Source organism: Micromonospora sp. 15K316 (assembly GCF_004348525.1).
Lineage (GTDB): Bacteria > Actinomycetota > Actinomycetes > Mycobacteriales > Micromonosporaceae > Micromonospora.
On record NZ_SMKG01000021.1, the window covers coordinates 1 to 52,917 of the forward strand.

At 72.7% G+C, this 52,917-nt stretch carries 51 protein-coding genes; 36 read left to right on the forward strand and 15 right to left on the reverse strand.

Annotated elements, in window-relative coordinates:
* The 9 genes from E1211_RS07750 to E1211_RS07790 all read left to right on the forward strand — a co-directional run.
* The coding region (locus E1211_RS07750; RefSeq protein ID WP_132346900.1) for a sugar ABC transporter ATP-binding protein at positions 1 to 1,082 on the forward strand (1,082 nt) is incomplete at its 5' end.
* The gene (locus E1211_RS07755) at positions 1,079 to 2,134 is read left to right on the forward strand and encodes an ABC transporter permease (RefSeq protein ID WP_243709407.1); all 1,056 of its coding nucleotides are present in this window, start codon (positions 1,079 to 1,081) and stop codon (positions 2,132 to 2,134) included. The genes E1211_RS07750 and E1211_RS07755, both read left to right, overlap by 4 nt.
* On the forward strand, positions 2,124 to 3,188 hold the full coding sequence (locus tag E1211_RS07760) for an ABC transporter permease (RefSeq protein WP_243709408.1): 1,065 nt from the start codon (positions 2,124 to 2,126) through the stop codon (positions 3,186 to 3,188). Before E1211_RS07755 ends, E1211_RS07760 begins: the two co-directional genes overlap by 11 nt.
* A gap of 31 nt (positions 3,189 to 3,219) precedes the next feature.
* The gene (gene rhaS / locus E1211_RS07765) at positions 3,220 to 4,305 is read left to right on the forward strand and encodes a rhamnose ABC transporter substrate-binding protein (protein ID WP_132346902.1); all 1,086 of its coding nucleotides are present in this window, start codon (positions 3,220 to 3,222) and stop codon (positions 4,303 to 4,305) included.
* 66 nt (positions 4,306 to 4,371) lie between these two features.
* Positions 4,372 to 4,725, forward strand: coding sequence for an L-rhamnose mutarotase (locus E1211_RS07770; protein ID WP_132346904.1), 354 nt, complete (start codon positions 4,372 to 4,374; stop codon positions 4,723 to 4,725).
* Positions 4,722 to 5,903, forward strand: a complete 1,182-nt coding sequence (gene rhaI / locus E1211_RS07775) for an L-rhamnose isomerase (RefSeq protein WP_132346906.1) — start codon at positions 4,722 to 4,724, stop codon at positions 5,901 to 5,903. Before E1211_RS07770 ends, rhaI begins: the two co-directional genes overlap by 4 nt.
* A gap of 31 nt (positions 5,904 to 5,934) precedes the next feature.
* Positions 5,935 to 7,968, forward strand: a complete 2,034-nt coding sequence (locus E1211_RS07780) for a bifunctional aldolase/short-chain dehydrogenase (RefSeq protein WP_132346908.1) — start codon at positions 5,935 to 5,937, stop codon at positions 7,966 to 7,968.
* 16 nt (positions 7,969 to 7,984) lie between these two features.
* The gene (locus E1211_RS07785; RefSeq protein WP_132346910.1) at positions 7,985 to 8,200 is read left to right on the forward strand and encodes a LuxR C-terminal-related transcriptional regulator; all 216 of its coding nucleotides are present in this window, start codon (positions 7,985 to 7,987) and stop codon (positions 8,198 to 8,200) included.
* Positions 8,197 to 9,624 (forward strand): rhamnulokinase family protein, encoded by a 1,428-nt coding sequence (locus E1211_RS07790; protein WP_243709409.1) that lies wholly within the window; start codon positions 8,197 to 8,199, stop codon positions 9,622 to 9,624. Before E1211_RS07785 ends, E1211_RS07790 begins: the two co-directional genes overlap by 4 nt.
* 118 nt (positions 9,625 to 9,742) lie before the next feature.
* Here E1211_RS07790 and E1211_RS07795 read toward each other — a convergent pair whose 3' ends face one another.
* The 10 genes from E1211_RS07795 to E1211_RS07840 all read right to left on the reverse strand — a co-directional run bounded on the left by E1211_RS07795 (position 9,743) and on the right by E1211_RS07840 (position 19,363).
* A complete protein-coding gene (locus E1211_RS07795) occupies positions 9,743 to 10,414 on the reverse strand; it encodes a FadR/GntR family transcriptional regulator (RefSeq protein WP_132346912.1) in 672 nt (223 codons plus the stop codon).
* A 42-nt stretch (positions 10,415 to 10,456) separates the two neighbouring features.
* Positions 10,457 to 11,308 (reverse strand): amidohydrolase, encoded by an 852-nt coding sequence (locus tag E1211_RS07800; RefSeq protein WP_132346914.1) that lies wholly within the window; start codon positions 11,306 to 11,308, stop codon positions 10,457 to 10,459.
* Complete coding sequence (locus tag E1211_RS07805) at positions 11,305 to 12,315, reverse strand: aldo/keto reductase (RefSeq protein ID WP_132346916.1); 1,011 nt, start codon at positions 12,313 to 12,315, stop codon at positions 11,305 to 11,307. The genes E1211_RS07800 and E1211_RS07805 overlap by 4 nt, the downstream gene beginning before the upstream one ends.
* Complete coding sequence (locus E1211_RS07810) at positions 12,312 to 12,647, reverse strand: L-rhamnose mutarotase (protein ID WP_132346918.1); 336 nt, start codon at positions 12,645 to 12,647, stop codon at positions 12,312 to 12,314. The genes E1211_RS07805 and E1211_RS07810 overlap by 4 nt, the downstream gene beginning before the upstream one ends.
* A 57-nt stretch (positions 12,648 to 12,704) precedes the next feature.
* Complete coding sequence (locus E1211_RS07815) at positions 12,705 to 13,730, reverse strand: ABC transporter permease (RefSeq protein WP_165947202.1); 1,026 nt, start codon at positions 13,728 to 13,730, stop codon at positions 12,705 to 12,707.
* Positions 13,727 to 15,256, reverse strand: coding sequence for a sugar ABC transporter ATP-binding protein (locus tag E1211_RS07820; RefSeq protein ID WP_132346920.1), 1,530 nt, complete (start codon positions 15,254 to 15,256; stop codon positions 13,727 to 13,729). Before E1211_RS07820 ends, E1211_RS07815 begins: the two co-directional genes overlap by 4 nt.
* Positions 15,256 to 16,305 carry a sugar ABC transporter substrate-binding protein gene (locus tag E1211_RS07825; RefSeq protein ID WP_132346922.1) on the reverse strand — a complete coding sequence of 350 codons (1,050 nt, stop codon included), beginning with the start codon at positions 16,303 to 16,305 and terminating at the stop codon, positions 15,256 to 15,258. The genes E1211_RS07820 and E1211_RS07825 overlap by 1 nt, the downstream gene beginning before the upstream one ends.
* Positions 16,306 to 16,383: 78 nt before the next feature.
* Entirely contained in the window at positions 16,384 to 17,157 is a 774-nt protein-coding gene (locus tag E1211_RS07830) for an SDR family NAD(P)-dependent oxidoreductase (protein WP_132346924.1), read from the reverse strand.
* Positions 17,154 to 18,518: an L-fuconate dehydratase gene (locus E1211_RS07835; protein WP_132346926.1), complete on the reverse strand. Its 1,365-nt coding sequence runs from the start codon at positions 18,516 to 18,518 to the stop codon at positions 17,154 to 17,156. The genes E1211_RS07830 and E1211_RS07835 overlap by 4 nt, the downstream gene beginning before the upstream one ends.
* On the reverse strand, positions 18,515 to 19,363 hold the full coding sequence (locus E1211_RS07840; protein ID WP_132346928.1) for a fumarylacetoacetate hydrolase family protein: 849 nt from the start codon (positions 19,361 to 19,363) through the stop codon (positions 18,515 to 18,517). The genes E1211_RS07835 and E1211_RS07840 overlap by 4 nt, the downstream gene beginning before the upstream one ends.
* Positions 19,364 to 19,665: 302 nt before the next feature.
* On the opposite strand from E1211_RS07840, the gene E1211_RS07845 reads away from it, so the two are divergent.
* The 4 genes from E1211_RS07845 to E1211_RS07860 all read left to right on the forward strand — a co-directional run bounded on the left by E1211_RS07845 (position 19,666) and on the right by E1211_RS07860 (position 25,993).
* Entirely contained in the window at positions 19,666 to 23,061 is a 3,396-nt protein-coding gene (locus E1211_RS07845; protein ID WP_132346930.1) for a glycoside hydrolase N-terminal domain-containing protein, read from the forward strand.
* 132 nt (positions 23,062 to 23,193) lie between these two features.
* A complete protein-coding gene (locus E1211_RS07850) occupies positions 23,194 to 23,958 on the forward strand; it encodes a (Fe-S)-binding protein (RefSeq protein ID WP_132346931.1) in 765 nt (254 codons plus the stop codon).
* Positions 23,955 to 25,385, forward strand: coding sequence for a LutB/LldF family L-lactate oxidation iron-sulfur protein (locus E1211_RS07855; RefSeq protein ID WP_132346933.1), 1,431 nt, complete (start codon positions 23,955 to 23,957; stop codon positions 25,383 to 25,385). Before E1211_RS07850 ends, E1211_RS07855 begins: the two co-directional genes overlap by 4 nt.
* Entirely contained in the window at positions 25,367 to 25,993 is a 627-nt protein-coding gene (locus tag E1211_RS07860; RefSeq protein WP_207915295.1) for an LUD domain-containing protein, read from the forward strand. The genes E1211_RS07855 and E1211_RS07860 overlap by 19 nt, the downstream gene beginning before the upstream one ends.
* A 27-nt stretch (positions 25,994 to 26,020) precedes the next feature.
* Here the strand turns inward: E1211_RS07860 and E1211_RS07865 are convergent, their stop codons facing one another.
* A complete protein-coding gene (locus E1211_RS07865; RefSeq protein WP_132346935.1) occupies positions 26,021 to 26,902 on the reverse strand; it encodes a sigma-70 family RNA polymerase sigma factor in 882 nt (293 codons plus the stop codon).
* 143 nt (positions 26,903 to 27,045) lie between these two features.
* Between E1211_RS07865 and E1211_RS07870 the strand changes: the two genes are divergently transcribed.
* The 3 genes from E1211_RS07870 (at position 27,046) to E1211_RS07880 (ending at position 30,599) form a co-directional block, all read left to right on the forward strand.
* Positions 27,046 to 27,510: a carboxymuconolactone decarboxylase family protein gene (locus E1211_RS07870; RefSeq protein WP_207915296.1), complete on the forward strand. Its 465-nt coding sequence runs from the start codon at positions 27,046 to 27,048 to the stop codon at positions 27,508 to 27,510.
* Between the two features lie 119 nt (positions 27,511 to 27,629).
* Positions 27,630 to 29,222: a glycosyltransferase 87 family protein gene (locus E1211_RS07875; protein WP_165947203.1), complete on the forward strand. Its 1,593-nt coding sequence runs from the start codon at positions 27,630 to 27,632 to the stop codon at positions 29,220 to 29,222.
* 216 nt (positions 29,223 to 29,438) lie between these two features.
* Positions 29,439 to 30,599, forward strand: a complete 1,161-nt coding sequence (locus E1211_RS07880) for a CapA family protein (RefSeq protein WP_132346939.1) — start codon at positions 29,439 to 29,441, stop codon at positions 30,597 to 30,599.
* A gap of 53 nt (positions 30,600 to 30,652) precedes the next feature.
* On the opposite strand, the gene E1211_RS07885 is transcribed toward E1211_RS07880, so the two are convergent.
* Positions 30,653 to 31,411, reverse strand: a complete 759-nt coding sequence (locus E1211_RS07885) for a FadR/GntR family transcriptional regulator (protein ID WP_243709410.1) — start codon at positions 31,409 to 31,411, stop codon at positions 30,653 to 30,655.
* A 135-nt stretch (positions 31,412 to 31,546) separates the two neighbouring features.
* On the opposite strand from E1211_RS07885, the gene E1211_RS07890 reads away from it, so the two are divergent.
* From E1211_RS07890 to E1211_RS07930, 9 genes are all read left to right on the forward strand, one after another.
* Entirely contained in the window at positions 31,547 to 32,833 is a 1,287-nt protein-coding gene (locus E1211_RS07890) for a sugar ABC transporter substrate-binding protein (protein WP_243709411.1), read from the forward strand.
* Positions 32,834 to 32,908: 75 nt separating this feature from the next.
* Positions 32,909 to 33,859, forward strand: a complete 951-nt coding sequence (locus tag E1211_RS07895) for a carbohydrate ABC transporter permease (RefSeq protein ID WP_207915297.1) — start codon at positions 32,909 to 32,911, stop codon at positions 33,857 to 33,859.
* Positions 33,856 to 34,671, forward strand: coding sequence for a carbohydrate ABC transporter permease (locus tag E1211_RS07900; RefSeq protein WP_132346943.1), 816 nt, complete (start codon positions 33,856 to 33,858; stop codon positions 34,669 to 34,671). Before E1211_RS07895 ends, E1211_RS07900 begins: the two co-directional genes overlap by 4 nt.
* A gap of 8 nt (positions 34,672 to 34,679) precedes the next feature.
* The gene (gene dgoD, locus E1211_RS07905) at positions 34,680 to 35,828 is read left to right on the forward strand and encodes a galactonate dehydratase (protein ID WP_132346945.1); all 1,149 of its coding nucleotides are present in this window, start codon (positions 34,680 to 34,682) and stop codon (positions 35,826 to 35,828) included.
* Between the two features lie 5 nt (positions 35,829 to 35,833).
* A complete protein-coding gene (locus tag E1211_RS07910; protein ID WP_243709412.1) occupies positions 35,834 to 36,469 on the forward strand; it encodes a bifunctional 4-hydroxy-2-oxoglutarate aldolase/2-dehydro-3-deoxy-phosphogluconate aldolase in 636 nt (211 codons plus the stop codon).
* Positions 36,466 to 37,416, forward strand: coding sequence for a sugar kinase (locus E1211_RS07915; RefSeq protein ID WP_132346949.1), 951 nt, complete (start codon positions 36,466 to 36,468; stop codon positions 37,414 to 37,416). The genes E1211_RS07910 and E1211_RS07915 overlap by 4 nt, the downstream gene beginning before the upstream one ends.
* Positions 37,413 to 38,678, forward strand: a complete 1,266-nt coding sequence (gene manD, locus E1211_RS07920; protein WP_132346989.1) for a D-mannonate dehydratase ManD — start codon at positions 37,413 to 37,415, stop codon at positions 38,676 to 38,678. Before E1211_RS07915 ends, manD begins: the two co-directional genes overlap by 4 nt.
* Entirely contained in the window at positions 38,668 to 39,213 is a 546-nt protein-coding gene (locus E1211_RS07925) for a gluconokinase (protein WP_132346951.1), read from the forward strand. The genes manD and E1211_RS07925 overlap by 11 nt, the downstream gene beginning before the upstream one ends.
* Positions 39,214 to 39,268: 55 nt before the next feature.
* The gene (locus tag E1211_RS07930) at positions 39,269 to 39,610 is read left to right on the forward strand and encodes an MmcQ/YjbR family DNA-binding protein (protein ID WP_132346953.1); all 342 of its coding nucleotides are present in this window, start codon (positions 39,269 to 39,271) and stop codon (positions 39,608 to 39,610) included.
* Positions 39,611 to 39,784: 174 nt separating this feature from the next.
* Here the strand turns inward: E1211_RS07930 and E1211_RS07935 are convergent, their stop codons facing one another.
* Positions 39,785 to 39,994 carry a hypothetical protein gene (locus E1211_RS07935; protein ID WP_132346955.1) on the reverse strand — a complete coding sequence of 70 codons (210 nt, stop codon included), beginning with the start codon at positions 39,992 to 39,994 and terminating at the stop codon, positions 39,785 to 39,787.
* A 275-nt stretch (positions 39,995 to 40,269) separates the two neighbouring features.
* Here E1211_RS07935 and E1211_RS07940 point away from each other — a divergent pair, with 275 nt between their 5' ends.
* The 10 genes from E1211_RS07940 to E1211_RS07985 all read left to right on the forward strand — a co-directional run bounded on the left by E1211_RS07940 (position 40,270) and on the right by E1211_RS07985 (position 49,771).
* Entirely contained in the window at positions 40,270 to 41,550 is a 1,281-nt protein-coding gene (locus tag E1211_RS07940; RefSeq protein ID WP_371686134.1) for a multidrug effflux MFS transporter, read from the forward strand.
* 366 nt (positions 41,551 to 41,916) lie between these two features.
* Positions 41,917 to 42,678, forward strand: a complete 762-nt coding sequence (locus tag E1211_RS07945; protein ID WP_132346957.1) for a DeoR/GlpR family DNA-binding transcription regulator — start codon at positions 41,917 to 41,919, stop codon at positions 42,676 to 42,678.
* 79 nt (positions 42,679 to 42,757) lie between these two features.
* Positions 42,758 to 44,098: a sugar ABC transporter substrate-binding protein gene (locus E1211_RS07950; protein WP_243709414.1), complete on the forward strand. Its 1,341-nt coding sequence runs from the start codon at positions 42,758 to 42,760 to the stop codon at positions 44,096 to 44,098.
* Between the two features lie 40 nt (positions 44,099 to 44,138).
* The gene (locus E1211_RS07955) at positions 44,139 to 45,074 is read left to right on the forward strand and encodes a carbohydrate ABC transporter permease (RefSeq protein WP_132346959.1); all 936 of its coding nucleotides are present in this window, start codon (positions 44,139 to 44,141) and stop codon (positions 45,072 to 45,074) included.
* The gene (locus E1211_RS07960; protein WP_132346961.1) at positions 45,071 to 45,940 is read left to right on the forward strand and encodes a carbohydrate ABC transporter permease; all 870 of its coding nucleotides are present in this window, start codon (positions 45,071 to 45,073) and stop codon (positions 45,938 to 45,940) included. The genes E1211_RS07955 and E1211_RS07960 overlap by 4 nt, the downstream gene beginning before the upstream one ends.
* The gene (locus tag E1211_RS07965; protein WP_132346963.1) at positions 45,937 to 46,974 is read left to right on the forward strand and encodes a zinc-dependent alcohol dehydrogenase family protein; all 1,038 of its coding nucleotides are present in this window, start codon (positions 45,937 to 45,939) and stop codon (positions 46,972 to 46,974) included. Before E1211_RS07960 ends, E1211_RS07965 begins: the two co-directional genes overlap by 4 nt.
* 153 nt (positions 46,975 to 47,127) lie before the next feature.
* Positions 47,128 to 47,958 carry an SAM-dependent methyltransferase gene (locus E1211_RS07970; protein WP_371686135.1) on the forward strand — a complete coding sequence of 277 codons (831 nt, stop codon included), beginning with the start codon at positions 47,128 to 47,130 and terminating at the stop codon, positions 47,956 to 47,958.
* A gap of 64 nt (positions 47,959 to 48,022) precedes the next feature.
* A complete protein-coding gene (locus tag E1211_RS07975) occupies positions 48,023 to 48,466 on the forward strand; it encodes a VOC family protein (RefSeq protein ID WP_132346996.1) in 444 nt (147 codons plus the stop codon).
* Positions 48,467 to 48,635: 169 nt separating this feature from the next.
* Entirely contained in the window at positions 48,636 to 49,286 is a 651-nt protein-coding gene (locus E1211_RS07980) for a phosphatase PAP2 family protein (protein ID WP_243709415.1), read from the forward strand.
* 107 nt (positions 49,287 to 49,393) lie between these two features.
* On the forward strand, positions 49,394 to 49,771 hold the full coding sequence (locus tag E1211_RS07985; protein WP_132346969.1) for a DUF2267 domain-containing protein: 378 nt from the start codon (positions 49,394 to 49,396) through the stop codon (positions 49,769 to 49,771).
* A 76-nt stretch (positions 49,772 to 49,847) separates the two neighbouring features.
* Here E1211_RS07985 and E1211_RS07990 read toward each other — a convergent pair whose 3' ends face one another.
* Positions 49,848 to 51,413 (reverse strand): hypothetical protein, encoded by a 1,566-nt coding sequence (locus E1211_RS07990; protein WP_207915299.1) that lies wholly within the window; start codon positions 51,411 to 51,413, stop codon positions 49,848 to 49,850.
* Between the two features lie 354 nt (positions 51,414 to 51,767).
* Between E1211_RS07990 and E1211_RS07995 the strand changes: the two genes are divergently transcribed.
* Positions 51,768 to 52,559: a maleylpyruvate isomerase N-terminal domain-containing protein gene (locus E1211_RS07995; RefSeq protein WP_132346971.1), complete on the forward strand. Its 792-nt coding sequence runs from the start codon at positions 51,768 to 51,770 to the stop codon at positions 52,557 to 52,559.
* Between the two features lie 32 nt (positions 52,560 to 52,591).
* Here the strand turns inward: E1211_RS07995 and E1211_RS08000 are convergent.
* On the reverse strand, positions 52,592 to 52,917 hold a 326-nt coding region (locus E1211_RS08000; protein ID WP_165947204.1), incomplete at its 5' end, for a substrate-binding domain-containing protein.

Sequence of the window (52,917 nt, forward strand, 5' to 3'; positions counted from 1 at the left end):
CCCGTGGGCTCTCCATCGCGGACCAGCAGCTCGTCGAGATCGCGAAGGCGCTCTCCTTCGACGCCCGGATCCTGGTGATGGACGAGCCGACCGCCGCGCTCTCCGGGGTCGAGGTGGAGCGGCTCTTCGGGGTCGCCCGGTCGCTCTGCGAACGCGGCGCGGCCGTGCTGTTCATCTCGCACCGCTTCGACGAGGTCTTCGACCTCTGCCAGCGGATCACCGTGCTGCGCGACGGCGCCTGGGTCTCCACCGACCGCACCGCCGACCTCACCGTCGACGAGGTGGTGCGGCGCATGGTGGGCCGGGAGGTCTCCTCGCTCTACCCCAAGCAGGACGCCCCGCTACGGGACGTCCTGCTGGAGGTCCGCGGGCTCGGCCGCGCCGGCGTCTTCGCCGACGTGTCGTTCACCGTCCGGGGTGGTGAGATAGTCGCCCTCGCCGGGCTGGTGGGCGCCGGCCGCAGCGAGGTGGCCCGCGCGATCTTCGGCGTCGACCGCTACGACGCGGGGGAGGTGCGCGTCGCCGGCGAGCTCCTGCCGGCGGGCAGCCCCCGCCGGGCGATCGCCGCCGGCATGGCGCTGGTCCCCGAGGACCGTCGCCAGCAGGGACTGGTGATGGAGCTGTCGGTCGAGCGCAACGCCACCCTGGCCCGCCGGCGGGCGCTGAGCCGGCTGGGCCTGCTGCTCGGGGGCGCCGAGCGGTCCGAGGCCCAGCGGTGGACCCGACGGTTGCAGGTCAAGGCGTCCCGGCTCGGCGCGGCGGTGGCGACCCTCTCCGGCGGCAACCAGCAGAAGGTGGTGCTCGCCAAGTGGCTCGCCACCGAGCCGCGGGTCCTGATCATCGACGAGCCCACCCGCGGCATCGACGTCGGCACGAAGGCCGAGGTCCATCGGCTCCTCTCCGAGCTGGCGAACGAAGGGCTGGCCATCCTGATGATCAGCAGCGAGCTGCCCGAGGTGCTCGGCATGGCCGACCGGATCCTCGTCATGCACGAGGGGCGTGTGGTCCGCGAACTGTCCCGGGCCGAGGCGGACGAGACAACTGTCATGTTCGCCGCCACCGGGCAGGGGGTGACGGCGTGAGCCTCACGGACACCGGGGCGGCGGACCGCCTCACCGGGAAGCGGTCCTCCGACCGCGGGCGCCCGGGGCTCACCGAACGGCTGCTCGCCGTACGCGAATTGAGCCTGCTGCTCGCCCTCGGCGCGCTGGTCCTGGTCACCACGCTGCGCAACGACCGCTTCCTGAGCGGGCAGAGCGTCAAGGACCTGCTGCTGGGCTGCGCGATCCTGGTCATCCTCGCGGTCGGCCAGACCCTGGTCATCGTCACCCGCAACGTCGACCTGTCGGTCGGGTCGATCCTCGGCCTGGTCGCCTTCTCGACCGGGTCCCTCTTCCTCGTCGCCCCCGGCCTGCCCTGGCCGGTCGCGCTCCTGCTCGGGGTGGGGCTCGGCGCGGTCTGCGGCGCGGTGAACGGCGGGCTGATCGCGGTCGCGAAGGTCCCCGCGCTCGTCATCACGCTCGGCACCCTCTACGCCTTCCGCGGCGTCGACTACTACTGGGCGTCCGGGCGGCAGATCAACGCCGCCGACATGCCCCGGTCGTTCCTGCGGCTGGGCAACCAGACGGTGCTCGGCGTACCCGTGCTCTTCCTGGTCGCCGTGGTCGTCGTCGCCGCCGTCGGCTACTACCTGCGCTCGTACCGCAGCGGGCGGGAGCTCTACGCCATCGGCTCGGAGCCGGCCGCCGCCCGGCTCTCCGGCATCCCCGTCGGCCGGCGCGTCTTCGCCGTCTTCGTGGCCAGCGGGGCGCTCGCCGGCCTCGCCGGCGTGCTCTACGCGGCCCGGTTCGGCACCCTCGACGCGGCCGCCGGTACGGGCCTGGAACTCCAGGTCGTCGCGGCGGCGGTGGTGGGCGGCGTGGCGATCTTCGGCGGCAGCGGCAGCGCGTACGGGGCGGCGCTCGGTGCCGTCCTGCTCACCACGATCGGCAGCTCGCTGGCCGTCCTGCGCATCGACCCGTTCTGGCAGCAGGCCGTGGTCGGCGCGCTCATCCTCGCCGCCATCGGCCTGGACCGGCTCCTGGCCCTACGGATGGCGGCCCGGCTCAGAGGGAGAAGCGCCCGTGGCGCATGACAGCCTGTACGCCGCACCGCCGTCGACCGGCGCCGAGACCGAGCGCGCGGCCGGCCGCCTGGCCGGGCTGCGCGCCGCGCTCGGCTCCTGGGACGCGGCCGTCGTGGCGGCCCTGGTGCTTGCCGTGCTGCTGGCCGGTGTGTCCGTGCAGAACTTCGCCACCGGCCGCAACGTCCAGTTCCTGCTGCTCGACCTGGTGCCGCTCGCGCTGCTCGCCCTGCCCATGACGCTGATCGTCATCACCGGCGAGATCGACCTGTCGGTGGCGAGCACGGTGGGTCTGTGCAGCACGCTGATGGGGCAGCTCTGGCTCTCCAGCGGGCTCTCACTGGAGCTGATCTGCGTGCTGGTGGTGCTGCTCGGCGGTGCGCTCGGCGCGGTCAACGGGCTCTTCGTCACCGGCTTCGGCCTGCCCTCACTGGCGGTGACCATCGGCACCCTCGCCCTGTACCGCGGGCTGTCGTTCGTGGTGCTCGGCGACCAGGCGGTGGCCGACTTCCCGGCGAGCTGGACCGCCGCGGCGGTGCGGAACATCCCCGGCACCTCGATCCCCGTCGCGGTCGTGCCGGTGTTGCTGCTGGCGCTGGTGTTCGGTGTCGTGCTGCACGCGACGTCGACGGGGCGGGCGCTCTACGCGATGGGCAACAACGACCAGGCCGCCACCTTCGCCGGCGTCTCGGTCGCCCGGACCAAGTTCTGGCTCTTCGTGGCCTCCGGCGCCGTCTGCGGGCTGGTCGGGATCTTCTGGACCCTGCGCTACGCGAGCGCCCGCGGCGACAACGCCACCGGGCTCGAACTCACCGTGGTCACCGCCGTGCTGCTCGGCGGTGTGTCGATCTTCGGCGGCCGGGGTGGGTTGCTCGGCGTGGTCGCCGGAGTCCTGCTCCTCGGTGTCCTGCGCAACGCGCTGCAACTCGCCGACGTCGACGCCAACGCGCTGACGATCGTCACGGGGGCGCTGCTCATCGCCTCCGTCGTGCTGCCCAACGCGGTCGCGGACGTCCGTGCGCGGCTGCATCGTCGACGACAGCGCGCGAACCCCGTCGCGCCCTGATTCCCCACCACCAACCTTCGGAAGGATATCGATGTCCGCGCACCGCAGAGGTTTCCGATTCGGGGCCACCGGCCTCGCCCTCGCCGCCCTGCTGCTCAGCGCCACGGCCTGCGGCGGCACCACCCGGGAGAACTCCGGCGACGACTCCGGCGCCGGCAACCAGGCCAGCGGCGCCGCCAACCCCGACGCGAAGATCAAGGAGGGCCTCAAGATCGCCTTCCTGCCCAAGCAGGTGAACAACCCCTACTTCACCGTCTCCGACAACGGCGGCAAGACGGCGGTCTCCGAGATCAAGGGCGAGTTCAAGGAGGTCGGCCCCTCCGAGGCGAGCGCCTCCTCCCAGGTCAGCTACATCAACACGCTGTCCCAGCAGGGGATGGACGTGATCGTGACCTCGGCGAACGACCCCAACGCGATCTGCGGCGCCCTCAACCAGGCGAAGGCGGCCGGTGCCAAGATCGTCACCTTCGACTCGGACACCAAGCCGGAGTGCCGGCAGATCTTCGTCAACCAGGCGACCGCCGAGGGCATCGCCGAGACGCAGGTCAAGCTCATCTCGACGCAGATCGGCGGCGCCGGTGAGATCGCGGTCCTCTCCGCCACCGCCAACGCGACAAACCAGAACGCCTGGATCGAGCTGATGAGGCAGGAGCTGACGAAGCCCGAGTACAGCAAGATCAATCTGGTCACCGTCGCGTACGGCAACGACGACGACCAGAAGTCGTTCCAGGAGACCCAGGGCCTGCTGCAGTCGTACCCGAACCTCAAGGGCATCATCTCGCCGACCACCGTCGGCGTCGCGGCCGCCGCCCGTTACCTGAGCGGCTCCCAGTACAAGGGCAAGGTCAAGCTGACCGGCCTCGGCACGCCGAACCAGATGCGCCAGTACGTCAAGGACGGCACCGTCGACGCGTTCGCCCTGTGGAACCCGGCCGACCTGGGTTACCTCGCGGCGTACGCGGGCGCGGCGCTGGCCTCGGGGCAGGTCACCGGCGCCGAGGGCGAGAAGTTCACGGCCGGCAAGCTCGGCGAGTACACCGTCGGCACGGACGGCGTGGTCGTCCTCGGCCCACCCACCGTCTTCGACAAGAACAACATCGACCAGTTCGACTTCTGAGCTCCGGGTGGTGGTGCCGGCGTCCCGGCGCCGGCACCATCACCCGGAGGCACCGACGGGAGAACCATGCCCCGCGTCTGCTTCACCCTCCAGGTCGACCCGGAACGGCTGGCCGAGTACCGCGCCCGGCACGAGCGGGTCTGGCCCGAGATGCTCACCGCGCTGGCCGAGTGCGGATGGCACGACTACTCGCTCTTCCTCCGCGAGGACGGCCTGCTCGTCGGGTTCCTGGTGACCGACGACTTCGCGGCGGTCCAGGCCGCCATGCAGGCCCGCGACGTCAACGCCCGCTGGCAGGCGCAGATGGCGCCGTACTTCCTCGACCTCGACCAGGACACCCCCGACCGCGCCATGCGGCCGCTGGACGAGATCTTCAACCTTGCGGCTCAGCTCGCCGCGCAGACGGGAGAAACGCCATGACCCACCCCGACGCGCCGACCCGTGACCGGGTCACGCAGGCCCTGCGCGCCCAGCGCATCGAGACCCCCTCCTGGGCGTACGCCAACTCCGGCACCCGTTTCAAGGTGTTCCCCCAGGAGGGCGTGCCGCGTGACCCGTACGAGAAGATCGCCGACGCGGCGATGGTGCACCGGCTCACCGGGGTGGCTCCCACCGTCGCGCTGCACATCCCGTGGGACCGCGTCGACGACTACGCCGACCTGGCCCGGTACGCGGCGGACCAGGGCGTGGCGCTGGGCGCGATCAACGCCAACGTGTTCCAGGACAACGACTACCGGCTGGGCAGCGTCACCAATCCCGACCCGGGAGTCCGGCGCAAGGCGATCGACCACCTGCTCGAATGCGTCGACATCATGGACCGCACCGGCTCGCGTGACCTGAAGCTCTGGTTCTCCGACGGCACCAACTACCCGGGGCAGGACGACATCCGGGCCCGGCAGGACCGGCTCGCCGCGGCGCTGCGCGAGGCGTACGACCGGCTCGGTGCCGACCAGCGGATGCTGCTGGAGTACAAGCTCTTCGAACCGGCCTTCTACACCACCGACGTGCCCGACTGGGGTACCGCGTACGCGCACTGCGTGGAGCTCGGGCCGAAGGCGCAGGTGGTCATCGACACCGGCCACCACGCGCCCGGCACCAACATCGAGTTCATCGTGGCGTTCCTGCTGCGCGCCGGGAAGCTCGGCGGTTTCGACTTCAACTCCCGCTTCTACGCCGACGACGACCTGATGGTCGGCGCCGCGGACCCGTTCCAGCTGTTCCGGATCATGCGCGAGATCGTGGGGGGCGACGCGCTGCGGCCGCAGGCCGGGATCGCGTTCATGCTCGACCAGTGCCACAACATCGAGCCGAAGATCCCCGCGATCATCCGGTCGGTGCTGAACGTGCAGGAGGCGACCGCCAAGGCGCTGCTCGTCGACGCCGACGCGCTGGCCGCCGCCCAGCGGGCCGGTGACGTGCTCGGCGCGAACGCGGTGCTGATGGACGCCTACCACACCGACGTCCGTCCCCTGCTCGCCGAGCTGCGGGCCGAAGCCGGCCTGGACCCCGACCCGATCGCCGCGTACGCCCGCTCCGGCTACTTCGCGCGCATCCGCAGCGAACGGGCCGGCGGGCAGCAGGCCGGCTGGGGCGCCTGACCACCACCGAACCACAAGGGACGTGAGGACGATGCACTCCGAGGTTGAGGCGCTGATCGCGCGGAGCAACCGGCTCGGGGCCGACCCGACCACGACGAACTACGCCGGGGGCAACACCTCGGCCAAGGGCCGGGCCACCGACCCGGTCACCGGCGGTGCCGTGGAGCTGTTGTGGGTGAAGGGCTCCGGCGGCGATCTCGGGACGCTCACCGAGGCCGGTCTGGCGGTGCTGCGGCTGGACCGGCTGCGCGCCCTCGTCGACGTCTACCCGGGCGTCGAGCGGGAGGACGAGATGGTCGCCGCCTTCGACTACTGCCGGCACGGCCTCGGCGGGGCCGCGCCGTCGATCGACACGGCGATGCACGGCCTGGTCGACGCGGCGCACGTGGACCACCTGCACCCGGACGCCGGCATCGCGATCGCCGCCGCCGCCGACGGGCCCGAGCTGACCAAGGAGATTTTCGGCGACCGGGTGCTCTGGGTGCCGTGGCGCCGGCCCGGCTTCCAGCTCGGGCTCGACATCGCCGCCGTGGCGAGGGCCAACCCGCAGGCGATCGGCGTGATCCTCGGCGGGCACGGCATCACCGCCTGGGGGGCGACCGGCGAGGAGTGCGAGCGGCGCTCCTTGGAGATCATCCGGACCGCCCAGGCGTACCTCGACGGGCACGGCCGGGCGGAGCCGTTCGGCCCGGTGCTCGACGGGTACGCGCCGCTGCCGCCGGAGGAGCGCCGGGACCGCGCGGCCGCCCTCGCGCCGGTGCTGCGCGGCCTCGCCTCGACCGACCGGCCGCAGGTCGGTCACTTCACCGACGGCGACGTCGTGCTCGACTTCCTCGCCCGGGAGCGGCACCCCGCGCTCGCGGCGCTCGGCACGTCCTGCCCGGACCACTTCCTGCGCACCAAGGTCCGTCCGCTCGTGCTCGACCTGCCGCCCACCGCGCCGCTGACCGAGACGGTCGCCCGGCTGCGGGAGCTGCACGCCGCCTACCGCGAGGACTACCGGGCCTACTACCAGCGGCACGCCACGCCGCAGAGCCCACCGATGCGCGGCGCCGACCCGGCGATCGTCCTCGTGCCGGGCGTCGGCATGTTCAGCTTCGGCGCGAACAAGCAGACCGCCCGGGTCGCCGGGGAGTTCTACGTCAACGCCGTGAACGTGATGCGCGGCGCGGAGTCCGTGTCGCGGTACGCCCCGATCGACGAGGCCGAGAAGTTCCGCATCGAGTACTGGGCGCTGGAGGAGGCGAAGCTCCAGCGGCTGCCGAAGCCGAAGCCCCTCGCCGCCCGCGTCGCCTTCGTCACCGGCGGCGGCTCCGGCATCGGCCGGGCCACGGCGCACCGGCTCGCGGCCGAGGGCGCCTGCGTGGTGGTCGCCGACCGCGACGCCGGGGCGGCGGCCACCGTGGCCGCCGAGATCGGCGGCGCCGACGTGGCGGTCGCCGTCACGGCCGACGTCACCGACGGTACGGCCGTCACCGCCGCGCTGCGCGCGGCGGTGCTCGCGTTCGGCGGCGTGGACCTGGTGGTCAACAACGCCGGGCTCTCCATCTCCAAGCCGTTGCTGGAGACCACCGAGGCGGACTGGGACCTGCAGCACGACGTGATGGCCAAGGGCTCGTTCCTGGTGTCCCGGGAGGCCGCGCGGATCATGACCGCCCAGGGGATGGGTGGCGACATCGTCTACATCTCCAGCAAGAACTCGCTCTTCGCCGGGCCGAACAACGTGGCGTACGGCGCGGCGAAGGCCGACCAGGCGCACCAGGTACGCCTGCTCGCGGCCGAACTCGGCGGGCACGGCATCCGGGTCAACGGCGTCAACCCCGACGGGGTGGTGCGTGGCTCCGGCATCTTCGCCCGCGGGTGGGGCGCCCAGCGCGCCGCCGTCTACGGCGTGCCGGAGGAGAAGCTCGGCGAGTTCTACGCGCAGCGCACCCTGCTCAAGCAGGAGGTGCTGCCGGAGCACGTCGCCAACGCGGTCTTCGTGCTCACCGCCGGAGAGCTGTCGCACACGACCGGAATGCACGTCCCGGTCGACGCCGGTGTCGCCGCGGCCTTTCTCCGCTGACCCGGGTCGGTGCCGGATGACGACGAATCAGGTGGGGGACCCGGTGCTCGACGCGGAGGACCTGCGGCTGTTGCGCCTTATGGCGACGGGGCTGCCGCTGGAGACCGTGGCCCGGCGGACGGGGCTCTCCGAGCGGACCGTCCGCCGTCGGGTCCGGGCGATCTGTGACCGGCTCGGCGTCACCGCGCGGATCCAGGCGGTGGTGTGGGCGGCCCGGCGGGGGCTGCTGTGAGCATCCGGGTCGCCGCGGTGGACCTCGGCGCGTCCAGCGGCCGGGTGATGGTCGGCCGCGTGGGCCCCGGCGTGCTCGACCTCACCGAGGTGCACCGGTTCGCCAACGAGCCGGTGCGGGTGGGCGGCACCCTGCACTGGGACATCCTCGCGCTGGTGCGGGGGGTGCTCGACGGCCTGCGCGCCGCCGGCCCGGTCACGAGTGTCGGCGTCGACTCCTGGGCCGTCGACTACGGGCTCCTCGACACCTCCGGCGCGCTGCTGGGCAACCCGGTGCACTACCGCGACGGGCGTACCGACGGTGTGGCCGAGCGGCTGGCGACCCGGCTGGGCCGGGAGCGGCTGTACGCGACGACCGGGCTGCAGCAGCTGCCGTTCAACACCATCTACCAGCTCGCCGCCGCCCGCGGTACGCCCCAGCTCGACGTCGCCCGGTGGCTGCTGCTGATCCCGGACCTCGTCGCGTACTGGCTCACCGGTGAGGTCGGCGCCGAGGTCACCAACGCCTCGACCACCCAGCTCTACGACGTGCGCCGACGAGCCTGGGCCACCGAGTTGATGGTCGACGCCGGGATCCGGCCGGAGCTCTTCCCGCCGCTGCGCGAGGCGGGCAGCCGGATCGGGCGGGTCCTACCCGCGCTGGGGTTGCCGGGGGAGCCGGACGTGGTGGCGGTCGGCTCGCACGACACCGCGTCGGCGGTGGTCGGCGTGCCGGCGTCGAGGGAGAACTTCGCCTACATCTCCTGCGGCACCTGGTCGCTGGTGGGGGTCGAGCTGGACGCGCCGGTGCTCACCGAGGCGAGCCGGCGGGCGAACTTCACCAACGAGTCCGGTGTCGACGGCACGGTCCGCTACCTGCGCAACGTCATGGGGCTGTGGCTGCTCCAGGAGTCGGTGCGGGCCTGGGGCGGCCCGGACCTGCCCGACCTGCTGCGGCGGGCCGGGGCCGAACCCGCGTTCCGGTCGGTGGTGGACCCCGACGACCCGGTGTTCCTGCCGCCGGGTGACATGCCGGCGCGTCTCGCGCAGGCCTGCCGCCGCGCCGGCGAGCCCGTGCCGACCACGCCGGCCGCCACCGTCCGGTGCATCCTCGACAGCCTGGCGTTGGCGCATCGCCGCGCGGTACGCCAGGCGCAGCGGCTCTCCGGCCGGCAGGTGGAGACCGTGCACATGGTCGGGGGTGGTGCCCGCAACGCCCTGCTCTGTCAGCTGACGGCGGACGCCTGCGGCCTGCCGGTGCTCGCCGGCCCGGTGGAGGCGACCGCGTTCGGCAACGTGCTGGTGCAGGCGAGGACCGCCGGTGCCGTCGAGGGCGACCTGCCGGCGCTGCGGGCGCTCATCCGCGACACCCAGCGGGTCGTGCGGTACGAGCCGCGCGGGGCGGAGGCGGCGTGGCGGGCCGCCGAGCAGCGGTTGGGCGGCTGACGGCGGGAGCGGCGGTCACCGCGACCTCGACCGGCCCGGTACCGGGCGGCCGGTGCTGGTCGAGGGCCCGCCGGAGCCGCCGGGGCGCCCGTCGGGCGAGCGCCGTTCCGGTCGCCGGTCAGAGGACCCGACGAAGCCACTCCTCGACGCCCGCGACGTGCACGGTGGCCCAGGATCGGGCCAGGTCGGCCTGCCGGGAGGCGACCGCCTCCAGGATGGCGGCGTGCTGCTCCCGGGTCCTGGCGACGGCGCCCTCCTGGGTCAGGCCCCGCCAGACGCGGGCGCGGGTGGTCGGGCCGGAGAGGCTGTCCAACAGCGACGTGAGCACGTTGTTGCCCGCGCAGACCGCGATCAGCCGGTGGAACTCCAGGTCGTTGGCGACGAGTTCGTCGATGCTCGGGTCGTCGCCGAGCCCGTCGAGGACGTCGCGCAGGGCGGCGATGTCCTCGACGGTCGCCCGCTGCGCGGCGAGCGCGGTCGCCCCCGGTTCGAGGATCCGCCGGACCTCGAGGAACTCCAGCACGGTGTCGTCGCGGTGGAAGTCGACGACGAAACTCAGCGCGTCGAGCAGCAGGGCCGGGTCCAGGCTCGTCACGTACGTCCCGTCGCCCTGGCGTACGTCGAGCACCCGGATCAGCGAGAGCGCCTTGACGGCCTCGCGCAGGGAGTTGCGGGACAGGCCGAGCCGTTCGGCCAGGTCCGGTTCACGGGGTAGCCGGTCGCCGGGGCGCAACTCGCCGGCGAGGATCATCTGTTTGATCTTGTCGATCGCCTCGTCCGTGACAGCCACGTTCTCCTCCGCCCTCTTTCGCAGCGCAGCGTATGGGACTGCTCAGCGCCGGAGCCGGTAGGTGCGCACGGCGGTGTCGCCGAACACCGCCGACCGTTCCCGCTCGGTCAGGGGCGGCAGCGCCCCGGACAACGCGGCGAGCACGCCCTGGTAGTCGGCGGCGAGCCGGCACACGGGCCAGTCGGACCCGAACATCAACCGGTGCGGGCCGAACCGGTCGACCGCCTCGGTCACGAACGGCCGCAGGTCGGCCACCCGCCACCGGTCCCGGTCCGCCTCGGTCACCAGCCCGGAGAGCTTCGCCGTGACGTTCGGCCGGGCGGCCAGCGCCGCGAACGGCCCCGCCCAATCGGCCAGCCCCCGGGCGCCGTCGCGGATCCGCGGCTTGCCCAGATGGTCGAGGACGAACCGCAGCTCGGGTACGTCCCGGGCGGCCCGCGCCACGGCGGGCAGCTGGTCGTCGCGGCAGACCACGTCGAGGGCCAACCCCGCGTCGGCGACCGTGCGCAGACCGCGCCGGACCGGTGGGTGGTCCAGGTAGGCCGGGTCGGTCTCGGCCTGCAGCTGGGGGCGGACGCCGACGAGACGGTCGCCGCCGGGCAGGCGCCGGTAGGCCGCGATCGTCTCGGCGAGCGCGGGGTCGGCGAGGTCGGCCCAGGCCACCACTCCGGCGATCACGGTGCAGCGCTGGGCGTAGCCGAACAGGAGGGCGGCCTCGGCGGTGTCGCAGCGGCCACCCTCCACGAGCACCGTCCGGTCGATGCCCGCGGCCGCCAGCTCGGGCTCCAGCTCCGCCGGGCCGAAGGAGCGCCGGATCGGGGCGAGTTCGGGCGCGTCCAGCCAGCGGTAGCCGTCCTCGACCCGCCAGAGGTGGTGGTGTGCGTCGACGATCACGCGGCCACCACCGGGGCTGTGGGCAGGGCCGCGTCGGGGCGCAGCAGTCCCTCGGCGACCAGCTCCGCCCAGAACTCGCCGGGTGGCGGCTCCGTGGCGGCCAGCGCCACGTTGCGCCGGACCTGTTCCGGATCGTGCGCGCCGACCACCAGCGTGGCGACGGCCGGGTGCGCGGCGGCGAAGGCGAGCGCGGAGGCCGGCAGTGTCGTCCCGTGCCGGGCGCAGACCGCGGCGATCGCCCGGGCGCGGGCGAGCATCCCGCCCGGCGCCTCGGCGTACTCGTAGGGCAGGCCGGGGTGCGGATCGGCCACGGCGAGCAGCCCGCTGTTGAAGACCCCCGAGTTGAGCACCGAGACACCGCGCCGCTGACACTCCGGCAGCAGCGCGTCGAGTGCGGGCTGCTCCAGCAGCGTGTACCGGCCGGCGACCATGACCGCGTCGACGTCGGTCTCGGCGACGAACCGGTGCAGCACCCGCGTCTGTTTCGAACCGACACCGATGGCCCCGATGACGCCCTGGGCCCGCAGCTCGTGCAGCGCCGGATAGGCCTGCTCCAGGGCGGGCGTCTGGTGGTCCTCCGGGTCGTGGATCAGCGCGATGTCGATCCGGTCGAGGCCGAGCCGCAGGAGGCTCGCCTCCAGGGACCGGTGCACCCCGTCCGCCGTGAAGTCCCACACCCGCCGGTGGTCGGCCGGCACGTGGAAACCCTCGGGGTCGCGCCGGCCGGCCCCGGACCGGTCCGGTACGAGCAGCCGGCCCACCTTCGTGCTGACCGCGTAGGCGCCGCGCGGCAGGGTGCGCAGCGCGTCGCCGAGCCGGCGCTCGGAGAGCCCGAGACCGTAGTGCGGCGCGGTGTCGAAGTAGCGGACGCCGTGGTCCCAGGCCGCCCGGACGGTGGCGATCGCCTCCGCCTCACCGATCGGTGTGTAGAGGTTGCCGAGCTGGGCGCAGCCCAGCCCGACCCGGCTCACGGTCACCCGGGACCGTCCCACCCGGACGCCGGTCACGCGGTCGCCCCGCCCGGCGCGCCGGGCAACGCCCAGACCAGGGGGAGCCCCGTGTCCGTGCCCGAGTAGTCGTCGGCCACGTCGAGCAGCGTGGCCATCCGGGCCTGCCACGCGACGTTCGCCGGGTGGTCGCGCAGTTCGTCCCGCATCCGCCGGTAGTCCTCGACCTCCACCAGGTGGAACAGGTCTGGTCCGTCCCGCCAGATCCACCAACCGTGGACGCCCGCCGCGTGGATCGCGGCGGCCAGCTCCGCCGGTATGGTCGCGTGGACGTCGTCGTACTCGTGTTCGCGGCCCGGCTTGAGCCGGGTGTGCAGGGCGATCCGCCGCATCGGCGCGCTCCTTCTCGCTACCGGTCGGGCCGCCGACGGCGGCCGGGACGATGAGGGCTAGTCCTGGGCCTTGCCGGAGGTGAGCCGGGCCAGGATCAGCGCGACCAGGATGATGGCGCCGTAGATGGCCTGGATCCATTGGGCGGAGACCCCGGCGAGGGTCAGGATGTTGTTGATCAGGCCGAGGACGATGACGCCGCAGAGCGCGCCGAAGAGCGTTCCCTTGCCGCCGTCGAGGCTGATCCCGCCGATCACCGCCGCGGCGAAGACGGTGAAGATCATGCCGTCGCCCTGTGCCGCCGCGACCGAACCCAGCCGACCGGTCATCAGCAGGCCGGCGAGCGCGGCGAGCAGGCCACCGATCATCAGGACCGCCCAGACCACCCGGTCGGTACGGATGCCGGCCGCCCGGGCCGCGTCGGTGTTCCCGCCGATGGCGTAGACGGACCGGCCGTGCCGGAAGTAGCCGAGCGCGACGATGCCCACCACGAAGAGGGTGCCGCTGATCCAGATGGAGGCCGGTACGCCGAGCCAGACCGCGCTGCCCAGGTAGAGCACCGAGGGTGGGATGTCGAAGAGGTTCTGCCCACCGGTGATCCCGATCTGCAGACCGCGCAGCACGATCAGCATGCCCAGCGTCACGATGAACGCGGAGAGCTTGAACCGCAGGATCAGCAGCCCGTTGAACGCCCCGATCGCCAGCCCGGTGAGCAGGCAGAGGACGATGGCCAGACCGGCCGGGAGCTCGGTGCCCAGCCCGTTGCTCGCCGCCGGGATGACGAGCGCGACGGCGAGCGCCGGGGCCAGACCGATCGTCGACTCCAGCGAGAGGTCGAACTTCCCGGCAATGAGGATGATCGCCTCGGCGAGCACCAGCAGCGCCAGCTCGGTCTGCTGTTGCAGCACGTTGGTGATGTTGGCGGCGCTGAGGAACACCGGGTCGATGAGCGCGCCCACCACGACGAGCAGGATGATCGCGGGGACGAGCGCGAAGTCCCGGAGCCGGGCCAGGGGTAACCGACCGCCGCCCGGTCGGGTACCGCCGGTCGTCGGTGGCTTGGCGATCGTCTCGGTGCCGGTCACGGCTGCTCCACTCCCTCCACTGCGGACACCAGTTCGGCGTCCGTCCAACCCCGGGGCACGTCCCGGATCACCTCTCCGTGGAACATGACCAGCACCCGGTCGCACGAGCGCAGGTCGTCGAGCTCGTCGGAGACGACCAGCACGCCGGTGCCTCCGGCGGCGGCCGCGCCGATGGCCCCGAGCAGGGACGCCTTGGACCGGACGTCCACCCCGGCGGTGGGGCTCACCATCACCAGTGCCCTCGGGTCGTTGGCGAGCGCGCGGGCCAGCACGACCTTCTGGGCGTTGCCGCCGGAGAGGTCGCCGACCGGCTGGTGCGGCCCGTCGGTCTTGATGTCGTACGCCCGGATCATCCGCTCGGCGGTGGTCCGCTGCCGGGCGGGGGCGATGATCCCGGCGGGGCCGAGCCGGTCGGCGATCGGCATGGTGGCGTTCTCGGCCACCGACAACAGCGGCACGAGGCCCTCCCGGTGCCGGTCCTGCGGCAGGTAACCGAGCCCGGCGGCGAGGGCGGCGGGCACCTGACCCGGCTTCGGGGTGGTGCCGGCGATGGTCACCGTTCCGGCGTCGGCCCGGCGCAGCCCCGCGATCGTCTCGGCGAGGGCCACCTTGCCGCTGCTCCCCGAACCGATCAGCCCGACCATCTCGCCGGCCCGCACCGTGAGGTCCACCCCGTCGTAGTGGCCGGCGAGCCGCAGGCCGCGTACGTCGAGGACCACCGGCGCCGTGGCCGGGACCGGCGGGCGCGCGACGCCCTCGGCGAGCGCCCGGCCCGTCTCGCCGGTCATCGCGGCGACCAGCTCGTCGCGGGAGAGCGCCTCGACGGGCTCGGTGAGGATGTGCCGCGCGTCGCGCAGCACGGTGACCCGCTGGCAGACCTCGTACACCTCCTGGAGGTGGTGCGAGATGAACAGGAAGGTGACCCCTGCCGACTGGAGCTCGCGCATCCGGTCGAAGAGCCGGTCGATGGCGGCGGCGTCGAGCTGCGCGGTCGGCTCGTCGAGGATGATGAACCGGGCACCGAACGAGAGCGCCCGGGCGATCTCGACGAGCTGCCGCTGCTCGACGGTGAGTGAGCCGGCGAGCGCGGCCGGGTCGATGTCGACCCCGTACCCGGCCAGCAGGTCGGCGGCGCGGCGGCGCAGCCCGCGCCAGTCGATGAGGCCACGGCCGGACTGCCGGTTGAGGAAGAGGTTCTCCGCGACGGTCAGGGTGGGGATGATGGTGGACTTCTGGTAGACGCAGGCGACCCGCTGCCGCCAGGCGTCGCGGTCGGCGAGCGCCGGCGCCGGGGCGCCGTCGAACCGGATCTCGCCGCCGTCGGGCCGCTGGAGGCCGGTCAGGATCGACACCAGCGTGGACTTCCCGGCGCCGTTGCGTCCGACCAGCGCGTGGGTCTCGCCCGCCCGCACGGCGATGCCGGCGGAGTGCAGCGCCACGGTCGCCCCGTACCGCTTCGACACGTCGCGTGCCTCCGCGGCCGGGGCTCCGGCCGCGGAGCGCGCGATCTGCTCGTGACTGGTCATCACTTACCGATCTGGTTTCCCCAGAGCGCCGGGTCGTCGACGTTCTCCTTGGTGACCAGCGGCGCGGCGAGCTGGTCCTCCAGGCCGTTGCCGATGTCGATGATCGTGCTGTCGTGGTCGGTCGGGCCGGGCTGGAAGGTCTTTCCCTCGGCGGCCGCCTTGGCGTAGTAGAGCGCCCACTTGGCGTAGAGGTCGGCGGGCTGGGAGACCGTGGCGTCGATCTCGCCCTTGCGGATCGCCTCGAACTCCTGTGGGATCCCGTCGTTGGAGACGATGAAGATGTGCTTCGGGTCGGTCGGTGGGACCAGCAGGTTCTTCGACCGGAGGACCTGCAGCGTCGGGGCCAGGAACACCCCGCCGGCCTGCATGTAGACGCCCTTGATGTCCGGGTGCTGGGCGAGGCGGGTCTGGAGCGCGGCCGCGGCCTTGGCCCCCTCCCACTCGGTCGGCTCCTCGAAGATCGTGATCCCGGGGAACTTCGTCTTCATGCACTCCGCGAACGCCTCCGAGCGGTCCCGCCCGTTGATGGAGGAGAGCGAGCCCTGGAACTCGATCACCTTGCCCTTGCCGCCGAGCTTCTCGCCGAGGAACTCGCACGCCTTCTGCCCGTACGCGCGGTTGTCGGCGCGCACCACCATGAAGACCTTGCCCTTGTCGGGGCGGGTGTCGACCGAGACCACCGGGATCTTGCGGGACTCCAGGGTGCCCAGGGTGGAGGCGATCGCGCCGGTGTCCTGCGGCGCCATCACGACCGCCTTCGCGCCCTGGCTGACCATCGCCTGCACGTTCGCCACGAGCTTCGAGACGTCGTTCTGCGAGTTGGTCGGGGACATCAGGTTGACGTCGTACTCGTCGGCGAACTGCGGGACGTACTTGGCGTACGAGTTCCAGAAGTCGGAGTCGGCGCGGGGCAGGTCGATACCGATCTGCGGCCCCGATCCGGCCTGGCCGCCCGAGCCGCCCGACGACGAGTCACCGCAGGCGACGGTGGTGAGGGTGAGGAACGCGGCCAGCGCGATCCCGATCGGGGTCTTGGCGGTAGGTCTCACGGTGGTCCTCCAACGGTGCGGATGCGGTGGGGTTCTCGACGGCACATCTGTGGTCCTGGCCGGCTCGACGCGACAGGGTCAGCCGGGCGGCGGCTCGGGACGCAGCCGCAGCCCGTGCATCCCGCCGTCCACGGCGAGCACGGTGCCGGTGGTCGCCGCGGCGAGCGGGCCCGCCAGGTAGGCGATCGCGGCGGCCACCTCGTCGGCGCTCACCAGGCGACCGGTGGGCTGCCGGGCCCGCAGCGCGGCGAGTTCGCCCGCCGGGTCGTCGGCGGCGTCGAGCAGCCGGCGTACCCAGGGGGTGTCCACGGTGCCGGGGTTCACGCAGTTGACCCGGATGCCCTCCCGTACGTGGTCGGCCGCCATCGCCAGGGTGAGCGCCTGCACGGCGCCCTTGCTGGCGCTGTAGAGCGCCCGTTGCGGCAGGCCGGCCGAGGCGGCGATGGAGCAGGTGTTCACGATCGCCGCGTGCGCCGAGGCGCGCAGGTGGGGCAGCGCGGCCCGGGTCACCCGCGCGATCCCGACCACGTTGACGTCGAGCACCCTGTGCCACTCCTCGTCGGAGTTCTCCTCGACGCTGCCGCGCGCGCCGATCCCGGCGTTGTTGACCAGCACGTCGATGCCGCCCAGCGCGTCGGCCGCGGCGGCCACCGCCGCCCGGACGCTGCCGTCGTCGGTGACGTCGGCGGCGAGCCCGAGCAGCGGCGCGGGCACGCCCTCCGGATTCAGGTCGAGGCACGCCACCCGGGCGCCGCGCTCGGCGAGCACTGTCGCGGTCGCCAGGCCGATGCCGGACGCCCCGCCCGTCACCACCGCGGCCAGCCCGGTGAACTCGTTCCGGTAGGTGCTCACCGCGCCACCTCCGCTGCGGGCCGTCCCGGCTCCCCGGGTCGGAGGACCGGCTTCGGCTCCGGGGACGCCGCCGACCAGACGGGACCGTCCGGGTAGGCGTAGTCGGCGAGCGTGCGGGGCCGGATGGTCGCGCTGAACCCGGGTGCGGTCGGCGCGACGTAGCGTCCGTCCCGGATCACCACCGGGTCGACGAAGTGCTCGTGCAGGTGGTCGACGTACTCGATGACCCGGTCGGTCAGCTCGCCGGAGACCGCCACGTAGTCGAACATGGACAAATGCTGCACCAGCTCGCAGAGCCCCACCCCGCCGGCGTGCGGGCAGACCGGCACGCCGAACTTCGCGGCCAGCAGCAGGATCGCGAGGTTCTCGTTGACGCCCGCGACGCGGGTCGCGTCGATCTGCACGTAGGAGACGGCGTCGAGCTGGAGCAGCTGCTTGAAGAGCACCCGGTTGGCGATGTGCTCGCCGGTGGCGATGCGCATCGGGGCCAGCTCGCGGGCGATCGTGGCGTGCCCGAGCACGTCGTCGGGGCTGGTCGGCTCCTCGATCCAGTGCGGGTCGAAGCGGGCCAGCTCGCGCATCCAGGTGATCGCCGTCGGCACGTCCCAGCGCTGGTTGGCGTCGACCGCGATGGGGAAGTCCGGCCCGCAGGCCTGCCGGGCGATGGTCATCCGCCGGATGTCGTCGGCGAGGTCGGCGCCGACCTTCAGCTTGATCTGGCCGAACCCGTCGGCGACCGCCTCCTTGCAGAGCCGGCGCAGCTTGTCGTCGTCGTACCCGAGCCAGCCGGGTGAGGTGGTGTAGGCGGGGAAGCCGGCCCGGAGCAGGTGCTCCTCGCGCTCGGCGCGGCCCGGCTGCGCCGCCCGCAGGATCCGCAGCGCCTCCTCCCGGGTGAGCGCGTCGTCGAGGTAACGGAAGTCCACGAGGTCGACGAGCTCCTCCGGGCTCAGCCGGCTCAGCAGCCGCCACAGCGGCAGCCCCTCCCGCTTCGCCCGCAGGTCCCAGAGCGCGTTGACGACCGCCGCGATCGCCATGTGCATGACGCCCTTCTCCGGGCCCAGCCACCGCAGCTGCGAGTCGTGCACGAGCTCGCGCCAGAAGCCACCCAGGTCGGCCAGCACGGCGGCCACCGGCCGGCCCACCAGGTACGGGCGCAGCGACGCGATGGCGGCGGCCTGGACGTCGTTGCCGCGTCCGATGGTGAAGGCGAAGCCGTGCCCCTCGTGGCCGTCGCCGGAGTCGGTGCGCAGCACCACGTACGCCGCCGAGTAGTCCGGGTCGGGGTTCATGGCGTCGGAGCCGTCCAGCGCGCGCGAGGTCGGGAAGCGGATGTCGGAGATCTCCAGCTCGGTGAAGATCATGCCTGCGCCACCTTCTGGCGTTGCCGGCCCAGACCGTCGATCTCCACCTCGATCACGTCGCCCGCCGTCAGGTACGGCTTCGGGTCCGGCCGGCCGAGGGCGACCCCGGCGGGCGTTCCGGTGTTGATGACGTCACCCGGGTGCAGCACCATGAACTGGCTCAGGTACCGCACGATCTCGGCGACCGGGAAGACCATGTCCTTCGTGCTGCCGTCCTGACGGGGCACGCCGTTGACCCAGAGGCGCAGCCGGAGGTCCTGCGGGTCCGGGACCTCGTCGGCGGTCACCAGGAGGGGGCCGAGCGGGTTGAAGGTCTCGCAGGACTTGCCCTTGTCCCACTGGCCGCCGCGTTCGAGCTGGAACTCCCGCTCCGAGACGTCGTTGGCGACGGCGTACCCGGCGACGCAGGTCAGCGCCTCCTCGGCGCTGGCGAGGTAGCGTGCCGGCCGGCCGATGACGACCGCGAGCTCGACCTCCCAGTCCGTCTTCGTGCTGCCCCGGGGGATCAGGACGGGATCGTCGGGGCCGACGACGGTGTCGGGCGCCTTCAGGAAGACCACCGGCTCCGCGGGCAGCGGCGCGCCGGTCTCGGCGGCATGGTCCCGGTAGTTCAGGCCGATGCAGACGATCTTTCCGGGACGCAGTGGCGGCCCGATCCGCAGGCCGGCGCGGTCCAGCACCGGCAGCTCGTCCACCGCGACGGTGGCGAGCCGGGAGAGCCCGCCGGCCGCCAGGAACGCGGGATCGAGGTCGTCGATCACCCCGCGGAGGTCGCGTAACCGCCCGTTCTCGTCCAGCAGTGCCGGGGTCTCTCGACCCGGCGCACCCACCCGCAACAACCTCACGCGTCGCTCCCCAGTACCAGTTGCAGCAAGACATCCGATGTCTACCAAGGACTGTGGCGCTCCACAAGACCGATTCATCGACGAGCACCGTCCTGTTCGTACGGATTGCGTCACCGATCCCCAGTTCCCGCCCGCACGCTCGCGCCTACGCGGCGCCGGATCGATGAAGTCAAGTCCTTGTTGTGCCGGGCCGCCCTTTGTAGCCTCTGCATGAAACATCCGAGGTGCCGCCGTAGTGGCCTTCGGAACGGCGCAGCCGCGTCAGAGTCCATCCCGGCCCCTCGGACGATCCGGAGACACCCATGGACGACCTCTCCCGGTGGCGGCTCCCGCTTCGGTCGGCGGCGACCGCGCTCCTGGCCGTGCTGGTCGCGGCGCTACCCGTCGGATCGGCGCCGTCCGGGGCGGCCCCCTCGGGCACCCCCACGGACGGCGCCACCGCGCAGACCGGCGGTCCGCTCACCCTCTGGTACGACGAGCCGGCCGCCGACTGGGAGACCCAGGCGCTGCCCATCGGCAACGGCGCCCTCGGCGGCATGGTCTTCGGCCGGGTGGCGACCGAGACGGTGCAGTTCAACGAGAAGACGCTCTGGACCGGCGGACCGGGCTCGGCCGCCGGCTACGACTTCGGCAACTGGACCTCGCCGCGTCCCGGGGCCATCGAAGAGGTGCAGCGGCTGATCAACGAGCGTGGCCGCCTCGCCCCGGAGGAGGTGGCGAGCCGGCTCGGCCAGCCCAAGAGCGGCTTCGGCTCGTACAACACCTTCGGGGACCTGTCGCTGCGGCTCACCGAGGACCCCGGCGCGGTCCAGGAGTACCGCCGCGAGCTGAACATCGGCCGGGCCGTCGCGAGGGTCTCCTACCTCGACGACGGGGTGCGCTACACCCGGGAGTACTTCGCCAGCAACCCCGACAAGGTTCTGGTGGTCCGGCTCAGCGCCGACCAGCCGGGGCGGATCGGCTTCACCGCCGGCGTCACCGCGCCGGACAACCGGTCCAAGGCGGTCACCGCGAGCGGCGGTCGGATCACCTTCGCCGGCGCGCTCACCGACAACAAGCTCCGGTTCGAGTCCCAGATCCAGGTCACCGCGCAGGGCGGCGCGGTCACCGACGGCGCCGACGGCACCGTCACCGTGCGGGACGCCGACACGGCCACGCTGGTCCTCGCCGCGGGGACCGACTACGCCCCGACCTACCCCGCCTACCGGGGCGCCGACCCGCACCCGACGGTGACCGCAGCGGTGGACGCGGCGGCGCGCAAGACGTACGCCGACCTGCTCGCCGCGCACACCGCCGACCACCGCGCCCTCTTCGACCGGGTCCGGCTCGACATCGGGCAGGCGATGCCCGGGGTGCCGACCGACGAGCTGCTGCGCGCCTACACCGGCGGCGCCGCACCCGCCGACCGCGCGCTGGAGGCGCTCTTCTTCCAGTACGGCCGCTACCTGCTGATCGCCTCGTCACGGGCCGGCTCGCTGCCGGCGAACCTCCAGGGTGTCTGGAACAACTCCACCAACCCGCCCTGGGACGCCGACTACCACGTCAACATCAACCTCCAGATGAACTACTGGCCGGCCGAGCTCACCAACATCTCGGAGACCACCGCGCCGCTCTTCGACTACGTCGACTCGATGGTGCCGCCGGGGCAGGTGACCGCCCGGGAGATCTACGGCAACCGGGGCTGGGTGGTGAACAACGAGACCAACATCTACGGGTTCACCGGGCTGCACAACTGGGCCACCTCGTTCTGGTTCCCCGAGGCCGGGGCGTGGCTCGCCCAGCACTACTGGCAGCACTACCAGTTCACCCGGGACCAGCGGTTCCTGAGAGAGCGCGCGTACCCGGTCATGAAGCAGCTCGCGCAGTTCTGGCTCGACGAACTCGTCGTCGACCCGCGCGACGGCACACTCGTCGTCTCCCCGAGCTACTCCCCGGAACAGGGCGACTTCACCGCCGGCGCCTCGATGTCCCAGCAGATCGTCTGGGACCTCTTCACCAACACCGTCGAGGCCGCCGGGATCGTCGGCGGCGACAACGCCTTCCGCAAGGAGCTGCGCGCCGCGCTCGCCGACCTCGACCCGGGCATCCGGGTCGGCTCGTGGGGGCAGTTGCAGGAGTGGAAGGAGGACCTGGACGACCCGGAGAACGAGCACCGGCACGTGTCGCACCTGTTCGCCCTCCACCCCGGCGCCCAGATCACCGCGCTGGACGACCCGGAGCTGGCCGACGCGGCCCGGGTCTCGCTCACCGCGCGCGGCGACGGCGGCACCGGCTGGAGCAAGGCGTGGAAGATCAATTTCTGGGCCCGGCTCCTCGACGGCGACCACGCGCACAAGATGCTCACCGAGCAACTGCGACAGAGCACGCTGCCCAACCTCTGGGACACCCACCCGCCGTTCCAGATCGACGGCAACTTCGGCGCCACCTCCGGCGTCGCGGAGATGCTGCTGCAGAGCCAGAGCGGCGAGGTCCAGGTCCTTCCGGCGCTGCCGAGCGCCTGGAAGGACGGCTCGGTCAGCGGACTGCGTGCCCGCGGCGACCTCACCGTCGACACGACGTGGTCGGCCGGCGCCGCGACCGAGATCGCGGTGACCGCCGGTCGCGCCGGCGAGGTCCGGCTGCGCAGCCCGCTCTTCGCCGGTCCGTTCCGGATGGTGGATGCCACGACCGGCAAGCGGGTCGACGCCGAGGTCCGCGGTGAGCGGGTCACCTTCCCGGCCAAGCCCGGACACCGCTACGTCGCCACCTCCGGGGTTCGCTTCGCCGTCGACGCCCCGACGACGCTCGAGGCCGACCAGCCGGGGACGGTCTCGGTGAGCGTCGCCGCCGCGGAGAACCTGCCGCCGTCCCGGCTGACGTTGGCCCTGCCGGCCGGGTGGGACGCGCGCCCCGCCCGGTTCGAGGTGCCCCGCCTGCGCTCGGGCGACTCCCAGGTCTACCGGTTCACTGTCACCCCGACCCGGGACGCCGCGGCCGGCAGGAACCGGGTCGAGGCGCGGTTGGTCAACGACAGGTGGCGGGCGTCCGCGTGGACGGCCATCTCCCTGCCCGTACCGCCGCCGTGCGCCCGGCCGGCCCCGGACCGGCCGCTCGTCGCCTGGGACCCCACCAGCGGCGACACGATCGCCGACCGGTCGCCGAACGGACGCACGGCCACCGTGCAGACCGGTGGGGCGTACGTCACCGACGGGCCGACCGGCACGGCGCTGGCCCTGGACGGCGCCCGCTACCTCCGGACCGCCCCCACCACGCTGGGCTTCCTCGAGACGGCCACCTTCGCCGCGGAGGTCAAGGTGACCACGAGCGGCAGCTACCGGCGGCTCTTCGACTTCCAACCCAGCGGCGACCCGGGCACCGACGGCGTGCTGATCGACCTCACCCCCGGCAACCAGCTGCGGTTCATCGGCTCGGGGACCGGCGTCACCACCAACGCCACAGTGCCCCTCGGCCGGTACGTCGACCTGGTTGTCACGATGGACGACGCGGGCACGGTCACCGTCTACCTCGACGGCCGGCAGGCCGGCGCGGCGAAGGTGCCGGACGGCGGCATCGTCGGCTGCGCCACCCGGGAGCTGCGGTTCGCCGCCGATCAGGGCGGCGGGCAGCGGCTCACCGGCGAGCTCGACCGGGTGGCCATCCTGCCCGAGGCGCTCCCGGCCGACCAGGTCGCCACCTGGCAGAGCCGTGCCTTCGGCTGACGCCGCGCGCGGGACGCCCGCCCACCGTCCCCGCCGGCGGCCGGTCCGGCCATTGCGTACCGGTGACCGAGCTGATCGAATAGCCGCGGCCGGTGCGCGTCGGGCCGGCCAGAACCCGAGAGGCGGGTGGCGATGCGGGTCGCACTCTTCGTGACGTGCCTGGCGGACACACTCTTCCCGGCCGCGGCCCAGGCGACCGTCCGGCTGCTGGAGCGGCTCGGCCACCAGGTGGTCTTCCCGCCGGAGCAGACCTGCTGCGGGCAGATGCACGTCAACACCGGCTACTCCGCGCAGGCCCTGCCGCTGGTACGCCGCCACGTGCGCGCCTTCGAGGCGTCCGACGTGGTGGTCGCCCCGTCGGGCTCCTGCGTCGGCTCGGTACGGCACCAGCACGCCACGGTGGCCCGCCGGGCCGGTGACGAGCGGCTGGCCTCGCGCGCCGAGGCGGTCGCCGGACGCACGTACGAGCTCTCGGAGTTCCTGGTGGACGTGCTCGGGGTGACCGACGTGGGCGCGTACTACCCGCACCGGGTGACGTACCACCCGACCTGCCACTCGCTGCGCATGCTGCGGGTGGGGGACCGGCCGCTGCGGCTGCTGCGGGAGGTCCGCGGCCTCGACCTCGTCGAGCTGCCACAGGCGGAGCAGTGCTGCGGCTTCGGCGGCACCTTCGCGGTGAAGAACGCCGACACCTCCACCGCGATGCTCGCGGACAAGCTGCGCCACGTCCAGTCCACCGGCGCCGACGTCTGCGCGGCCGGCGACGCCTCCTGCCTGATGCACATCGGCGGGGGCCTGGCCCGGCTGCGCACCGGCGTCCGTACGGTGCATCTGGCGGAGATCCTCGCCTCGACCGAGCGCAGCGGCAGCACCGGCCGGACGGCGGTGCGGGCATGAGCCGCACCTTCCTCGGCATGCCGGGGACCGCGCCGCCCGGAGTCGGGCACCTGCGCGGCGCGGAGCCCTTCCCGGCCGCCGCCCGGCGGGGCCTCGCCGACCCGCAGCTGCGTCGCAACCTGGGCCACGCCACCACCACCATCCGCGCCAAGTCGGGTGCGGTCATCGGCGAACTGCCCGACTGGCAGGCCCTGCGCGAGGCCGGCTCGGCGATCAAGACCGACGTCCTGACCCGCCTGCCGGAGCTGCTCGAACAGCTCGAGGCCGCGGTCACCGCGGCCGGCGGAGTCGTGCACTGGGCCGCGGACGCGGTGGAGGCGAACCGGATCGTCACCGAACTGGTCGCCGCGACCGGCAGCGACCGGGTCATCAAGGTGAAGTCCATGGCGACCCAGGAGATCGGCCTCAACGAGGCGCTCGACGCGGCCGGCATCACGGCGGTGGAGACCGATCTCGCCGAGCTCATCGTGCAGCTCGGCGAGGACCGGCCGAGCCACATCCTGGTGCCGGCGATCCACCGGAACCGGGCCGAGATCCGGGAGATCTTCCTGCGCGCCATGCCGGGCGTCGACCCGTCGCTCACCGACGATCCGCCCGCGCTCGCGGCCGCCGCGCGCCGCTTCCTGCGCGAGACGTTCCTGACCACGCGGGTCGCGATCTCCGGCGCCAACTTCGCCGTGGCGGAGACCGGCACCCTCGCCGTCGTGGAGTCCGAGGGCAACGGACGGATGTGCCTCACCCTGCCCGAGACACTGATCACCGTGATGGGCGTCGAGAAGGTCGTGCCGACCTGGCGGGACCTGGAGGTCTTCCTGCAGCTGCTGCCCCGCGCCTCCACCGGGGAGCGGATGAACCCCTACACCTCGATGTGGACCGGTGTCACGACCGGCGACGGCCCGCAGGCGTTCCACCTGGTGCTGCTCGACAACGGGCGCAGCGCCGTGCTGGCCGACGAGGTGGGCCGGCAGGCGTTGCACTGCATCCGCTGCTCCGCCTGCCTCAACGTCTGCCCGGTCTACGAGCGCGTCGGCGGGCACGCCTACGGGTCGGTGTATCCGGGTCCGATCGGCGCGGTGCTGTCGCCGCAGCTCACCGGGGTGGAGGACAATGCCTCGCTGCCGTACGCCTCGACGCTCTGCGGCGCCTGCTACGACGCCTGCCCCGTGAAGATCAACATTCCGGAGCTGCTGGTGCACCTGCGCGACCGGGCGCCGCACCCGAGGGCCGAGACCGCGGCGATGGCTGCCGCCGCGTACGTCATGGACCGGCCGGCGCTCTACGCGGCGGCGCAGCGGGCGGCCCGGCTCAGCCGCTTCGCCGGCCGCCGTGGTCGCGGACTTCCCCCGCCGCTCTCCGGCTGGACCATCGGCCGTGACCTGCCGCAACCGCCGGCACGCACGTTCCGCGAGTGGTGGGCGCAGCGGTGAGCGGCCGGGAGGAGGTCCTGGCCCGCCTGCGGGCCGCCCGCGGCGCCGTGCCGCCCGCATCCGCCGAGACGCCCCGCGACTACCGGCCGGCGGGCCGAGCCGCCGACCTCGACCTGCTGGTGGACCGGCTCACCGACTACCGGGCCACCGTGCACCGCTGCGCCGAGCCCGAGGTGGCGGAGGTCGTCGACGCCGTCCTCGGCGGCCGGCGGATCGTGGTGCCGCGCGAGCTGCCCCGACGCTGGCTGCCCGCGTCGGTCACGGCCGTGGCCGACGACGACCTCAGCACCGCGCAGGTCGCCGCCGTCGACGGGGTGGTCACCGCGGCGGCCGTGGCCGTCGCCGAGACCGGCACCATCGTCCTGGACGGTGGCCCCGACCAGGGCCGGCGGCTCATCACCCTCCTGCCCGACGTGCACGTCTGCGTGCTGCGGAGCGAGCAGGTGGTGGCGGGGGTGCCGGACGCGGTGGCCCGGCTCGACCCGCGGCGCCCACTCACCTGGATCAGCGGGCCCTCCGCCACCAGCGACATCGAGCTGAACCGGGTCGAGGGCGTGCACGGCCCCCGGAACCTGCACGTGGTCCTCCTGGCCCCTGACGCCCGCTGATCACCCGGGCGCCGCGTCCCCGCCCGATCAGCCCCGAGCCGGCTCGTCGGTCACGACGTCGAACGCCGCGATCTGCGCCGGGTCGGCCACCGCCTCGATGCCGATGATCCGGTCGGTGACGACGAAGGTGAGCACGATGCGGGTCCGCCCGCCGATCACCACGACGGCGCCGGGCGCGGCGTCCACGAACGCGGGGACCGCGGCCACCGCCCGGCCGTTGAAGAAGGCGGCGACGGTGGCCGCGCCACGGGTCTCCGGGGCCGATCCCATGCCGACGGCCGCCGGGTCGGCCCGCAGCACGACGTGCGGGTCCAGCAGGGTGACCAGGTCGTCGAAGCGACCTTCGCGGGACGCGGCGAGGAACGCCTCGACGACGTGCCGTTGACGCGCCGGATCCGTCTCCCGGACCTGCCCGCCGGCCTGCACCCGTCGGCGGGCCCGGCTGGCGATCTGCCGTACGGCGGCGGGACTGCGGTCGACGACGGCGGCGATCTCGTCGAAGGAGACCGCGAACATGTCGTGCAGCACGTACACGAACCGCTCGGTGGGGGCGAGGGTGTCCAGCACGACCAGCAGCGCGTGGCCGACCGACTCGGCGCGCACGATCTCCCGCTCCGGGTCGACGGGGTCACCGTCCGCCGGAGCGTCCAGCGGCGCGCCGTCGTCCCACGGCTGCTCGGCGTGGGCGGTACGGGACCGCAGGCGGTCGAGGCAGACCCGGCCGACGGCGGTCGTCAGCCAGCCGGCGAGGTTGTCGATCCCGTCCGCCTCCGCCCGGGCCAGCCGCAGCCAGGTGTCCTGGACGGCGTCCTCGGCCTCGGCGCCGGAGCCGAGCATCCGGTGGGCCACCGCCCGCAGGTGTGGCCGGTGCTCCTCGAACCGCCGGGCCAACAGGTCGGCGTCGCGCATGTCCGCACACTCCTTCACCGGTGCCGGTGTGACGGCAGCCACATCTGTCACGCCGTCGGGTCGGCGGTCGACATACCGGTGAACGGGCCGGGGCGTCGTGCCACGACGGACACCGGCCAGCCTAGAGGGAGGGACGGACAGAAATGATCATCGAACCGCGTATCGCGAACCCCGCGGGGCTGCTGCCCGACGCCGTGAAGGGCATCAACCTGCTGTACAAGGCGGCCCACTCGGCCGGCGTGCCGCAGAGCACCCTGGAGCTGGTGCACCTGCGGGCCAGCCAGATCAACGGGTGCAGCGCCTGTGTCGACTCGGGAGCCCGGGGGATGCGCAAGGCGGGGGAGACCGACGAGCGGCTCTTCGCGGTGGCCGTCTGGCGCGAGACGCCGTACTTCACGGAGGCCGAGCGGGCCGCGCTCGCGCTCGCCGAGGCCGCGACCCGCCTCGCCGACCGGCCCGACGCCGTGCCGGACGACGTCTGGGCGGAGGCCGCCCGGCACTTCGACGAGAAGGAGCTGGCGGCGATCGTGCTCTGGATCGCCACCACCAACTTCTTCAACCGGATCAACGCCGCCACTCGCCAGCCGGCCCCGCAGAACTGGGGCTGACCCGACGCGGCGGACCGGGACGGACGGCGGCTGGCGGCCGTCACCCTCCCCGGTCCGCCGGTGGGCCGGGCGGGCACAGGGGGCTGTGCGGCGCGGCACGGAACCCTATGCTGGCGACCGTGCGGGATCGGCGGTTGGCACTGCTCTGGTCGGCGTTCGCCGTCGTGACGCTGGTCTCCGCCGCGCTCGTCCTGCGACGCGAGGACCGCCTCTCCGACCTGCACATCTACTACGGGGCGTTGCTCGACCTACGCGCCGGGCGCCCGCTCTACGGTTACGTAGCGGAGAACGGCGGCCCCTTCACCTACCCGCCGTTCGCGGCGCTCGTGCTCTGGCCGATCACGCTCGTGCCCGAGTCGGTGGTGCAGATCGGCTGGCTGGTGGCGACCTGCGCGGCGGTCGTCGCCGTCGCGGTGCCGGTGGGCGCCGTGCTGGCGCGGGGACGGTCCGGGCGGCAGGTGGCGGTGGCGGTCGTGGCGCTCGCGCTGATGCTCTCCGCCCCGGTGCAGAGCAACCTGCGCTTCGGTCAGGTCAGCATCTTCGTCGTGCTGCTGGCGCTGCTCGACGGCATGGAGGTCGTGCCACCGCGGCTGCGGGGAGTGCTCGTCGGCGTGGCGTCGGCGATCAAGCTCACCCCACTGCTCTTCGTGGTCTACTTCCTCGCCGCCGGACGCTACCGCGACGCGGCCCGCGCGGCGGCCACCTTCCTCGCCTGCGCCGGGCTGGCGGCCGCCGTCCTGCCGGGGGAGAGCTGGACCTACTGGGCCGGGACGATGCTGGAGACCAGCCGGATCGGCAACCTCGCCTCGCTGGGCAACCAGTCGCTGCACGGGATGCTGCTGCGGCTCGGGGTCGACGCGGGATCCCTGCCGCTGCTCTGGGCCGGCCTGGTGGGGGTCGTCTGCGCGGTGGCGCTGCTGCGTGCCCGGCAGCTGGCGACGCAGGGGTGGCCGGGGCACGCCGCGGTGCTCGTCGGTTGCGCCACCGTGGCCGCGTCACCGGTCTCCTGGACGCATCACCAGGTCTGGCCGGTGCTGGCGGCGATGCTGCTGATCGGGACCACGGGGGTGGCCCGCCGGGCGGCCGGCGTCGCGCTGCTGGCCACGATGGTGGTGTCGCTGGGTGCCGCGCTGAGCGCCGTCTCGATGCGGCCGGGAGTGCAGTTCCTGTTCGAGAACGCCCGCGCGCTCGGCGTCGCCGCGCTCTGCCTGACCGGGTTCGGCGGGGTCGCGGTGGCGGCGGCCCGTTCCAGACGCCCCCGGACCACCGGTCGCGCCTGGCTCCGTACGGGGGTCGCGGCGGCGACCGCCGTCGCGTTCTTCGCCGTGCAGCCGCTGCCGGCGGGCGCGGACCCGACCTTCAAGGCGTACGCGGTGGACGACGTGGCGAACCCGCGGTACTTCTTCGTCTGCCGCGGCCCGGCCGAGTGCGCCTCCTACGACACCGGCGGGCCGGTCACCTTCGGCACCAGGACGGAGAAGACGAAGGTGCGGGTGAACGGGGTGGTGTCGACGGAGGTGGCGCGGCTGGAGTACCACTCGGCTCCGGGCGGCGCACCGCGGGTCATCCCGCTGCTGTCGCCCTATCCCGGGCCCCGGGTCTTCTCGTTCCGGTCCGCGACGATGACACACGGCCGCCTCGTCGCCTACGGCACCGACGGCCGTCCGATCGCGACGTTCGACGACGAGCTCGCCGCCGCGTTCGCCCGCTAGCCGGGCGCCGTGATCGACTCGAGTTCAAGGAAGTCGGGGCCTCCAAACCGCCTGAGACCCCGACTTCGCAGAGCTCGAGTCGATCATGGCGTGTCGGACCTCGGTCGCGGATCCGGCCCGGGCGGGGGGCGACGCGCAGAGCCCGGTCGTGGCCGGTGGAGGGTAGTTTCGCCGTTCCCGCCGCACGAACCGGCGCGACCGGCATCATGTGCTGTCATGAGGAAGTCACCCGCCGTGGCGGCGCTGCTACTCGCCGTGCTGGTGGCGGGCTGTCAGGCGTCCGAGCCCGAGTCGTTCGTCCGGCCGGCGAGCCCGTCCGCCCCACCCACCAGCGCCGCGCCGCCGACCACACTCAGGGTGGTGGCCGCCGGCGACCTGCTCGTGCATCCCGCACTCAGCGAGCAGGCGGCCGCCGACGCGCGCCGGGCGGGACGCGACGGGCACGACTTCACCCAGATCCTGGCCGCCGTGCGCCCCCGGGTGAGCGCCGCCGACCTCGCCATCTGTCACATGGAGACCCCGCTCGCCGAGCCGGACGGGCCCTTCACCGGGTGGCCGAACTTCAGCGTCCCGCCGCAGCTGGCCGACGCCGCGGCCTGGGCCGGCTTCGACACCTGCTCCACCGCCTCCAACCACTCCCTCGACACCGGAGTCGAGGGCATCGCCCGTACGCTCGACAACCTGGACCGGGTGGGTCTGCGGCACACCGGCATGGCCCGCACCGCGGCGGAGGCCCGCCGGCCCACCGTGCTGGACGTCAAGGGCGTCAAGGTCGGTCACCTGTCGTACACGTTGAGCTTCAACGACATCCCGCTCCCGGCGGGGCGGCCGTGGGCCGCCAACCTGATCGACGCCGACGCCATCCGCGCCGAGGCCCGCCGGGCCCGGCAGGCCGGCGCGGAGATCGTCATCCTGTCGATGCACTGGGGCACGGAGTACCAGCACGAGCCGACCGCCGACCAGACGGACCTGGCGCGCGAACTGCTGGCGTCACCGGACATCGATCTGATCGTCGGGCACCACGTGCACGTGGTGCAGCCGTTCGAGAAGCTGGGCGACAAGTGGGTCGCCTACGGCATGGGGAACCTGATCACGCGCTTCGCCGACGGCTCGCAGGAGCGCTCGCAGGACGCGGTCGTGCCGGAGTTCACCTTCACCCGTACGGCCTCCGGCCGCTGGACGGTCACCGAGGTGACAGTGCTACCGACCTGGATGGAGTACCGGCCGCAGGCCCGGGTGGTCGACCTGACCGCCGCCACGGCCGATCCGGCCTCGCCGGCCCTGCGCCGGGCCCACTACGCCGCGGTGGTCCGGCGGATCGCCGGGCTGGTGGACCAGCGGGGCGCGGTCGCGGCGGGGCTGCGAATGCCGCACTGACGCCGGCCGCTGCGAAGACGGCCCGGCGCCGGTGGCCGTGCTGCCCGCCCCGGTCAGCCCTGGCCGGGTTCGCCGGCCTGCTCCCAGAGCGACCGCATCTCGTCGAACGCCTGCTCCATCAGCTCCACCATGGCCCGCCGGGCGCGCTCGCCGTCGTGCCGCTGGATGGCCTGCGCGACCTCCGCGTGCAGTTGGAGGGCCTGCTCGTGCGGGTGGTGCGGCATGAGGTGGTGCTTGTGCCGGCCGGTGAGCACCTCCGCGATCAGGTCCTGCAACCGGAGGAACATCTCGTTGCCGGAGGCGCGCAGCACCCGGCGGTGGAACTCGATGTCCAGGCGCAGGAAGCGTTCCTCGTCGCCGGCCTTGCCGGCGGCCCACATCTTCGCGGCGAGCCCGACGAGGTCGCTCGCCTCGTCGTGATCGGCCCGGGTGGCGGCCAGCAGAGCGGCGTGCGGCTCGACGGCGGTACGCAGCTCGGTGATCGATCTGAGCTGGGCCATCCGGCCGGCCGAGGCGAGCCGCCACCGGATGACCTGCGGGTCGAAGACGTTCCAGGAACTCGCCGGGCGGATCAGCACGCCGACCCGGCGGCGCGTCTCGATGAACCCCATCGAGGCCAGCACGCGCAGCACCTCGCGGACGACCGAGCGGGACACGGCGTACCGGTCGACCAGCTCGTCGATGTTGAGCACCGATCCCGGGGTCAGTTCGCCACCGCAGATGGCGGTGCCGAGATGTTCCAGGACGCGCGCGTGCAGTCCGGTCTCGACGGGGCCGGCGCTGACGGGGGCCCCGGAGGCGGACGATTCCACGCCACTGATCATATCAGTTAGATCAACGCCTTGAATAAGTCTGCTTTTTGGGCCTAGCATCCCGACGTTAAGCAGATGTAAAAAGCGAGGTAGCGCCTCGTCGAGGCGACGACCGCGACAGAAGGAGAGACAAGCGTGCGACGTAGATCGATACTCGGCACTTCTCTGGCCGTGGTCGCCGCGATGGGCCTGACCGCCTGCGGTGGCGGGGACAGCGGCGAGGGCTCCGACACGCTGCGCATCACCCTGGTCAATCACGTGTGGACGGAGAACATCAAGCAGGCCCTGCCGGAGTTCGAGAAGCAGTCCGGTCTCAAGGTCGAGGTCACCCAGCTCGGTGAGGACCAGCTCTCCGACCAGTACAACGTCAAGCTGAACGCCGGGTCCAGCGACATCGACGTGATGATGTACCGCCCCCTGCAGGAGGGGAAGCTCTTCGCCGAGAACAAGTACCTCGCCGACCTGACCGACCGCACCAAGTCGGACGCCGGCTTCGAGTTCGGCGACTTCCAGCCCGGGCCGGTGCAGGCCACCACGTACGAGGACAAGGTGGTCGGCGTACCGATCATCACCGAGCAGGAAGTCCTCTACTACCGGAAGGACCTGCTGGAGAAGTCCGGCTTCACCGCCCCGCCGAAGACCCTCGACGAGCTCAAGGCGCAGGCGACGAAGGTCGAGGCGGACAACCCGGGCGTGGCCGGCTTCGTGGCCCGCACCGGCAAGGCGGCCGCCGTCACCCAGTTCTCCAGCTTCCTCTACAGCTTCGGCGGCGACTTCGTCGACGGCAGCGGCAAGGCGTCGGTCAACACCCCGCAGGCCAAGCAGGCGTACGCCTACTACGGCGGGATGCTCAAGGACCACGGCCCGGAGAACATCAGCACCGACATGAGCTGGTCCGAGGCGATGGCCATCTTCACCCAGGGCAAGGCCGCCTTCTACACCGAGGCCAACTCGCTCTACAAGAACGCCACCGACCCGGCCAAGTCGAAGGTCTCCGACACCGTCGGCTTCGCGGCCTTCCCGGCCGGACCGGCCGGTTCGAAGCCGTACAACATCCCCTCCTGGGCGCTCGGCGTCAACGACGCCTCGGAGAACAAGGACAACGCCTGGAAGTTCATCCAGTGGGCGGCGGGCAAGGAGCAGTCGCTGGTGCAGCAGAAGGCCGGCGTCCCCGGCGCCCGGGCCTCGGTCTGGGCCAACCCGGAGGCCACCTCGACCTACCCGAAGGACCTCGCCGAGGCCACCACGGTCAGCACCGCCAACGGCGTCGGCCACGACCGCCCGCTGGTCGTGAAGGTCGCCGAGGCGCGCGAGATCGTCGGCCAGCCGATCGTCGACGCGATCACCGGCAAGGACTCGGCCGCCTCGGCGGACGCGGCCAACGAGGCGTTCCAGAAGTTCCTCGACGACGAGGCGAAGTAGCCCGACGGTGACGGTGGCGGAGCCGACGGGCTCCGCCGCCGCGCCGGTCACGGCCCCTGCGAATCGGAGACCCCGATGTCCACCGTCACCACCCCCGACACCAGATCACCCGAGGCCCGCCCGGCGCTTCCGGACGGGTCGGCCTGGTCGCGCTGGGCCAACGCGCACCGCAAGTGGCTCTTCGCGGCACCCGCGATGGCGTTCGTCGCCGTGCTGATCGTCTTCCCGGTGGCCTGGACCGGGTACCTCAGCCTGACCGACGCCGAGGGCTCGGTCCGCGCCGAGAGCGAGTTCATCGGCGTCCGGAACTACCTCGACGTGCTCACCGACACCGACCGGTTCTGGCCGGCGGTCTGGCGTACCGTCGCCTTCACCGGCGTCGTGCTCCTCTTCGAGGTCGTCCTCGGCATGGCGATCGCCCTGCTGCTGTGGCGTCCCTTCCGTGGCGAGCGGTGGGTTCGCGTGGCGATCCTGCTGCCGCTGGTGGCCACCCCGGTGGCCGTCGGCATGATGTGGCGCCTGATCTTCGATCCCAACATCGGGATGGCCAACCAGCTGCTCGGCTGGGTCGGCATCGGCCCCCAGCCCTGGCTCTCCGGCCAGCACTCCGCGTTGCCGACGACGATGTTCATCGACATCTGGCAGTGGACCCCGATGGTCGTCCTGATCCTGCTGGCCGGGCTCACCTCGCTCTCCGACGAGCCCCAGGAGGCGGCGCTGATCGACGGCGCCAGCACCTGGCAGCGGTTCCGGCACGTCACCCTGCCGCTGCTCATGCCGACAGTGGTCGTGGCGATCCTGCTGCGCGGCATCGACGCGCTCAAGACCTTCGACATCCTGTACGCCACGAAGGGCCGCGGCGGCGGGTCCTTCCACGAGGTGGAGACCCTGAACGTGTACGCCTACGGGCTCAGCTTCGACTACAACGACTACGGCGTCTCGTCGACCGTCCTCATCATCTTCTTCCTGATCATCATTGGGGTGATGTGGGCGCTGACCTACCGCAAGAAGGGGCTGCAGCGATGAGACCGAGCCGGTCCTTCCGCATCTTCCGGACGGTCGCCCTCGCCGTCGTGGTGATCGGCCTGCTGGCGCCGCTGCTCTGGATGATCCTGGCGTCGCTGAAGACCAACGTCGACATCTACGACAGCGGCAAGGCGTTCGTCTTCTCGCCGACGCTGGACAACTACGCCAACGTCCTCCAGCGGGCGAACTACGTCCAGTTCATCGGCAACAGCCTCTGGGTCGCGTTCGCCGCCACCGTGCTGTCGCTGATCCTCGGCGTGCCCGCGGCGTACTCGATGAGCCGGTTCACCATGCGCCGCTCGGCGTTGGTGGTGCTCATGGCCCGGGTGATCCCGGGTGTCTCGCTCCTGGTGCCGTGGTACTACGTCTTCTCGAACCTGCGGATGGTCGGCGGGTTCACCGTGCTGATCCTGAGCCACATGTTCGTGTCGCTGCCGTTGATCGTCTACATCATGATGGGCTACTTCGACGGGCTGCCGACCGAGCTGGAGGAGGCGGCCCTCGTCGACGGGCTGACCCACATCGGCGCGTTCCGGCGGATCACGATGCCGCTGTCGGTACCGGGCATCGCCACCGCGGGCATCCTCTCGTTCATCTTCTCCTGGAACAACTTCATGTTCGCCCTGGTGCTCTCCGGTGCGGACACGAAGACCCTCCCGGTGGCGATCTTCGACTTCGTCGGGTACGCGAGCATCGACTGGGGCGGCCTGATGGCGGCGGCCACCGTCGTCACCCTGCCGATCATGGTGATCGCGCTGTTCGTGCAGAAGTACGTCGTCTCCGGCCTCACCGCCGGCGCCACGAAGGGTTGAGCAACGCCATGACGACGATCGCACGGGTGGAGACCTTCCTCGTCGCACCGCGCTGGCTCTTCGTCCGGGTCGAGACCGACTCCGGCATCGTCGGCTGGGGCGAGGCGACCTGCGAGGGCCGGTCGGAGACCGTCCGCACCGCCGTGGAGCAGCTCAGCGAGCTGCTGATCGGCCGGGACGCGCTGCGCATCGAGGACCACTGGCAGGTGCTCACCAAGGCCTCCTTCTACCGGGGCGGCCCGATCCTGGCCAGCGCCGTCGCCGGCCTCGATCAGGCGCTCTGGGACATCGCCGGCAAGCACTTCGGCGCGCCGGTGCACCAACTGCTCGGCGGCCCCGTCCGGGACCGGATCCGGGTGTACGGCTGGGTCGGCGGCGACGAGCCCGCCGAGGTGCGCGACCAGATCGCCGCCGCCGTCGAGTCGGGTCTGACGGCGGTGAAGATGAACGCCTCCGGCCGGATGAGCTCGGTCGCCTCGGTCGCCGAGCTCGACGGCGTGGTGCGCCGGGTCGCGGCCGCCCGCGAGGTGCTCGGCGAGGAGCGGGACGTCGCCGTCGACTTCCACGGCCGGTTCACCCTCGCCAACGCCCGCCGGGTCGCCCCGTTGCTCGAGCCGTACCGGCCGTTCTTCCTCGAGGAGCCGGTGGTCCCGGAGAACTCACACCTGATCGGTGAGTTCGTCCGCTCCACCAGCACGCCGGTCTCCACCGGGGAGCGGCTCTACAACCGGCAGGAGTTCCTGCCGGTGCTCCAGGCCGGCATCGCGGTCGCGCAGCCGGACCTCTCGCACGCGGGCGGCATCACCGAGGTCCGCAAGATCGCCGCGCTGGCCGAGGTGTACGACGCGCAGCTGGCGCCGCACTGCCCGCTCGGCCCGATCGCGCTCGCCGCCTGCCTCCAGGTCGGTTTCGCCACGACCAACTACCTGATCCAGGAGCAGAGCATCGGCATCCACTACAACCTCGGCGCCGAGGTGCTCGACTACTGCCTCGACAAGACCCCGCTGACCTTCGTCGACGGGTACGTAGAGCGGCTGCGGGCGCCCGGCCTCGGCATCGAGATCGACGAACACGCGGTGCGGACCGCCGACAAGCGCGGGCACGCCTGGCGCAGCCCGACCTGGCGGCACCTCGACGGCTCCTACGCGGAATGGTGAATCACATGACCCTCAACCTCACTGCCGAACTCGCCGCGGCCCGCATCCTCGCGGTCATCCGCGGCACGTCGACCTCCGGCGCGATCGCCGCCGGCACCGCGCTGCTGGAAGAGGGCGTGCGGGTCGTCGAGGTCGCCCTCACCACGCCGGACGCGCCCCGCGCCGTCGCGGCGCTGCGCGCCGCCGCGCCCGCCGGAACCCTGGTCGGCGCGGGCACGGTACTCACCGCCGCTGACGTCGCCGACGTCGCCGCCGCCGGGGCGCAGTTCGTCGTCACGCCCGCCGTGGTCGAGTCGATCGCCGAGGCCGCCGACCGGGGCATCCCGGTGGCCGCCGGCGCGTTCACCCCCACCGAGGCGTACACGGCCATGAGCATGGGCGCGTCGGCGGTCAAGCTCTTCCCCGCCTCGGTGGGTGGCCCGGCGTACCTCAAGGCGTTGCGCGATCCGTTCCCGGACATCCCGTTCGTCGCGGTCGGCGGAGTCGGCCTCGGCGACGTGCCCGGCTATCTGGCGGCCGGCGCGATCGCGGTCGGCGTCGGCGGGCCGCTGGTCGGCGACGCCGCCTCCGGCGGCGACCTGGTGGCGCTGCGCCAGCGGGCCCGCACCTACCTCACCGCCGTCAAGGGAGCACGCGCATGACCACCGACCTGCTCACCTTCGGCGAGGCCATGGTGTCGATGCGGGCGGCCGGCCCGCTGGCCGTCGGCGCGCCGCTCAGCATGCACGTGGCCGGCGCCGAGTCCAACGTGGCCGTCGGGGTGGCCCGGCTCGGGCACCGCGCCGACTGGGTCAGTCGGGTGAGCACCGACGAGTTCGGCGAGTACGTCCTGCGGCAGCTGCGCGCCGAGGGGATCGGCGTCGACGGGGTGACCCGCGACGCCGAGCGGCAGACCGGCCTGATGTTCCTGGAGCAGCGCTCCGCCGATCTCACCCGGGTCCAGTACTACCGTGCCGGCTCGGCCGGCTCCGCGCTGCGCGTCGACGACCTGCGGGCCCCGCTCGCCGCCGGGGCGCGGATGCTGCACCTGACCGGGATCACCCCGGCGCTCTCCGACACCGCCCGGGAGGCGACCGGCTGGGCGGCCGAGACCGCCGCCGCGGCCGGCATCCCGATCTGTCTCGACGTGAACTACCGCGCCCGGCTCTGGTCCCGGGACGCGGCGCGGGAGGCGCTCACGCCGCTGGCGACGTACGCCTCGACCGTCATCGCCTCCGCCGACGAGCTGGACCTCGTCGGCGACCCGGGGGCCGACGAGCCCGCCATGGCGGCCGAGCTGCTGCGGCGCGGCGTGGAGACGGTGCTGGTCAAGCTCGGCGCGGAGGGCGCCCGGGCGTACACCGCCGACGGTGTCGAGCAGGTCGGCGTGGTGACCGTCAGCGCCGTCGACACGGTGGGCGCCGGGGACGCCTTCACCGCCGGCTACCTCTCCGGCTGGTTCGACGGGCTGGACCTGACCGGCCGGCTGCGTCGCGCGACCACCCTCGGCGCCTTCGCGGTCTCCACCCGGGGCGACTGCGAGGGGCTGCCGCGCCGCGCCGAACTCGCCCTCCTCGACGGCCACGAGGCGGGCAGCGTCCTGCGCTGACCGTCGCACCACGCAGAGAAAGGCACCATCCCGTGAAAATCGTTGCTGCCGACGTCGTCGTCACCAGCCCCGACCGCAACTTCGTCACCCTCAAGATCACCACAGACGAGGGACTGACCGGCCTCGGCGACGGCACCCTCAACGGCCGGGAGCTGAGCGTCGCCTCGTACCTGCGCGACCACGTCGTCCCGCTGCTGATCGGGCGCGACCCGCACCGCATCGAGGACACCTGGCAGTTCCTGTACCGCTCCGCCTACTGGCGGCGCGGACCGGTCACCATGGCGGCCATCGCCGCCGTGGACGTGGCCCTCTGGGACATCAAGGCCAAGGCCGCCGGGATGCCGCTCTACCAGCTGCTGGGCGGGGCCTCCCGCACCGGCGTCATGGCGTACGGCCACGCCTCCGGGCGGGACCTGCCGGAGCTGTTCGACTCGATCCGCCGCCACCTCGACGAGGGCTTCAAGTCGATCCGCGTGCAGACCTCCGTGCCGGGCATCAACGCCGTCTACGGGGTGGCCACCCAGCCCAGCGCCGGCGGCACCCGGTACGACTACGAGCCGGCGCAGCGCACCCCGCTGCCCGCCGAGGAGGACTGGGACACCCGCGCCTACCTGCGCCACCTCCCCGGCGTCTTCGAGGCCGTACGCAACGAGTTCGGCCCGGAGCTGCCGCTGCTGCACGACGGGCACCACCGGATGACCCCGATCCAGGCCGCGAAGCTCGGCAAGGCCCTCGAACCGTACGACCTGTTCTGGCTGGAGGACTGCACGCCGGCGGAGAACCAGGAGGCGCTGCGGCTGGTCCGTCAGCACACCACCACCCCGCTGGCGATCGGCGAGGTCTTCAACACGGTCTGGGACTACCAGACGCTCATCCGGGAACAGCTGATCGACTACGTCCGCTCGGCGGTCACCCACACCGGCGGCATCACCGCCATGCGCAAGCTGCTCGACTACGCCGCCCAGTACCAGATCAAGAGCGGTATCCACGGCCCCACCGACATCTCCCCGGTGGGGATGGCCGCCGCCCTGCACCTGGACCTGGCGATCCACAACTTCGGCATCCAGGAGTACATGCGGCACGGGCCGCTCACCGACGCGGTGTTCCGGCAGTCGTTCACGTTCACCGACGGCTACCTGCACCCGGGGGACCAGCCGGGGCTCGGGGTCGAGCTCGACGAGGCGGCCGCCGCGAAGTTCCCGTACGTGCCGGCGTACCTGCCGTTCAACCGGCTCAAGGACGGGACCGTCCATGACTGGTGAGCGGCGGCCCACCCGGCACGTCGTGGTGATGGGCGTCTCCGGTGCCGGCAAGACCACCGTGGCCCGGGGGATCAGCGAGGCGACCGGTCTGCTCTTCGCCGAGGCGGACGAGTTCCACCCGGCGGAGAACGTGGCCCGGATGCGGGCCGGCGTACCGCTGGACGACGCCTCCCGCCTGCCCTGGCTGCGCGAACTCGCCGGCTGGATGGCCGCGCGGGCGGCGGAGGGGCGCTCGACGGTGCTGGCCTGCTCGGCGCTGCGGCGGTCGTACCGGGACGTGCTGCGTGCGGGTCCGCCCAGCGTGGACTTCGTGCACCTGGACGGGCCGGCGGAGGTCATCCGCGACCGGATGGCCCGCCGCACCGGGCACTTCATGCCGGCGAGCCTGCTCGAGTCGCAGCTGGCCACCCTCGAACCGGCCGAGCCGGACGAGCAGGTGCTCGTGATCGACGTCTCGCTCAGCCCGGAGCAGCTGGTGGCGGCGGCGGTCGACGGCCTCGGCCTGCCGACCGTGACGCCGGTGGGGGAGCGCTAGCCCGACCCGCGCGGGCGGTCGGCGGAGTGTCGGTGGCGGTCGCTACGGTCGTGGCGTGGTGACCGTCGCCGACGTCCGGGCCCTCGCCCGCACGCTGCCGCGCAGCAGCGAGCACCTGATCCGTGACCGGGTGAAGTTCCGGGTCGGGTCGATCGTCTACGTCGCGTTCAGCCGCGACGAGGAGTCGATGGGTTTCGGCTACCCCCGCGACGAGCGCGACGCTCTGATCGCGGCCGAGCCCCACCTCTTCTTCCTTCCCGGGCATGCCGACCTGCGCTTCAACTGGGTCTGCTGCCACGCCGGACGGCTCGACTCCACGTACATGACCGAGCTGGTGACCGAGGCGTGGCGGATGTGCGTGCCGAAGTTCCTGGCGCGGCAGCGCCTCGGCCGTTGACCGCGCCGCTCAACTCCGACGCGCTCTACCGCAGGCTGGTGCGGGCCCCGCACATCGCCGCCGACCGGGGCGTGGTGGCCGCGGCCGTGCCGTGACGCCCGGCTCGCGTTTCGCGTACCCCGCCGCGGGGCCGGCCCGGGGGAGGGGACGGGCGTCCCCCGGGCCGGCGCGGACTCACGCCGCGGCCAGGCTGAACCGCTGGTTCGCCGGGTCGATCTCGAGGATCCGGACCGTCACGCGGGCGCCGACCGGCCAGGTCTGCTGGTACGCGAGGCCGGTGCAACCCTCGGCCTCGACGAACGAGCCGAACGGCGCCTGCTGGGTCACGACGCCGTCGAGGACGTCACCGACCTGGTGCCGGGCGAGGAAATCCTGCCAACTCATGTGCTCACCTCCCTTCCGTCACGAGTGGTGGGAATCGCGTCCTCGTGACGGGGGCGGGCCTCTGGCCCGCGAGGTGATCAACCGGCGGCCGGGCGTCCGTCCTGTGCACGGCGCGTGGCCGACCCGGCAGTCATACCGCGATCATAGCGTCGCCTGTGAGGTGGGGCACCTTCGGTCCGTCCGGGAATGAGATCAGCCCTCAGCGGTTTGCTGGCAGGTGTGAACGCAGCATGCACGTACGCGCACGTCCGGCACAGACGGACGGGGGCTCCGGCGTGACGCCCGCCCCCACCCGTACCGAAGCTCCCACCGTCCAGACCTCCGGCGACCTGATGACCACCGCGCGACGGCTGCGCCTGGTCCTGGTGCTCGGCTCGCTGACCGCGATCGGGCCGCTCACCATCGACATGTACCTGCCCGCGCTCCCGGAGATCGCCGCTGACCTGCACACCACCTCGGCGGCCGTGCAGTTGACCCTGACCGGGACGCTCGCGGGGCTCGCCGTCGGCCAGCTGCTGATCGGCCCGCTCTCCGACGCGGTGGGCCGGCGGGTTCCGCTGCTCGCCGGTGTCGCCCTGCACATCGTGGCGTCGGTGCTCTGCGTTCTCGCTCCGAGTATCGCCGTGGTCGGCGTACTGCGGGTGCTGCAGGGGCTGGGCGTGGCGGCCGCCTCGGTGGTGGCGATGGCAGTGGTCCGCGACCTCTTCGACGGCGCCGCCTTCGCCCGGCTCTTCTCCCGCCTCATGCTGGTCGTCGGCGTGGCGCCGGTGCTCGCCCCGACCCTCGGCAGCGGGCTGCTGCGCTGGTCGGACTGGCGAGGGGTCTTCATCGCCCTCGCGGCGTTCGGCATCATCCTGATCACCGTCGCGGCGTTCGGTCTTCCGGAGACCCTGCCGCCCGCGGCACGTCGTCGTGGTGGCGTGCTGGCGACCGCCCGCGTCTACGGCTCCCTGCTGCGTGACCGCACCTTCGTCGGCCTGGTCCTGGTCACCGGCCTGGCCATGGCGGCGCTGTTCGCGTACGTGTCCGGGTCGTCCTTCGTCTTCCAGGAGCAGTACGGCCTCGACGAGCAGCAGTTCGGCATCGCGTTCGGCGCGGGCGCCGTCGGCCTGATCGCGGCCACCCAGTTGAACGTCCGGCTGCTCAACCGGTACTCGCCGCAGCGGATCCTGATCGCCGCGCTGGGGTTGGGCACGGTGGCCGGCCTCGTCCTGACGACCTTCGCCGTGACCGACGCCGGTGGTCTGCCGGCCGTCCTCGCGTCGCTGTGGGTGGTCCTGTTCGCGGCCGGCCTGGCCATGCCGAACGCGCCCGCGCTCGCCCTGTCCCGCCACGGCGAGGCGGCCGGCACCGCGGCGGCGATGCTCGGTGCGGTGCAGTTCGGCGTGGGCGCGCTGGCCGCGCCCCTGGTCGGCCTGCTCGGCACGGGGGTCGTCGCGATGGCAGTGGTGGTGGCCGGCGGCATGATCGCCGCGGTCGCCGTGCTCTTCGTGGTGGTGCGCCCGGGGCGGCTCGGCGACATCGCGCCGTCGGCGGTCACCGTGGCGGCGCACTGACCGTACGCCGGTCTGCCGATCGCATCTTCCGCGCAACGGCCGGCGGGGCTCCAGCCCCGCCGGCCGTTGCTCTTCGTGATGGGCCGGGTCGCCCGCTGCGGGGCGGCCGCGCCCGCCGATGCCCTCCACCGCGGCCCGCTCGATGCGCCCGGTGTTGCCCCCGGAACGAGGACGGGCAACATTCGGGCATTCATCATGCCCAACCGGGCGCACGATTTGCCGGCCATCGACGGTCTTATAGGGAATGGTGCCTCCAGTGCCGCGCCTCAACCGGGCAGGAACCCTCCGGATTTCGCCCGCTGCGACGGGCGTCACCTCCGCGTCACGGTGTTAAAAAGTTAGCAACCGATGGGCCGGAGGTGAGCGATGAACTCGACGGAGCGCCGCCAGCGCATCCTCGCCTCCGCCCGCGAACAGGGCGCGGTCGACGTGCGGAAACTCGCCGCCGACCTGGCCGTGTCGGCGGAGACCGTCCGGCGCGACCTGCACCGGCTCGAACAGCAGGGATTGGTGCGGCGTACCCACGGCGGCGCCTATCCCGTGGAGACCGCCCGGTTCGAGACGACCCTCGACACGCGGACCACCCGGCTGGTGACGGAGAAGCGGCGCGTCGCCACGGCCGCGGCGCAACTGCTCGGCGACGCCGAGTCGGTCTTCGTCGACGAGGGCTACACCCCCCGGCTGATCGCTGAGGCGTTGCCGGCCGAGCGCGCGCTCACCGTGGTCACCGCCTCGCTGGACACGGCGGCGATCCTCGCCGCGTCGCCCACCACCACGGTCCTGCTGCTCGGCGGCCGGGTCCGGGGCCGGACCCGGGCGACCGTCGATCACTGGGCGGTCGACATGCTCGCCGGTTTCGTCATCGACCTGGCCTTCGTCGGAGCGAACGGGATCTCCCGGGAGCACGGCCTCACCACCCCCGACCCGGCCGTCGCCGCGGTGAAGGCGCAGGTCATCACCGTGTCCCGGCGCGTCGTCTTCGCCGGAGTGCACACCAAATTCGGCGCCAGCAGCTTCTGCCGCTTCGCGGACGTCGCCGACCTCGACGCCGTCGTCACGGACGTCGGGCTTCCGGCGTCCGAAGCACACCGCTACTCGCTGCTCGGCCCGGTGGTGCAGCGCGTCTGACCACCGGACCGGCCATCTCCCTCACCACCGAAACGGATCCTGGAGGTTCGCTGTGCCCAGAAGATGGTCTCCGCACCGCTTGCGACCCGCACTGGCGCTGACCCTCGTGGCCGTCCTCGCCGCCACCGGCTGCTCCGGGGCCGGCGGTGGATCCTCCGACGACGGCGACGGCACGAGCATCACCGTGCTCATGGTGGGCAACCCGCAGATGGAGGACCTCGCCAAGGTCACCGCCGAGAACTTCACCAAGGAGACCGGCATCGAGGTCCGGTTCACGATCCTGCCCGAGAACGAACTGCGCGACAAGGTCACCCAGGACGTGGCGACCCAGGGCGGCCAGTACGACGTGGCGACCATCGGCGCGTACGAGGCGCCGATCTGGTCGAAGAACGGCTGGCTGCACGAGCTCAGCTCGTACGCCGACGCCGACACCGGCTACGACAGGGCCGACCTGCTGGCGCCGATGGTCACCTCGCTCTCCGGCGAGGACGGCAAGCTCTACGCCGCCCCGTTCTACGGCGAGTCGTCGTTCCTGATGTACAACAAGGAGCTCTTCGCCGCCAAGGGCCTGACCATGCCGGAGCGGCCGACCTGGCAGCAGGTGGCGCGGTTCGCCGCGCAGCTGGACGACGACAAGGCCGGCGTCTCCGGCATCTGCCTGCGTGGGCTGCCCGGCTGGGGCGAGCTCTTCGCCCCGCTCACCACCGTCGTGAACACGTTCGGCGGCACCTGGTTCGAGCAGGACTGGACGCCGAGGGTGAACGCGCCCGAGTTCGTCGAGGCCACGAAGTTCTACGTCGACCTGGTCCGGGCGCACGGCACGCCCGGGGCGCCGCAGGCCGGCTTCACCGAGTGCCTGAACACCTTCGGCCAGGGCAAGGCGGCCATGTGGTACGACGCCACGTCGGCCGCCGGCACCCTCGAGGACGCCTCGGCCAGCACGGTGGCCGGCAAGGTCGGCTACGCGTACGCGCCGGTCAACAGGACCAAGTCGTCCGGCTGGCTCTGGGCGTGGGCGCTGGCGATGCCGAAGACCACCAAGCACGCCGACGCCGCCTGGAAGTTCATCTCCTGGGCCACCGGCAAGGAGTACGAGCGGCTGGTCGGCTCCTCCCTCGGATGGTCGCGGGTGCCGGCCGGGAAGCGGCAGTCCACCTACGCCATCCCGGAGTACCAGAAGTCCGCCGCGGCCTTCGCGGACCTGACGCTCAAGTCGATCCAGGAGGCCGACCCGAAGAACCCGGGTGTGCAGCCGCGACCGGCGCTCGGCGTGCAGTTCGTCGGCATACCCGAGTTCGCCGACCTGGGCACCAAGGTGTCCCAGGAGGTCTCGGCGGCGATCGCGGGCAGCACCACAGTGGAGAAGGCGCTCGCCGACGGCCAGAAGCTGGCCGAGGAAGTCGCCGAGGAGAACCGGTAGCCACCGGCCGGCGGCCCCCGGCCCGACCCGAGGTGAACCGATGACACAGACACTCGCCACCGGCGCGGGCCCGACACCCCGCGTCCGGGTCGCGGCTCGCGTCGGCGGGCGCGCCGCCGACCGGTGGACCCGCCGCGCGCCGCTGCTGCCCGCCCTGATCTTCGCGATCGTGGTGACCCAGATCCCGTTCCTGGTCACCCTCTACCTCTCCACCCTCGACTGGAACGCGCTGCGCCCCGGCGAGCGCGGCTTCGTCGGGCTCGGCAACTACGCCGAGGTGCTCACCGACACCCGGCTGCGCGCGGCCCTGACGAACACGGTGGTGCTCACGGCCGGGGCGGTCGTCGCGTCGGTGCTGCTCGGGCTCGGCGTCGCGATCCTGCTCGACCGGAGGTTCCCGGGTCGCGGAGTGGTCCGGACCCTGCTCATCACCCCGTTCCTGGTGATGCCGATGGCCGCCGCCCTGTTGTGGAAGCACGCCATCTACAACCCCGCGTACGGCCTGATCAACGGCGTGCTCGGCGGCAGCACCGACTGGGTCTCCCAGTACCCGATGCTCTCCGTGGTCGCCACCCTGGTCTGGCAGTGGACACCGTTCATGATGCTGATCATCCTGGCCGGGTTGCAGAGCCAGTCGACGGAGATCCTCGAGGCGGCCCGGGTCGACGGCGCCGGCGCCTGGCAGGTCTTCACCCGGATCACGCTGCCGCACCTGCGCCCGTACCTGGAGCTGGGCGCCCTGCTCGGCTCGATCTACCTGGTGCAGACCTTCGACGCGGTCTTCACCATCACGCAGGGCGGCCCGGGCACCGCCACCACCAACCTGCCCTACGAGATCTACCTGACCACGTTTCGCAAGTTCGAGTACGGCGAGGCGGCCGCGGCCGGCGTCGTGGTGGTGATCGGCACGATCGTGGTGGCCACCTTCGCGCTGCGGGTGATCTCCAGCCTGTTCCGGATGGAGGGCGCCCGATGACCGCCGTACGCGCCAACCGGACCAGCGGCCGGCCCGCCGGCCGTCGCTCCCGGCGGGCCGGACCGGCCGCCGCCGGCTGGACGGTGCTCGCCTGGCTGGTCGGGCTGCTCTTCTTCCTGCCGGTGCTCTGGATGGTGCTGACCGGCTTCAAGCGGGAGGTGGACGCTGCCAGCAACCCGCCGACCTGGGTGTTCACCCCGGTGCTCGACGGCTACCGGCAGGTCTTCGACCGGGACATCACCCCGTACCTGCTCAACTCGCTGATGGCCAGCGTGCTCTCCACGCTGCTCGTGCTCCTGCTGGCCACCCCGGCGGCGTACGCGCTGTCGATCCGGCCGGTGGCGAAGTGGCGCGACGTGCTGTTCTTCTTCATCAGCACCAAGATGCTCCCCGCGGTGGCCGCGCTGCTCCCCGTCTACCTGCTGGTCAAGGAGTTCGGCCTGCTCGACAACATCTGGACGATGATCGTCCTGTACACCGCGATGAACCTGCCGCTCGCCGTCTGGATGATGCGGTCGTTCCTGCTGGAGGTCCCGCCGGCGTTGATCGAGGCGGCCGCGGTGGACGGCGCGAGCGTGCCGGTCACCATCCGCCGGATCCTGCTGCCGATCGTCGCGCCCGGGCTCGCCGCCACCGCGCTGATCTGCTTCATCTTCAGCTGGAACGAGTTCTTCCTCGCGGTGAACCTGACCGCGACCCGGGCCGGCACCTCACCGATCTTCCTGGTCGGTTTCATCACCTCCGAAGGGCTCTTCCTCGCCCGGCTCTGCGCGGCCGCGACGCTGGTGTCGCTGCCGGTGGTGCTGGCCGGCTGGATCGCCCAGAAGCAACTCGTCCGTGGACTCTCGATGGGGGCGGTCAAGTGAAAGCAGCGGTCATCGTCACGCCGGGTCAGATCTCGATCGAGTCGGTTCCCGACCCGACGCCCGGCCCGCGTGACGTGGTGGTGCAGGTCGCCGGCTGCGGCATCTGCGGCACCGATCTGCACATCCTCGACGGCGAGTTCGCTCCCGCGTACCCGATCGTTCCCGGACACGAGTTCGCCGGCACGGTCGTCGCGACGGGCCGCGACGTCACCGAGGTACGGGTCGGCGACGCCGTGGCGGTCGACCCGTCGCTGCACTGCGGCGAGTGCTACCAGTGCCGCCGGGCCCGGGGCAACCTCTGTGAGCGGTGGGCGGCCATCGGGGTCACCGTGTCCGGCGGGGCCGCCGAGTTCGCGGTCGCACCGGTGAAGAACTGCTTCCCGCTGCCCGACGGGGTGGCGCCGGTGGACGCCGCGCTGATCGAGCCGCTCTCCTGCGCGGTCCGTGGCTTCGACGTCCTGCCCCGGCGGCTCGGCGACCACTACCTGATCTACGGGGCCGGGACGATGGGGTTGATGATGCTGGAGCTCGCCAAGCGCTGCGGCGCCGCGAGCGTCAGCGTGGTGGACCCGAACCCGGCCCGGCTGGCCACCGCCGTCCGGCTCGGCTGCTCGGCGTCGGCGCCGAGCGCCGACGAGCTGACCCGGCCCCGGGGCTGGGACGTCGTCATCGACTGCACCGGCGTGCGGGCGGCGATCGACGACGGCCTCGGCCGGGTCGCGCCCGCCGGCACGTTCCTCCAGTTCGGAGTCTCCGAGTACCGCACCCGGGCGACGATCGAGCCGTACCGGATCTACAACCAGGAGATCACGGTGACCGGGTCGATGGCGGTGCTGCACAGCTTCGAACGGGCCGGGGAGCTGTTCGCCGCCGGGATCCTCGACCCCGACGTGTTCATCAGTCACCGGTTCCCGCTGGACGGCTACGCCGAGGCGGTCGACCAGTTCCGCGCCGGTGTCGGACGCAAGATCCAGATCGTGGGCTCCGGCCAGCCGGCCTTGACGCCGTCCGCGGCGCAGCTCGGCCGCGCCTGACCTGCCGCGCCCGCCCCGCCACCCCCGACGCGGGTGACGGGGCGACGCGACCAGGGGTCCGCGATGCCGCCCGCCTGCCCTCACGGACGGTCGGATCGCGAGGAATCCTCTAGGCTGCGCTCGTCGATACCGGCCGATCCAGAGGAGACGATCGTGTCGCACAGTGAGGTCAGTGCCGGGATCGAGGAGGTCCCGCCCTCCGGGGTGGACGCCAGCGTCCCGCACTCCGCCCGGGTCTACGACTGGTGGCTCGGCGGTAAGGACAACTTCGCCGCCGACCGGGCGATGGGCGCCGCCCTCGTCGAGGCGATCCCCACCCTGCGCGCGATGGCGAAGGAGAACCGGCGGTTCGTCCACCGGGTGGCCCGCTTCCTGGTGGCTGAGGCCGGCATCCGGCAGTTCGTCGACATCGGCACCGGCATCCCGACCCGTCCCAACCTGCACGAGGTGGCCCAGGCGGTGGCGCCGGAGACCCGGGTCGTCTACGTCGACAACGACCCCATCGTGCTGGCGCACGCCCGCGCGCTGATGATCAGCACGCCGCAGGGGCGGAGCGAGTACATCCACGCCGACCTGCGTGAGCCGGAGAAGATCCTGGCGGACGCCCGCCTCACCGAGACGCTGGACCTGGATCGGCCGGTGGCGCTCACCCTCATCGCGGTGCTGATGTTGCTGCGCGACAGCGAGGATCCGGCGGGCAGGCTGCGCGCGCTCATGGACGCCGTGCCGTCGGGCAGCTACCTGGCGATCAGCCACCCGACCGGGGACTTCAACCCGGCCGAGATGAGCGCCGCCGTGGCCGCGGCCACCCGGGGCGGCATGACGCTGGTCCCGCGTACCCGGGCCGAGGTGGAGCGCTTCTTCGACGGCTGGGAGCTGGTCGAGCCGGGGATCGCCCCGGTCGCGGCGTGGCGGCCCGAGGACGGGCGGCCCGACGATCCGCACGCCGCGTACTACTGGGCCGGGCTCGCCGGCAAACCGTGAGGTGTGCCGGCGCCGCCGACGGGTACCCGCGCCACCGGGACGAGCTCCGGGAGGCGCGGTGGCGATGGAGGCGCCGGACTACTTCCGGCCGGAGAACGGGGTGGTGCTCACCCACCTGCTGATCGTGCGGGACGTGGACCGGTCGCGGGAGTTCTACCGGCGGGTCCTGGACGCGACGGTGGTGCGCGAGCGGCAACCGGCGATCCTGCGGTTCCACAACAGCTACATCGTGATCAACGACGAGGGCGGCCCGACCGACGACAAACCGACGGTACGGGCCCAGGCCCCGGCCGATCCGGACGTGTTGAGCAGCGCGCTCAACGTCCGGGTCACCGACGTCCGGGCGGTGTACGAGCAGTGGCGGTCCCGGGGCGGGGAGTTCCTGACCGAGCCGAAGGACCACGGCGTCGAGATCCGCTGCTACCTGCGGGACCCGGACGGGTACCTGATCGAACTCGGCCAGGGCACCGGCATCCTGGCCGAGGCGACCGGCGGCGACGGCGACTGACGCGGGCGGGACGCGCGTCCGGGGGAGATCCGCCGAGTCCGCGCCGAAGCGGGTGCGGTAAGCGCTATTTTCGCACTGCTGGCCGGACACACCCGGAGGTGGAGCGGAGAGGGTCATGCCAACGGGGAGATCCTCGCGACGCCGCCCACCCCGACCACTCGGTGTGCCCGTGCTCGCGCCGGTGCCGGGTGGCTGGTGGTTCGACGGGCTGCTGCTCGCCGCCCTCGCCGCGCTCACCGCGGCCCTGGTCTGGTGGCGGCCGATGCTGCGGCTGGACATCGTCGTACGCGACTGGTGCGACACCCACCGACCCCCGCCGGTCGACACGATGATGTACCTGTTCGACCGCGTCGGTCAGGGTGGCGCGCTCACCACGCTGACCGTACTGGTGTCGTTCTGGCTGGCCTGGCGGCACCGGTCGATACGCCCGATCATCCCGGCCGGGCTCGCGCCGATCATCAGCACCCTGCTGATCGTGGGGTTGAAGCGGTGGACCTCGCGCGGCGCCCCGCACCACGGGTCGGTCGAGATGTTCGCCGACGGGTGGGAGGAGTACTACCCCTCCGGGCACGTGAGCAACGGCATCGTCTACTTCGGCGTGCTGGCCATGCTGCTCGCGCCGTACCTGCCGCTGCTCGCCCGCCGACTGCTGATGTGGGTGCCGGGCGTGCTCGTCTTCATCGGCACCACCTACCTCGGCTACCACTGGTTGACCGACAGCATCGGCGGCTACCTGCTGGGCCTGCTGATCGTGCGGGCGCTCTTCCGCGTGCCGTGGCGGACGCTGCCGCTGCCCCGGTGGCTGGACCACGCCCGTTGACCTGCCGCACGAGCCGTGTCCGGACGGCGAATGAGGCTCCGCTGCCCGCCCGCTGTGCCAGACTCGGGGGCGCGGGGGCCGTCGGCGACCGGCGGAAGGGGGACGTCGTGAAGCACCACGAGTTCGTGGCCACGGTGCGCCAGCGCGGTGAGTACGCCAGCGCCGCCGAGGCCGAGGAGGCGATCCGGGCCGTACTCGGCGTGCTCGCCACCCGCCTGACCCCCGACGAGGCGCACGACCTCGCCTCCCAACTCCCGCACGGGATCGCCGAGATCCTGGAGGAGTCGCACGAGCCCACGCTGCAACTCTCGGTCCAGGAGTTCCTCCAGCGCATCGCCGCGGGGACGGGCGCGACCAGCCGGACGGCCGAGTGGGACGCCGGCGCCGTGCTGTCGACGGTGGCGGACGCGATCACCGACGGCGAGCTGAACGACCTGATCACCCAGCTGCCGTCGGGCTACGCCGCGCTCTTCGGCACCGCCTGACTCCGGCGGAGCAGCGCGGGTCGACGGGTGCGAACCTCTCGGCGCGCCGCCGTCGACCCATCCCGCCCGGGAAGCGCTACGCCCGCTCGGGGACGATCACGTTGCCGTGTGCCGGGAGGTACTGCTCGCCGGGCTGTTCCGGCACCGGGTGCTCGGCCTCTTCGGCCGCGTGCGCCTCGGCCTGCGCGGTCTGCTCGGTCGAGGGTTGCGCCTCCGGCTGCGTGCTCCGGTCGGCCGGTGGTTGCGCCTCGGCGGGCAAGGTCTGCTCGGCGGAGGCCCGTACCTGCGCCTCCTCGCCCGACGCGGCCGACGGCTCGACCTCCGCGTGCGCGGGGCCGCCGTTCGCCCGCCGCCGGCCCGCCTCGCGCGCGGCCACCGTCGGGTACTCGGCCGTCTCCGCGCCACCCGCCGCGGCGGCCATCACCGCTGCGGCGGCGAGGTCGGCCACCCGCTTCGCCTCGCGCTGCACCCGGGCGCGGACGTCCTTGGCGTGCCGTTCGGCCAGATCGGCGGCCCGCCGCGCCTCGTCGAGGCGCGACGCCTCGGTGGCGAGCTGCTGGCGGACCTCCTCCAGACGCCGCTGCGCCGTGCCCAGCTCGTGCTCGGCCGCCGCCTGCCCCTGACGCGACCCGGCCAGCTCACGCTGGGCCGTGCCCAACTCGGACTCGACCTGGGCCAGCGCCTGCTGGCGCAGCGCGATCTCCCGCTGCAACTCGGTGAGCTGCTCCTGGTGGGCGGTGGCCTGCTCGTCCGCCCGCTGCCGCACCTCCGTCGCGTACTGCTGCGCCTCGGCGATGAGGGAGCCGATGGTCTGCTCGGCGGCGTTGCGCTGGTTCTCGATCTCACGCTCGGCGGTCGCCCGTTGCTCGGCGACCTCCTGCTCGGCGGCGGCCCGTCGCTCGTTGACGTCCCGTTCGATGTTGGCCTGCCACTGGGCCAGCTCCTGCTGGCTCTTGTTCCGGGCGGCCTGCAGCTCCTGCTGGATCTGCGTACGGGCCGCGCGGGTCAGCGCCTCGGAGGCGGCCCGGGCCTGCTCGACCTGCTGGGCGCTCTGCTCACTGATCCGCTTCGCCTCCTGGCGGGCGCGTTCGTGCGCGGCCTCACCGTCGGCGCGCAGCTTCTCCGCCGCCTCGCGGATCTCGGCGATCTCGGTCTCGACCGCGGTGCGGCGCTCCTCGTACGCCTTCTCCTGCTCGGTGCGGCGCGCGGAGAGCTCCTCCTCCAGGTCCTGCAGCGCCCGGGTGGCCCGCTCGCGTGCGTCGATGAGCGTCCGCTCCGCCTCGGCCTGCAGCTCCCCGGCGCGCTGCGCGGCGGTGTCGGCGATCGCTGCGGCCTGCTTCTCGGCCAGGGCGAGGATCTGGTCGACCATCGGGCCCAGATCGCGGAACGACGCCCGGTCAGGCTGGGTGGGGCGGTGCCGCAGCTCGCTCAGCTCGGTGTGCAGCTGCTGCATCTGGGCGGTCAGCTCGCGGACCTGACCGGTCACCCGGTCCCGGTCGGTGGTCAGCGCCGTGATCTGCGCGTCGAGTTGCTCGATGTACCGGTCGACCTGCCGCTTCTCGTAACCGCGCAGCGCCAGCTCAAAGGTGGGTCGCGAGCCGCGGTTCTCGCGTACCGCGAACGGCTCTTCGCCGTTGGACATCCGACATCCTCCGTACGATCCTGCCGTCCCCACAGGGCATGGGGTCGCGCAACGCTACCGTCGTGCCGACGCCGGACCGTCATCGACCCGGCGCCCCTCCCGCAGGGCGGCCGTCGTGCGGTCGACGCCGGGCGCCGGCCGGTGTCCGGACGGTCGGTGGCCGTCGAGCCGCCGCCGGTGCCGGCCACGGCCCCGAGGTGTGTCCGGCTCGAAGGGGTCGAGAGTAAAACACGGGGGTGATCCCCGGCACGGCGCGGGTCGCCCGGTCCGCGCGGCATGATGGTCGACGGCGGCGGTCCCGGCCGGCTCCGCACGTCGCGGGGGCGGCGGCCCCGCGCGATGAACAGGAGAGACATGTCTTCGATCGCGGACCAGACGATATCGGCCCTGCGCGGCGGGCACGACGCGCTCGTCGCGTTCGTCGGAAAGCTCAGCCAGGAGGACCTGCTTCGGCCCTCCGGCGCCAGCGACTGGCAGGTGTCCCAGGTGCTCAGCCACCTCGGCAGCGGCGCGGAGATCAACCTGGCGGCGCTGCGCGCCGCCACGTCGGGCGGTGCGACGCCGGACGGTGACTTCAACAGGTCGGTGTGGGCCCGGTGGGACGCGATGTCCCCGGCCGAGCAGGCGGCCGGGTTCGTCGAGTCCAACGCACGGCTCGTCGAGGCGTACGAGGCGCTGGACCCGACCGCTCGGGCGCAGCTCCGGATCGACCTGGGTTTCCTTCCCGAGCCGGTGGACGTCGCCACCTCGGCCCGGATGCGGCTCAGTGAGTTCGCCCTGCACCGGTGGGACGTCGAGGTCGGGTTCGACCCGGCGGCGTCGGTGTCGGCGGAGGCGGTGCCGCTCCTGCTCGACAACGTGGCAGGGATGCTCGCCTGGACGAGCCGGACGGACGTCCTCGCCGGACGGCAGGTGGTCCTCACGGTGCGGCTGGACGACCCGTCCCGGGTTTTCGGGCTGCGGCTGGGCGAGCGCGTCGAGCTGGTCGAGGCCCCGGAGCAGTCCGACGGTGAGCTGGTGGCGCCGGCCGAGGCGTGGCTGCGACTCACGGTGGGCCGGCTCGGCCCGCAGCACACGCCGGAGGGCGTACGGCTGACCGGGCCGCTGAGCCTGGACGAGCTGCGTTCCGTCTTCCCCGGCTTCTGAGGCCGCCGTCGCGCGGCTCCGGCGCCCGTCGTTCAGGCGGGCGCCGGGCCGGTGGAGTCCCGGACCACGAGGGTGTGCCCGGTGGAGCGCCGACGCGGCCGGCTCGACCTGGGCTTCAGCGCGAGGGCGAGCGCCGTGCGGCCCATGTCGGTCATGGGCAGCCGGACGGTGGTGAGGCTGGGCGCCAGGTCGGCGGCGACCGAGACGTCGTCGAAGCCGACCACCGACACCCGCTCCGGCACGCTGATGCGGCGGGCGCGTAGCACCGCGAGCACACCCATCGCCATCGCGTCGTTGAGCGCGATGACGGCGGTCGTCTCCGGATGCTCACCGAGGATCCGCTCGGCCGCCACCCGCC

Excerpts from the sequence above, each read along its gene's own strand:
- E1211_RS07895 (WP_207915297.1), top strand. The coding sequence starts at position 32,909 with ATGTCCACCGTCACCACCCCCGACACCAGATCACCCGAGGCCCGCCCG.
- E1211_RS07945 (WP_132346957.1), top strand. The coding sequence starts at position 41,917 with ATGAACTCGACGGAGCGCCGCCAGCGCATCCTCGCCTCCGCCCGCGAA.
- E1211_RS07870 (WP_207915296.1), top strand. The coding sequence starts at position 27,046 with ATGATCATCGAACCGCGTATCGCGAACCCCGCGGGGCTGCTGCCCGAC.
- E1211_RS07865 (WP_132346935.1), bottom strand. The coding sequence starts at position 26,902 with ATGCGCGACGCCGACCTGTTGGCCCGGCGGTTCGAGGAGCACCGGCCA.
- E1211_RS07845 (WP_132346930.1), top strand. The coding sequence starts at position 19,666 with ATGGACGACCTCTCCCGGTGGCGGCTCCCGCTTCGGTCGGCGGCGACC.
- E1211_RS07915 (WP_132346949.1), top strand. The coding sequence starts at position 36,466 with ATGACCACCGACCTGCTCACCTTCGGCGAGGCCATGGTGTCGATGCGG.
- E1211_RS07925 (WP_132346951.1), top strand. The coding sequence starts at position 38,668 with ATGACTGGTGAGCGGCGGCCCACCCGGCACGTCGTGGTGATGGGCGTC.
- E1211_RS07955 (WP_132346959.1), top strand. The coding sequence starts at position 44,139 with ATGACACAGACACTCGCCACCGGCGCGGGCCCGACACCCCGCGTCCGG.
- E1211_RS07810 (WP_132346918.1), bottom strand. The coding sequence starts at position 12,647 with ATGCGGCGGATCGCCCTGCACACCCGGCTCAAGCCGGGCCGCGAACAC.
- E1211_RS07995 (WP_132346971.1), top strand. The coding sequence starts at position 51,768 with ATGTCTTCGATCGCGGACCAGACGATATCGGCCCTGCGCGGCGGGCAC.
- E1211_RS07990 (WP_207915299.1), bottom strand. The coding sequence starts at position 51,413 with ATGTCCAACGGCGAAGAGCCGTTCGCGGTACGCGAGAACCGCGGCTCG.
- rhaS (WP_132346902.1), top strand. The coding sequence starts at position 3,220 with ATGTCCGCGCACCGCAGAGGTTTCCGATTCGGGGCCACCGGCCTCGCC.
- E1211_RS07780 (WP_132346908.1), top strand. The coding sequence starts at position 5,935 with ATGCACTCCGAGGTTGAGGCGCTGATCGCGCGGAGCAACCGGCTCGGG.
- E1211_RS07975 (WP_132346996.1), top strand. The coding sequence starts at position 48,023 with ATGGAGGCGCCGGACTACTTCCGGCCGGAGAACGGGGTGGTGCTCACC.
- E1211_RS07835 (WP_132346926.1), bottom strand. The coding sequence starts at position 18,518 with ATGATCTTCACCGAGCTGGAGATCTCCGACATCCGCTTCCCGACCTCG.
- dgoD (WP_132346945.1), top strand. The coding sequence starts at position 34,680 with ATGACGACGATCGCACGGGTGGAGACCTTCCTCGTCGCACCGCGCTGG.
- E1211_RS07770 (WP_132346904.1), top strand. The coding sequence starts at position 4,372 with ATGCCCCGCGTCTGCTTCACCCTCCAGGTCGACCCGGAACGGCTGGCC.
- E1211_RS07850 (WP_132346931.1), top strand. The coding sequence starts at position 23,194 with ATGCGGGTCGCACTCTTCGTGACGTGCCTGGCGGACACACTCTTCCCG.
- rhaI (WP_132346906.1), top strand. The coding sequence starts at position 4,722 with ATGACCCACCCCGACGCGCCGACCCGTGACCGGGTCACGCAGGCCCTG.
- E1211_RS07880 (WP_132346939.1), top strand. The coding sequence starts at position 29,439 with ATGAGGAAGTCACCCGCCGTGGCGGCGCTGCTACTCGCCGTGCTGGTG.
- E1211_RS07785 (WP_132346910.1), top strand. The coding sequence starts at position 7,985 with ATGACGACGAATCAGGTGGGGGACCCGGTGCTCGACGCGGAGGACCTG.
- E1211_RS07910 (WP_243709412.1), top strand. The coding sequence starts at position 35,834 with ATGACCCTCAACCTCACTGCCGAACTCGCCGCGGCCCGCATCCTCGCG.
- E1211_RS07855 (WP_132346933.1), top strand. The coding sequence starts at position 23,955 with ATGAGCCGCACCTTCCTCGGCATGCCGGGGACCGCGCCGCCCGGAGTC.
- E1211_RS07935 (WP_132346955.1), bottom strand. The coding sequence starts at position 39,994 with ATGAGTTGGCAGGATTTCCTCGCCCGGCACCAGGTCGGTGACGTCCTC.
- E1211_RS07900 (WP_132346943.1), top strand. The coding sequence starts at position 33,856 with ATGAGACCGAGCCGGTCCTTCCGCATCTTCCGGACGGTCGCCCTCGCC.
- E1211_RS07820 (WP_132346920.1), bottom strand. The coding sequence starts at position 15,256 with ATGACCAGTCACGAGCAGATCGCGCGCTCCGCGGCCGGAGCCCCGGCC.
- E1211_RS07960 (WP_132346961.1), top strand. The coding sequence starts at position 45,071 with ATGACCGCCGTACGCGCCAACCGGACCAGCGGCCGGCCCGCCGGCCGT.